The 55,101-nt window shown below is 71.9% G+C and carries 53 protein-coding genes and 1 riboswitch (1 of these 54 cut by a window edge); of the genes, 28 read left to right on the top strand and 25 right to left on the bottom strand.

The features are described from left to right. Positions 1–67: 67 nt before the first annotated feature. The gene (locus ACH34S_RS26445) at positions 68–271 is read right to left on the bottom strand and encodes a cold-shock protein (RefSeq protein WP_131971577.1); all 204 of its coding nucleotides are present in this window, start codon (positions 269–271) and stop codon (positions 68–70) included. Between the two features lie 276 nt (positions 272–547). Here ACH34S_RS26445 and ACH34S_RS26440 point away from each other — a divergent pair, with 276 nt between their 5' ends. Further along, entirely contained in the window at positions 548–775 is a 228-nt protein-coding gene (locus tag ACH34S_RS26440) for a hypothetical protein (protein ID WP_395955492.1), read from the top strand. A 192-nt stretch (positions 776–967) separates the two neighbouring features. On the opposite strand, the gene ACH34S_RS26435 is transcribed toward ACH34S_RS26440, so the two are convergent. Continuing rightward, a complete protein-coding gene (locus ACH34S_RS26435; protein WP_395955491.1) occupies positions 968–1,480 on the bottom strand; it encodes a hypothetical protein in 513 nt (170 codons plus the stop codon). A gap of 136 nt (positions 1,481–1,616) precedes the next feature. On the opposite strand from ACH34S_RS26435, the gene ACH34S_RS26430 reads away from it, so the two are divergent. Together ACH34S_RS26430 and katG are read left to right on the top strand one after the other, a co-directional pair. Continuing rightward, positions 1,617–2,048 carry a Fur family transcriptional regulator gene (locus tag ACH34S_RS26430; RefSeq protein WP_395955490.1) on the top strand — a complete coding sequence of 144 codons (432 nt, stop codon included), beginning with the start codon at positions 1,617–1,619 and terminating at the stop codon, positions 2,046–2,048. Positions 2,049–2,078: 30 nt separating this feature from the next. Further along, the gene (katG, locus tag ACH34S_RS26425) at positions 2,079–4,313 is read left to right on the top strand and encodes a catalase/peroxidase HPI (RefSeq protein ID WP_395955489.1); all 2,235 of its coding nucleotides are present in this window, start codon (positions 2,079–2,081) and stop codon (positions 4,311–4,313) included. A gap of 85 nt (positions 4,314–4,398) precedes the next feature. Here the strand turns inward: katG and ACH34S_RS26420 are convergent, their stop codons facing one another. Further along, the gene (locus tag ACH34S_RS26420) at positions 4,399–4,830 is read right to left on the bottom strand and encodes a Fur family transcriptional regulator (RefSeq protein WP_395955488.1); all 432 of its coding nucleotides are present in this window, start codon (positions 4,828–4,830) and stop codon (positions 4,399–4,401) included. A gap of 218 nt (positions 4,831–5,048) precedes the next feature. After that, on the bottom strand, positions 5,049–8,822 hold the full coding sequence (locus ACH34S_RS26415; RefSeq protein WP_395955487.1) for a multicopper oxidase domain-containing protein: 3,774 nt from the start codon (positions 8,820–8,822) through the stop codon (positions 5,049–5,051). Positions 8,823–9,307: 485 nt separating this feature from the next. Here ACH34S_RS26415 and ACH34S_RS26410 point away from each other — a divergent pair, with 485 nt between their 5' ends. Further along, entirely contained in the window at positions 9,308–9,964 is a 657-nt protein-coding gene (locus tag ACH34S_RS26410) for a DUF4360 domain-containing protein (protein WP_395955486.1), read from the top strand. A gap of 179 nt (positions 9,965–10,143) precedes the next feature. Here ACH34S_RS26410 and ACH34S_RS26405 read toward each other — a convergent pair whose 3' ends face one another. Next, on the bottom strand, positions 10,144–10,803 hold the full coding sequence (locus tag ACH34S_RS26405; RefSeq protein WP_395955485.1) for an NlpC/P60 family protein: 660 nt from the start codon (positions 10,801–10,803) through the stop codon (positions 10,144–10,146). A 7-nt stretch (positions 10,804–10,810) separates the two neighbouring features. Further along, positions 10,811–10,953, bottom strand: a riboswitch (cyclic di-AMP (ydaO/yuaA leader). 557 nt (positions 10,954–11,510) lie between these two features. Continuing rightward, positions 11,511–11,894 (bottom strand): hypothetical protein, encoded by a 384-nt coding sequence (locus tag ACH34S_RS26400; RefSeq protein WP_395955484.1) that lies wholly within the window; start codon positions 11,892–11,894, stop codon positions 11,511–11,513. A 247-nt stretch (positions 11,895–12,141) separates the two neighbouring features. On the opposite strand from ACH34S_RS26400, the gene ACH34S_RS26395 reads away from it, so the two are divergent. Beyond that, the gene (locus ACH34S_RS26395; RefSeq protein WP_395955483.1) at positions 12,142–13,503 is read left to right on the top strand and encodes a M20/M25/M40 family metallo-hydrolase; all 1,362 of its coding nucleotides are present in this window, start codon (positions 12,142–12,144) and stop codon (positions 13,501–13,503) included. 194 nt (positions 13,504–13,697) lie between these two features. On the opposite strand, the gene ACH34S_RS26390 is transcribed toward ACH34S_RS26395, so the two are convergent. Continuing rightward, on the bottom strand, positions 13,698–14,288 hold the full coding sequence (locus tag ACH34S_RS26390) for a TIGR03086 family metal-binding protein (protein WP_395955482.1): 591 nt from the start codon (positions 14,286–14,288) through the stop codon (positions 13,698–13,700). Positions 14,289–14,291: 3 nt separating this feature from the next. After that, a complete protein-coding gene (locus ACH34S_RS26385; protein WP_395955481.1) occupies positions 14,292–15,287 on the bottom strand; it encodes a sigma-70 family RNA polymerase sigma factor in 996 nt (331 codons plus the stop codon). Between the two features lie 136 nt (positions 15,288–15,423). On the opposite strand from ACH34S_RS26385, the gene ACH34S_RS26380 reads away from it, so the two are divergent. After that, positions 15,424–17,004 carry an MFS transporter gene (locus ACH34S_RS26380; RefSeq protein ID WP_395955480.1) on the top strand — a complete coding sequence of 527 codons (1,581 nt, stop codon included), beginning with the start codon at positions 15,424–15,426 and terminating at the stop codon, positions 17,002–17,004. A gap of 24 nt (positions 17,005–17,028) precedes the next feature. Beyond that, the gene (locus tag ACH34S_RS26375) at positions 17,029–17,313 is read left to right on the top strand and encodes a putative quinol monooxygenase (RefSeq protein WP_395955479.1); all 285 of its coding nucleotides are present in this window, start codon (positions 17,029–17,031) and stop codon (positions 17,311–17,313) included. Here ACH34S_RS26375 and ACH34S_RS26370 read toward each other — a convergent pair. The 4 genes from ACH34S_RS26370 to ACH34S_RS26355 all read right to left on the bottom strand — a co-directional run bounded on the left by ACH34S_RS26370 (position 17,283) and on the right by ACH34S_RS26355 (position 21,837). After that, positions 17,283–19,460 carry an MMPL family transporter gene (locus ACH34S_RS26370; protein WP_395955478.1) on the bottom strand — a complete coding sequence of 726 codons (2,178 nt, stop codon included), beginning with the start codon at positions 19,458–19,460 and terminating at the stop codon, positions 17,283–17,285. The two genes, ACH34S_RS26375 and ACH34S_RS26370, sit on opposite strands and share 31 nt — an antisense overlap. Positions 19,461–19,693: 233 nt before the next feature. Further along, complete coding sequence (locus ACH34S_RS26365; protein WP_395955477.1) at positions 19,694–19,960, bottom strand: hypothetical protein; 267 nt, start codon at positions 19,958–19,960, stop codon at positions 19,694–19,696. Continuing rightward, the gene (locus tag ACH34S_RS26360) at positions 19,960–20,325 is read right to left on the bottom strand and encodes an ArsR/SmtB family transcription factor (RefSeq protein ID WP_395955476.1); all 366 of its coding nucleotides are present in this window, start codon (positions 20,323–20,325) and stop codon (positions 19,960–19,962) included. Before ACH34S_RS26360 ends, ACH34S_RS26365 begins: the two co-directional genes overlap by 1 nt. A 138-nt stretch (positions 20,326–20,463) precedes the next feature. Then, complete coding sequence (locus ACH34S_RS26355; RefSeq protein ID WP_395955475.1) at positions 20,464–21,837, bottom strand: carbohydrate-binding protein; 1,374 nt, start codon at positions 21,835–21,837, stop codon at positions 20,464–20,466. 349 nt (positions 21,838–22,186) lie between these two features. On the opposite strand from ACH34S_RS26355, the gene ACH34S_RS26350 reads away from it, so the two are divergent. Then, on the top strand, positions 22,187–23,182 hold the full coding sequence (locus tag ACH34S_RS26350) for a helix-turn-helix domain-containing protein (RefSeq protein WP_395955474.1): 996 nt from the start codon (positions 22,187–22,189) through the stop codon (positions 23,180–23,182). Between the two features lie 39 nt (positions 23,183–23,221). On the opposite strand, the gene ACH34S_RS26345 is transcribed toward ACH34S_RS26350, so the two are convergent. Further along, a complete protein-coding gene (locus tag ACH34S_RS26345; RefSeq protein ID WP_395955473.1) occupies positions 23,222–26,110 on the bottom strand; it encodes an ATP-binding protein in 2,889 nt (962 codons plus the stop codon). A gap of 318 nt (positions 26,111–26,428) precedes the next feature. Here ACH34S_RS26345 and ACH34S_RS26340 point away from each other — a divergent pair, with 318 nt between their 5' ends. Then, positions 26,429–27,124 carry a S8 family serine peptidase gene (locus ACH34S_RS26340; RefSeq protein WP_395955472.1) on the top strand — a complete coding sequence of 232 codons (696 nt, stop codon included), beginning with the start codon at positions 26,429–26,431 and terminating at the stop codon, positions 27,122–27,124. Between the two features lie 19 nt (positions 27,125–27,143). Beyond that, positions 27,144–27,356: a hypothetical protein gene (locus ACH34S_RS26335; protein WP_395955471.1), complete on the top strand. Its 213-nt coding sequence runs from the start codon at positions 27,144–27,146 to the stop codon at positions 27,354–27,356. 174 nt (positions 27,357–27,530) lie between these two features. On the opposite strand, the gene ACH34S_RS26330 is transcribed toward ACH34S_RS26335, so the two are convergent. Next, positions 27,531–28,439, bottom strand: coding sequence for a TauD/TfdA dioxygenase family protein (locus ACH34S_RS26330; protein ID WP_395955470.1), 909 nt, complete (start codon positions 28,437–28,439; stop codon positions 27,531–27,533). 245 nt (positions 28,440–28,684) lie between these two features. Here ACH34S_RS26330 and ACH34S_RS26325 point away from each other — a divergent pair, with 245 nt between their 5' ends. The 12 genes from ACH34S_RS26325 to ACH34S_RS26270 all read left to right on the top strand — a co-directional run bounded on the left by ACH34S_RS26325 (position 28,685) and on the right by ACH34S_RS26270 (position 39,750). Then, entirely contained in the window at positions 28,685–29,692 is a 1,008-nt protein-coding gene (locus tag ACH34S_RS26325; protein ID WP_395955469.1) for a sulfate ABC transporter substrate-binding protein, read from the top strand. An 11-nt stretch (positions 29,693–29,703) separates the two neighbouring features. Next, entirely contained in the window at positions 29,704–30,603 is a 900-nt protein-coding gene (gene cysT, locus ACH34S_RS26320; protein ID WP_395955468.1) for a sulfate ABC transporter permease subunit CysT, read from the top strand. Next, on the top strand, positions 30,596–31,384 hold the full coding sequence (locus ACH34S_RS26315; protein WP_395955467.1) for a sulfate ABC transporter permease subunit: 789 nt from the start codon (positions 30,596–30,598) through the stop codon (positions 31,382–31,384). Before cysT ends, ACH34S_RS26315 begins: the two co-directional genes overlap by 8 nt. After that, on the top strand, positions 31,384–32,364 hold the full coding sequence (locus tag ACH34S_RS26310) for a sulfate/molybdate ABC transporter ATP-binding protein (protein WP_395955465.1): 981 nt from the start codon (positions 31,384–31,386) through the stop codon (positions 32,362–32,364). Before ACH34S_RS26315 ends, ACH34S_RS26310 begins: the two co-directional genes overlap by 1 nt. A gap of 28 nt (positions 32,365–32,392) precedes the next feature. Then, entirely contained in the window at positions 32,393–32,866 is a 474-nt protein-coding gene (locus ACH34S_RS26305; RefSeq protein ID WP_395955464.1) for an RrF2 family transcriptional regulator, read from the top strand. Between the two features lie 27 nt (positions 32,867–32,893). Next, entirely contained in the window at positions 32,894–32,974 is an 81-nt protein-coding gene (locus tag ACH34S_RS26300) for a putative leader peptide (RefSeq protein WP_395955508.1), read from the top strand. A 47-nt stretch (positions 32,975–33,021) separates the two neighbouring features. After that, positions 33,022–33,486, top strand: coding sequence for a cysteine dioxygenase (locus ACH34S_RS26295; protein ID WP_395955463.1), 465 nt, complete (start codon positions 33,022–33,024; stop codon positions 33,484–33,486). After that, the gene (locus ACH34S_RS26290) at positions 33,480–33,956 is read left to right on the top strand and encodes a rhodanese-like domain-containing protein (protein WP_395955462.1); all 477 of its coding nucleotides are present in this window, start codon (positions 33,480–33,482) and stop codon (positions 33,954–33,956) included. Before ACH34S_RS26295 ends, ACH34S_RS26290 begins: the two co-directional genes overlap by 7 nt. Before the next feature lie 13 nt (positions 33,957–33,969). Beyond that, positions 33,970–34,869 (top strand): HEAT repeat domain-containing protein, encoded by a 900-nt coding sequence (locus ACH34S_RS26285; protein ID WP_395955461.1) that lies wholly within the window; start codon positions 33,970–33,972, stop codon positions 34,867–34,869. A gap of 96 nt (positions 34,870–34,965) precedes the next feature. Then, complete coding sequence (locus ACH34S_RS26280; protein WP_395955460.1) at positions 34,966–36,366, top strand: sulfatase-like hydrolase/transferase; 1,401 nt, start codon at positions 34,966–34,968, stop codon at positions 36,364–36,366. A gap of 548 nt (positions 36,367–36,914) precedes the next feature. Continuing rightward, positions 36,915–37,571 carry a DUF4360 domain-containing protein gene (locus ACH34S_RS26275; protein WP_395955459.1) on the top strand — a complete coding sequence of 219 codons (657 nt, stop codon included), beginning with the start codon at positions 36,915–36,917 and terminating at the stop codon, positions 37,569–37,571. 733 nt (positions 37,572–38,304) lie between these two features. Further along, complete coding sequence (locus ACH34S_RS26270) at positions 38,305–39,750, top strand: acyl-CoA dehydrogenase family protein (RefSeq protein ID WP_395955458.1); 1,446 nt, start codon at positions 38,305–38,307, stop codon at positions 39,748–39,750. Positions 39,751–39,833: 83 nt separating this feature from the next. On the opposite strand, the gene ACH34S_RS26265 is transcribed toward ACH34S_RS26270, so the two are convergent. From ACH34S_RS26265 to ACH34S_RS26230, 8 genes are all read right to left on the bottom strand, one after another. Then, positions 39,834–40,415, bottom strand: a complete 582-nt coding sequence (locus tag ACH34S_RS26265) for a GAF domain-containing protein (RefSeq protein WP_395955457.1) — start codon at positions 40,413–40,415, stop codon at positions 39,834–39,836. 28 nt (positions 40,416–40,443) lie between these two features. After that, positions 40,444–41,121, bottom strand: a complete 678-nt coding sequence (locus ACH34S_RS26260) for a GTP-binding protein (RefSeq protein WP_395955456.1) — start codon at positions 41,119–41,121, stop codon at positions 40,444–40,446. After that, the gene (locus ACH34S_RS26255; protein ID WP_395955455.1) at positions 41,102–41,467 is read right to left on the bottom strand and encodes a DUF742 domain-containing protein; all 366 of its coding nucleotides are present in this window, start codon (positions 41,465–41,467) and stop codon (positions 41,102–41,104) included. Before ACH34S_RS26255 ends, ACH34S_RS26260 begins: the two co-directional genes overlap by 20 nt. After that, a complete protein-coding gene (locus ACH34S_RS26250; RefSeq protein ID WP_395955454.1) occupies positions 41,464–41,901 on the bottom strand; it encodes a roadblock/LC7 domain-containing protein in 438 nt (145 codons plus the stop codon). Before ACH34S_RS26250 ends, ACH34S_RS26255 begins: the two co-directional genes overlap by 4 nt. A gap of 30 nt (positions 41,902–41,931) precedes the next feature. Then, complete coding sequence (locus tag ACH34S_RS26245; protein WP_395955453.1) at positions 41,932–43,635, bottom strand: ATP-binding protein; 1,704 nt, start codon at positions 43,633–43,635, stop codon at positions 41,932–41,934. Between the two features lie 546 nt (positions 43,636–44,181). Continuing rightward, a complete protein-coding gene (locus ACH34S_RS26240; protein ID WP_395955452.1) occupies positions 44,182–44,955 on the bottom strand; it encodes an ABC transporter permease in 774 nt (257 codons plus the stop codon). Next, positions 44,952–45,923 carry an ATP-binding cassette domain-containing protein gene (locus tag ACH34S_RS26235; RefSeq protein ID WP_395955451.1) on the bottom strand — a complete coding sequence of 324 codons (972 nt, stop codon included), beginning with the start codon at positions 45,921–45,923 and terminating at the stop codon, positions 44,952–44,954. The genes ACH34S_RS26240 and ACH34S_RS26235 overlap by 4 nt, the downstream gene beginning before the upstream one ends. A gap of 28 nt (positions 45,924–45,951) precedes the next feature. After that, entirely contained in the window at positions 45,952–46,614 is a 663-nt protein-coding gene (locus ACH34S_RS26230) for a DUF4097 family beta strand repeat-containing protein (protein WP_395955450.1), read from the bottom strand. A 237-nt stretch (positions 46,615–46,851) separates the two neighbouring features. Between ACH34S_RS26230 and ACH34S_RS26225 the strand changes: the two genes are divergently transcribed. After that, positions 46,852–47,595: a helix-turn-helix domain-containing protein gene (locus ACH34S_RS26225; RefSeq protein WP_395955449.1), complete on the top strand. Its 744-nt coding sequence runs from the start codon at positions 46,852–46,854 to the stop codon at positions 47,593–47,595. Here the strand turns inward: ACH34S_RS26225 and lipA are convergent. Together lipA and ACH34S_RS26215 are read right to left on the bottom strand one after the other, a co-directional pair. After that, complete coding sequence (lipA, locus tag ACH34S_RS26220; RefSeq protein WP_395955448.1) at positions 47,547–48,503, bottom strand: lipoyl synthase; 957 nt, start codon at positions 48,501–48,503, stop codon at positions 47,547–47,549. The genes ACH34S_RS26225 and lipA overlap by 49 nt on opposite strands. Then, positions 48,500–49,741 (bottom strand): amidohydrolase family protein, encoded by a 1,242-nt coding sequence (locus tag ACH34S_RS26215; RefSeq protein WP_395955447.1) that lies wholly within the window; start codon positions 49,739–49,741, stop codon positions 48,500–48,502. The genes lipA and ACH34S_RS26215 overlap by 4 nt, the downstream gene beginning before the upstream one ends. A 78-nt stretch (positions 49,742–49,819) precedes the next feature. Here ACH34S_RS26215 and ACH34S_RS26210 point away from each other — a divergent pair, with 78 nt between their 5' ends. The 5 genes from ACH34S_RS26210 (at position 49,820) to ACH34S_RS26190 (ending at position 53,607) form a co-directional block, all read left to right on the top strand. Continuing rightward, on the top strand, positions 49,820–50,542 hold the full coding sequence (locus tag ACH34S_RS26210) for an SDR family NAD(P)-dependent oxidoreductase (RefSeq protein WP_395955446.1): 723 nt from the start codon (positions 49,820–49,822) through the stop codon (positions 50,540–50,542). Between the two features lie 74 nt (positions 50,543–50,616). Next, positions 50,617–51,588 (top strand): thiamine pyrophosphate-dependent dehydrogenase E1 component subunit alpha, encoded by a 972-nt coding sequence (locus ACH34S_RS26205; RefSeq protein WP_395955445.1) that lies wholly within the window; start codon positions 50,617–50,619, stop codon positions 51,586–51,588. Further along, a complete protein-coding gene (locus ACH34S_RS26200) occupies positions 51,585–52,595 on the top strand; it encodes an alpha-ketoacid dehydrogenase subunit beta (RefSeq protein ID WP_395955444.1) in 1,011 nt (336 codons plus the stop codon). The genes ACH34S_RS26205 and ACH34S_RS26200 overlap by 4 nt, the downstream gene beginning before the upstream one ends. Further along, positions 52,595–52,867 (top strand): biotin/lipoyl-containing protein, encoded by a 273-nt coding sequence (locus tag ACH34S_RS26195; RefSeq protein ID WP_395955443.1) that lies wholly within the window; start codon positions 52,595–52,597, stop codon positions 52,865–52,867. The genes ACH34S_RS26200 and ACH34S_RS26195 overlap by 1 nt, the downstream gene beginning before the upstream one ends. A 23-nt stretch (positions 52,868–52,890) precedes the next feature. Further along, on the top strand, positions 52,891–53,607 hold the full coding sequence (locus ACH34S_RS26190; RefSeq protein ID WP_395955442.1) for a FadR/GntR family transcriptional regulator: 717 nt from the start codon (positions 52,891–52,893) through the stop codon (positions 53,605–53,607). Positions 53,608–53,693: 86 nt separating this feature from the next. Here ACH34S_RS26190 and ACH34S_RS26185 read toward each other — a convergent pair whose 3' ends face one another. Next, a protein-coding gene (locus tag ACH34S_RS26185) for an amidohydrolase family protein (RefSeq protein WP_395955441.1) crosses the window boundary here: on the bottom strand, positions 53,694–55,101 show its 3' portion. The gene runs 47 nt beyond the window's last position; the window shows 1,408 of its 1,455 coding nt (coding positions 48–1,455); the start codon falls outside the window, past its right edge; its stop codon occupies positions 53,694–53,696.

Here is a 55,101-nt window from a genome sequence, read left to right as displayed (position 1 = left end):
TTGTGGGCCAGACCGCACAGGGGGGGGCGCCCGGGGGGGGGGCGCCCGCCGCGCGGCTGAGCGAAGGTCAGGCGGGAACGATGTTCTCCGCCTGCAGGCCCTTCTGGCCCTGGGTGACGTCGAACGTCACCTTCTGGCCCTCCTGGAGCTCACGGAAGCCCTGGGCCGCGATGTTGGTGTAGTGGGCGAAGACGTCGGCGCCGCCGCCGTCCTGCTCGATGAAGCCGAAGCCCTTTTCGGCGTTGAACCACTTGACCGTGCCGGTGGCCATGGTCATCTCCTCTGGTCGGTCACGACCGCACACCGTGCGCGGTCGAGATCGCCGCGATGGCCCATCCGGAAGATCCAGAACAACAAAAATGCGCCTGAGGTTCAGATCCAACAGGCGCACGAACATGTCTATGGGAACCGCAACTACTTGCACGGTACCACACGATTCGGCGAAGCGAACGGGGGCGGCCCCACCGGCCCCCTGATGCGGCCCTTGAATTCCGCTGCCTGCGTGGAAGAGTTCCCTGAACCCCCTGGCCGGGCGCATAATGCGGTAATGAAACGCTCCGGACCCGCCAGGCGGCGACATCTCCCCACCAGCCCCTTCGCTCCCCCGCCCGCTGCCCCGCCCGCCAAGGAGTTCGCACTCCAAGACCAGGTCACGCATGACAAGTACGGGCTCGGGCGCATCATCGAGGTCGAGTCGGGACGCGCCGTCCTGGTCGACTTCGGGACGCGGAGGGTGCGGATTCTCGCCCCGTACGAAAAACTCTTCAAGCTCTGAAACCCCTTGCCGGACGGGCCTGCAACGCATCCTGGAAGGTGCTGCGGAAGGCGCGCTGAAGGCGCTCTGGAACCCGCCGTCGAACGGCCGTCCGGCGTTCATTTTTTCGTAAAAAATCGGTGCCAACTCAGCCGCGGCGTAGAAAAACGTCGCGGGCCGGTCAGCCGGTGGGCTGGTCGGTCGTCGGGCCGGTCAGTCGGTGGTGACCGAGTCCGTCCGCCACCACGTGAACCGGTGGACGTACCGGGTGTGCGTGCCGCCGCGGTCGGGACGGCGGCCGTAGGTCAGGACGATGATGCCGCGCCCGCCCGCACCGCCCTCGGCCGGATCGCCCGCCTTGCCCGCGCCCGGACGCGCGGGCAGCGGATGGATCTCGCCGAGCAGCATCCGGGCGGATGCGCGCAGCTCCAGCCGTAGGTCGAACGCCCCGCGGCCCCGCATGGGGCTGCGGGCGAGGACGTCCTGCAGCAGCGCGGTCAGCTGGTCGGCGAGCTCGTCGGCGGCGGAGCCCAGCCCCCACCGCCGCAGGGCGCGGCGGAACGCCCGGCGGACCTTGCGGTCCGGCGCGGCCGCCGCGACGCGGCCGCCGGGCAGCATCCTGCGGGCGGTGCGCAACCGCCACCGGCCGGTGCGCAGCACGGGCTGTCCGGCCTCGGCGGGCAGCCCGGCGAGCGGTTCAGGGCGATCGTTCTTTGACCTGGACACAGGGGTTCTCCGGGTTGTCGCGTCACGGCACATGTGCCCGAGTTTCGCCCGGTCATGCGGCCCGACCGGGAACAGCCACGAACACGATGCCGTCCAATTCTTGACTGATTCCAGAAACTGAGCCAGCCTTGGGTCCGTGGCCACGGCCTTGGACTTCGGACAGCTGCTGCGGGGGGCCGCCTTGCGCGTGACACGTCCGCGCCTGGCGGTGCTCGAAGCTGTGCATGCGCACCCGCACGCCGACACGGATTCGATCATCGGCGCGGTGCGCCGGGACCTCCCGACGGTGTCCCACCAGGCCGTGTACGACTCGCTGCGCACCCTGACGGCGGCCGGGCTGGTCCGGCGCATCCAGCCGGCCGGGTTCGTGGCGCGCTATGAGTCGCGGGTCGGCGACAACCACCACCACGTCGTGTGCCGGTCGTGCGGGGTCATCGCCGACGCCGACTGTGCCGTCGGCGCGGCGCCGTGCCTGACCGCCTCCGACGACCGCGGCTTCACGATCGATGAGGCCGAGGTCGTCTACTGGGGCCTTTGTCCCGACTGTTCCACCGCAGAGAGCCGCTGATACGCCTCGCAAAGCCCTGGGAGGACCCACATGTCCGAGAACACGGAGAACACCGGTTACGACGCCGCCGCGGAGGGCGGCTGTCCGGTCGCGCACACCCGCGCCCCCCACCCCACCGAGGGCGGCGGCAACCGCGGCTGGTGGCCGAACCGGCTCAACCTGAAGATCCTCGCCAAGAACCCCGACGTGTCGAACCCCCTCGACGAGGGCTTCGACTACGCCGAGGCGTTCGCCGGCCTCGACCTGCCCGCCGTGAAGCGGGACATCGCCGAGGTGCTCACCACGTCCAAGGACTGGTGGCCGGCGGACTTCGGGCACTACGGCCCGTTCATGATCCGGATGGCGTGGCACAGCGCCGGCACCTACCGCATCCACGACGGCCGCGGCGGCGCCGGGTCCGGCCAGCAGCGCTTCGCGCCGCTCAACAGCTGGCCCGACAACGCCAGCCTCGACAAGGCCCGCCGCCTGCTGTGGCCGGTGAAGAAGAAGTACGGCCAGAAGATCTCCTGGGCCGACCTGCTGGTGCTGACCGGCAACGTCGCGCTGGAGACGATGGGCTTCAAGACGTTCGGCTTCGCCGGCGGCCGCGTGGACGCCTGGGAGGCCGAGGAGGACGTCTACTGGGGCCCCGAGACCACCTGGCTCGGTGACGAGCGCTACACCGGCGACCGTGACCTGGAGAGCCCGCTCGGCGCCGTCCAGATGGGCCTGATCTACGTCAACCCGGAGGGCCCGAACGGCAACCCGGACCCGCTCGCCGCGGCCCGCGACATCCGCGAGACGTTCCGCCGCATGGCGATGAACGACGAGGAGACCGTCGCGCTGATCGCCGGTGGCCACACCTTCGGCAAGACGCACGGCGCGGGCCCCGCCGACCACGTCGGCCCCGAGCCGGAGGCCGCCCCGCTGGAGCAGCAGGGCCTCGGCTGGAAGAGCACCTACGGCACCGGCGTCGGCCCGGACGCGATCACCAGCGGCCTGGAGGGCATCTGGACGCCCACCCCGACCACCTGGGACAACTCGTTCTTCGAGACGCTGTTCCGCTACGAGTGGGAGCTGTTCAAGAGCCCCGCGGGCGCGCACCAGTGGCGGCCGAAGGACGGCGCGGGCGCGGACACCGTCCCGGACGCGCACGACCCGTCCAAGCGGACCCACCCGACCATGCTCACGACCGACCTCTCGCTCCGCTACGACCCGATCTACGAGCCGATCTCGCGCCGGTTCCTGGAGAACCCGGACGAGTTCGCGGACGCGTTCGCCCGCGCCTGGTTCAAGCTGACCCACCGCGACATGGGCCCGATCGCGCGCTACCTCGGCCCGGAGGTCCCGTCCGAGACCCTCGTGTGGCAGGACCCCGTCCCCGAGGTCGACCACGAGCTCGTCGACGACGCGGACATCGCCGACCTCAAGCAGCGGCTCCTGTCCTCGGGCCTGTCGGTGTCGCAGCTGGTGGCCACCGCGTGGGCGTCGGCGGCGTCGTTCCGCGGCACCGACAAGCGCGGCGGCGCCAACGGCGCCCGCATCCGCCTCGAGCCGCAGAACACGTGGGAGGTCAACGACCCCGACGAGCTGCGGACCGTCCTGCGCACCCTGGAAGGCGTCAAGGAGTCCTTCGACGCGGCGCAGACCGGCGGCAAGCGGATCTCGCTCGCCGACCTGATCGTCCTCGGCGGCTGCGCGGCCGTGGAGCAGGCCGCCAAGGCCGCCGGGCACACCGTCACGGTCCCGTTCACCCCGGGCCGGACGGACGCGTCGCAGGAGCAGACCGACGTCGAGTCGTTCGAGGCGATGGAGCCGTCCGTCGACGGGTTCCGCAACTACGTCGGGAAGGGCAACCGGCTCCCCACCGAGTACCTGCTGCTCGACCGGGCGAACCTGCTCACGCTGAGCGCGCCGGAGATGACCGTCCTCATCGGCGGTCTGCGGGTGCTGGGCGCGAACTACAAGGGGTCGCCGCTCGGCGCGTTCACCACCTCGCCGGGGACGCTCACGAACGACTTCTTCGTGAACCTGCTCGACCTCGACACCACGTGGCACCCGACGACGGGTCAGGACGGAGGGGACGCGGAGACCTTCGAGGGCCGGGACGCGTCGGGCGCGGTCAAGTGGACCGGCAGCCGCGTCGACCTCGTGTTCGGCTCGCACGCCGAGCTGCGCGCGCTCGCCGAGGTCTACGCCAGCGACGACGGGGCCGGGAAGTTCGTGAACGACTTCGTCGCCGCATGGGACAAGGTCATGAACCTCGACCGGTTCGAGCTGCGCTGATCAGCTGACGAGCGGCGTCAGGGCCGGCCGGCGGCTCGCCGGCCGGCCCTGACGTTCGTTTCAGGGTCGGCCGGGTTCTGCGTGGTCAGCCGGTCTTGGGGCGGCAGGCCGGGCAGAGGCCCCAGAACGTGATGTCGGCCTCGTCGATCAGGTAGCCGGCGTCGTCGACCGGGTCGAGGCAGGGCGGGTGGCCGACGGCGCAGTCGACGTCCTTGACGGCGCCGCAGTCGCGGCACACCAGGTGGTGGTGGTTGTCGCCGACGCGTCCCTCGAACCGGGCCGGGCTTCCGGCGGGCTCGATGCGGCGCACCAGCCCGGCGGCGGTGAGCGCGTGCAGCGCCTCGTAGACGGCCTGCAGCGAGATGTGGCCGACCCGGTCGCGCACTCCAGACGCGAGGGCCTCGACACCCAGGTGGTCGCCCGCCCGGACGGTCTCCAGCAGCGCGACGCGCGCGGCCGTCACCCGCAGGCCGACGCCGCGGAGTTCCTCGGCGGTGGTCAGGGGGGATGCGGTCATGCGCCGTACCTACCCTCGCGGACGCGGAAGACTTCTGACAGCGAACGACACAAGTGTAAACGGACATTCGGTGAACGCCGCGCTCCCGATCCGGGGGTGTGGGCGAGCCCCGGATCGGGAGGCGGGGCCGGCCGGCGGCCGGGGAGGACCGCCGGCCGGCGGGCACGGCGAGCGGATCGCCGCCAACGGCGGGGATCGCGCGACCCGGCGGGCGGGCGTCAGCGGACGCGGATCAGGCCCCACAGGCCCTCGGTCAGGGTCCAGCGGAACACGCCCGTCCGGTAGGCGTAGTCCCCGGGTTCCCCTGCCCTGAACGTCAGGGAGCGGAGCGTCCCGTTGGTCAGGCCGCCGATCGCGCCCATCCGCGGCGTGTCGAGGTGCTCCTCCATGGGCCACGTCACGCCGTGGATCTGGAAGGAGTGGTTGCGCGGCTTGTCCGCCCCCACCGCCAGATGGACCTGGACGAGGTCGCCCGGACGGCACCGCAGGATCGGAGTACCGGGCTCGTCCAGCGCCAGGGACGGGCGGTGCGGGAACAGATGAGCGCTCCGGTAGTTGAACGCCTTCTGGCCCGCGTCCTCCGGCTCGTCCTCCAGGTCGGTCACCGGCTGGGTGGGGTCGCCGTGGTGGTACTGGCGCACCCCGTCCTGGAGGATCAGGACCAGCTCGTGGACGTCCTCGGCGCCGGGACGGCGGATCACCGCCTGAGCGCCCGTCCAGGCCCCGTGCGCCGGGGTGGCGTCGGACGGCTCCACCACGAGGGCGCCCACCAGGCCGCGGTGGCGGTGGGTGCGCAGGTCGGCGCGGTCCTCCAGGAGGACCACGCCGGGCGTGTCGGCGTACCAGCGGTAGGTGACGTCGCCGCCCGGCTTGACCGTGCCGTCGCCGTTGTGGCCGGCGAACGCGCCGTCGCTGTCGCGGACGTCGTAGCGCAGCGGCCCGACAGGGTGCAGCGACACCCGCGCCGACACCTCCCGGTCGGCCGGGTCGTCCAATGCCGGGAGCGGCGGGTCGTAGGGCGTCGGCTCCGGCGGGGCGTCCACCTCGTTCGAGAGCGTCAGCTCCACCCACTCCCCGGCCCGGCAGCGCAGCACGAGCGGCTCGCCCTCCGGTGCGCCGTCGACCGCGTAGACCAGGCCGAACGGGTCGCTGCGCCGGTCGCTGTAGTGGATCTCGCGGGCGAGCGCCCGCACCCGGTAGCGGCGGACCTCGCGCGCGTCGAACGGCGGCGGCCCCTCGTCGGTGAACGCGTCCGGCAGCGGCGGGAGATCGTCCCGCACCTCCTCGTGGAGGCGGAACAGGCCCCAGCAGCCGAGCCACGTGTCGTCGATGGCCGAGAACGCCCACATGTGGTCGCCCGCGCTGTGCGTCGGGTCGATGTGCAGGCTGAACGCCTCGGAGATGCCGAGGGTCTGCTGCGAGCGCAGCGGCGAGCGCGGATCGTCGCGCCAGGCGTGCCAGCGCATGCCGTGCACGGTGAACCCGTGCTGCTCCTCGTGCGACCCCTGGTAGAGGCGGACGCGGAGCCGCTCGCCCGGATAGGCGTGCAGCAGCGGCGTCTGCGGGTCGCCGTGCACGTCGCTGGAGAACCAGTCGGCCGGGTCGCCGGGCCGCTCGTGCAGCGGCTCGCACCGGTACCCGACGGCCATGGTGCCCTGGTCGTCGAGGGCGCCGGGGAAGGCGGGCGGGTTGATCGGCTCGCCCTTCTCCCCGGCGCCGTGCTTGATCAGCGGGACGAAGTCGGCGACCGGGATCACCTGCTCGCGGAACGCGGTCCCGTCCGGCAGCTTCACCACGGCCTGGGCCGCGTTGCGGACCTCCCGGCCGTGGTCGCGCGGGTCGACCCAGACGGCGCCCTCCGGTTCGGCGATCATGGAGCCGAACAGGCCGTGCCGCTGCCGCTCGTTGGCGAGCAGGTGGTCGTGGAAGAAGACGACGCCGAACTCCTCGTCGCAGTACCACCGGTACATCCAGGAGCGGTAGCGCTCGTGGTCCTCCGGACCGGCGTCGGCGGTGGTCGTCCCGGACAGGTAGTTCCAGCCGACGCTGGCGCCGTCCGACACCAGCGGGTCGAACTTCACCAGGTGGACGTGCAGCCCGCATTCCGGCTGGAACGGCAGGACGGCGTCGAACGCGGTCTCCTCGTGGCAGCCCGGGGGGAGCGCGTTGGTCAGGGTGAACTCGACGACCTCGCCCTTGCGGGCGCGGATCGCGATCGGCTCGATCTTCCGGGTGCCCTTGGCGAGCTCCTTCCGGAAGTTCTCGACCCCGCCCGCGGCGTCGACCTCCTCCTTCAGGGCGAAGAAGACGCCGCGATGGTCATGCCAGGTCTCCTTGTGCCCGCCGCCGTCGCCGTCGTGGCCCGCGCCTTCGCCGTCGTGGCCGCCTCCGTGGTCGCGGCTCTCGAAGTAGTGGATCGTGCCCTGCATGACGACGAGGTGGTAGCGGCGGACGGGCGCGTCCGGGTCCAGGGTGATCTTGGTGAACGCCTCGCCCGGCTGCGGGTCGGGGACGAACGCCGCCCGCTCCAGCGCGGACGGCTCCCGTCCCATGCCCTCCGGCATCGAGGGGGTGCGCGGCGGGCGGGGCGACTTCTGCGGGAACGTTCCCTCGATGAACGCCGGGAAGCCCGGACGCTCGGCGGTGGCGGCGGGCGGCGCCGGGCGTCCCGGGAGCGGGCGGAGCGGCGCGATGGGCGTGCCGTCCGGGTAGCGTCCGGCGCCGTCCTGGAGGACGTCGAAGACCCGCCACATCCCCCACATGCCGGAGTGGAAATGCGGATAGAGGTGGCAGTGGAAGATGATGTCGCCGGTCGCCGCCTGCACCGAGCCCGCGCCGCCGATCGGCTCGATCGTGAACGCCTGCTGCGGGCTGATCGTGACGGAGTCGATGATGGGCGACTCGCCGTGCCCGGGGACGGCCCGCCACTGGTGCAGGTGGAGGTGGAAGACGTGCGTCTCCTTCACCCCGGCATGGACCAGCCTGATCTTCGACGGGTCGCCGCCGTAGGCGCGGAAGATCGGCGTGTCCGGGTCGCCGAACAGCCAGGAGCTGTGGTGCTGCTCCTCGCCGACGATCGCGTCCCGCGCCGGGTCGATCTCGCCCGCCTCGAGCATCCGCTCGTAGGCGAGCGACCGCCAGCCCATCGGCTCGGTGCGGTAGCTCATGAGCATCATCGAGGCGGCGTGCTCGTTCTGTACGGATTCGTCCCCGTGGCCACCGCCGTTGCCGTGGCCGCCGCCGTGGCCGTCGTGGTCGGGGAACAGCACGGGCGCGAGCCGCTCGCCGCCCGCCGCGGGCGCGTGCGTGTGCGGGCGCGGCCGGTCGCACTCGTAGAGCGGGTGCGGCGGCAGGACGGGATTGTCGTTGGGCGACTCGTCCTGCATGAACAGCGCGTACTCGCGGAAGCTCTCCTGCCCCGGGACGTGGACGTCGGCGTACAGGCCGTCCAGTAGCGGGTCGCCGGTGACCGGGTCGGTCCAGGTGGCGCCCTCGGGCTCGACGATCAGCGCGCCGAACAGCCCGTGCGACTGGGAGCCGTGCTCGCCGCCGCGGAGGTCGGCGAGGTCGCCGAAGAAGAACACGCCCTCGTGGACGGCGTCCCACTCGTAGACGATCGAGCCGCCCGGCGCGACGGCCGAGTCCGGGTTCCGGCCGACGGCGCCCCCGTCGGCGGCCATGACCCGGTGCCCGACGCCCTTGGCGTGGATCCCGGCCCGCTGCCGCAGCTCGTTGCGGAACCGGACGACGACCCGCTCGCCGACGCGCGCCCGCAGCACCAGCGGGCGGACGAGCGGATGCGGGTCGGGAAGCAGTTCCGGGTGCTCCAGCGGGTCGGGGAAGGGCGTCGGAAAACTGTCCCTGACCTTGTTGAGCTCGGTCTCGTGCTCGGCTAGCGTGAAGATCATTCCGTTGCGGTCGTGGTCGCCGTGCGCGTCGAAGACGATGGGAACGTGCAGCGCGACGACGTCGTACACCCTCTTCACGGGCATCTGTGAATTCCCCCTGAAACTCCCGTTGTCTCGGCGGCCGCCGGCCCTCTGCCGGCGGCGGCCATCGGCCTGCGCGGGGTGTGCGGGGTTTGCGAGCTGCGCGGGGCGTGCGGGGTTTGCGGGGTCCACTGCGCGGGATGCGCGAGGTGCTGACAGGTATGACGAACTGGGCAGTCAAGATGTTCCGCCCCAATCTGGTCAGCGTCCATCCAGTGCGCGCGGCGGCTCTCGGCGAGTGCCGAAAACGCGGTAAGGCCCGGCCTTAAAGGGCTTAGAAAACGCAATGTTAATTGTTAATAAGACGCAAAGGCAAAGTGTTGACCAAGTCAGCGCGACCCGAATACCCTCTCGGATGATTCTCCAGACCGAGAGAATCGCCATTGACGTGTTGACGTCAAAGTCACCGCAAATCCGCTGGTAAAACCACCGGCGCGATGCGTGTGCGGCGAAGGCGTCGACCACGAACCCCCTGAGAGATCCGACCCATGAAGAACGCCACACGTACGGCGATCGCGGTGGGCGCTGCCCTGCTCCTCCCCATGCTGGCGACCGCCACCACCGCCTCCGCCTCCATCGATCCCCCCGCCTCCGACGCCGCTCCGGTGCCCAGCAAGGTCACCATCGGCGTCGAGACCATCAACGGCTCCGGCTGCCCCGCCGGCACCACGAAGGTCACCCCCTCGCACGGCAACACCGCCTTCACCGTCACCTACGAGAAGTACGTGGCCTGGGCGGGCGACAACGCGCCGTCGACGGATTTCCGGAAGAACTGTCAGCTCAGCGTGCAGGTCGACGCGCCGGAGGGCTACACCTACGCGGTCGTCGGGATCGAGTCCCGCGGCTATGCCCACCTCGAGGCCGGGGCCACCGCGATCCGCCGCACGAACTACTACTTCCAGGGCAACTCTGAGTCGCAGACCGTCACGCACACGCTCAAGGGCCCGTTCGACGACGACTGGAAGTTCGCCGACAAGACCGACTCCCAGGGCCGGGTCTACAAGCCCTGCGGCAAGGACCGCAACCTGAACATCAACACCGAACTGCGGGTGGACAAGGGCGACTCGACCAAGTCCAGTTTCATCGCAATGGAATCCGCGCGCGGGAACTCCGTCTACCACCTCGTGTGGAAACGCTGCGACTGATACCCGGCGGACCGAAAAGGCGAGCCTGATCGGATGGTCGCCATCTGATCACGCAACGTCGCCGAATTCGGACAGATCATGAACCGGAGGGGGAGGCGCCCGCGCCTCCCCCTCCGGCCGCCTTGACTCGCGCATGCGAACGCCCGGCCGAGGGGTACCCGGCCGGGCGTTGCCTTGCGTTATGTGAGTTTCTTCGGGCGGTAGGCCTTGTACTCGCTGCCGGAGTCAAGGCCGTAGTCGCGCTCCCGGTAGTCGGTGCCGTACCGGCCCCGCTGCTCGTACGCCCAGTAGGACGTGCGCTCCTTGTTCGACCACTTCTCGAAGATGACGACGTGGCGCGTGGTGTTGGTGCCCTGGGCGTCCATGACGAGGTCGCCCTTCTTCAGCTCGTCCATGGTGATGCGCTCGGTGTACTCGGACGAGGTGAGGCCCTGGGTGTTGGGGCCCGGCTTCTCCAGCCCCAGCGTCATCGAGACGAAGCCGGAGCAGTCGGCGCGGTACCCGTTGTGGCTGCGGAGCTGGCTGTAGCGCACCCGGTCGCCCGTGCCCGGGTTCCAGGTCTTGGCCCGCTCGATCACCTGGGACCGGGCGTCCAGCGTGGTGGACTTCTTGGCGTCGGCCTTCTTGCGGGACGCTTCCGGCGCGCCCTTCTGCTGGCCGGGGAGGACTCCGACGGCGGCGACCTGGTCGCCGGCGCGCGCGCCGGAGCCCGGGTCGGAGTCGGACCCGATCGACGCCTGCGCGGTGCCCGCGACCACGCCGAAGAAGGCGAGGCCGAACAGCGCGCCGGTGGCACGGGGTCCTAGGGGAAAGCGGTTCTTGGAGTGCTTGCCTGTCAAGGGGTCTCCTTGGCTTCCAGGACGCCTACCGGGTTAGCTGACGGGTTCGGACGTGGAAGTCGTCCTTCGACCTGGGGGCAGGCCGATTCACCCCAGTGCAAGATGTGGGTCCCCGGCTCCGCGCGACGGCGGACTCGGCGTTGCCGCTGCGATCCTGAGGGCATGACGGCCCATCCGCGGGACCCTTGTGTCCCGCGTGCGAAAGAGCGGCGCTGATGGTGCGGCGCCCCAGGAGGGGGCGCAGCTCTGCGAACCGGTCCTGGTTTCGCTCAGCGCCCGCACGTCGGCGTGCGCATGGCCGGGCTGAGGAACGGGGTCTCGGGGAGACCGCACGGCAGGACCGTCACGAGACGACGCGTGGGTCGCGCCGCCGCCACCCCCGTCCGGCGACGCCGTCCGGGGGACCGTGTCCGGACGGACACGGTGCGGCAAAACGCCTGGCGGGCGCCTTGATGAGCGACAAGCTACTCCGTACCCCAATAGAAGGCAAACCCGGACAAAATCAACAACACCCCAGCTCAGCCCCCACCTCAGCCACGGCTGCGGGTCGTGCGGCCGGAGGCGCCCCGCGCCGGAGGTCGCACGACCCGACGACGCGGGCGACCGGAGCGACGCCGCACACGCCCGTCACGGGCACGGCAGACCGCAGGGGCGGCATGAGGATCGCCTGCGTCGCGACGGGGGTTCTAGGGGGTCGCCCCCCTGGGCTAACAGGGCGGGGCTAGGGCGGTGATGCCGCGGGCTTGTGCCACTGCGTTTGCGGCCCATGCGCCTGACTGCGGGCCCGGAGGGAAGTGGGTCGTGTGGTGGAAGCCGGGGCCGGTGACGGAGACGGTCACGAAGCCCAGGTAGCGGCGCTCCTTCATCAGCAGGAAGAGCAGGCCCAGCAGGCAGAACCAGGCGAAGACGATCGCCAGGACGATGGCCACCACCGGGATTCCCTCGGTCACCTGGGTGGAGTCCTGGATGGTCCAGGTGGCGCCGTGCAGCGGGTAACTCCCGTACGGGAGGATGACGTGCGTGCCCGTCAGCGAGATATCGCCGATTTGCAGCAGGACGGGGTCGGCTCCGCCGTGTGGAATCGGATACATCCACTCACCTCTGTTCGAATGAGGTCCGTCGCCGTGAGTGATGGTCCCACGCTATTGCGGTCAGTAACAGGGGCTGCGCTTGATCACGTTTGAGTTGCGGAGCGATCAGCCGTCCTTGTCGGAATTGGGGTGCTTTCGTAGATTCTCGTGGGAACGGGGGCCCTGTTCCTCGCGGCGCCGTCATTCGTCACCGGCCGAGACCCGGTCCGGAACGGGTATGCGCCCCGATCTCCCCGAGGAGACGCCCATGACCGAGGTCAATCGCCGTGACCTGCTTGCCGGAGCCGCGGCCTTCGCCGGATTCGCCACCGTCGGGCTGCTGCCCGGCACCGCCGCCGCCGCGACCCGGCAGCGCCCCGGCGCGCTGCTGCCGCCCTCCCTCACCACCGGCGACAAGGCCGTGGTCGCCCGCATCGACGTCCGCCGGGCGCTGAAGCACCTGAAGGTGCTCAGCGACGGGATCGGCTGGCGCATCGCCGGGACCGAGTCCGAGCACCGCGCCGCCCGCTACATCGCCGGCGTGCTGCGCGACCTCGGCTACAAGGTCGAGCTGCAGCCCTTCCCCGTCGCGGACAAGAACCTGGCGGAGATCCGCGCCAGGGGCGAGCGGCTCTGGCAGTCCAGCGCCTCGCTGCAGGGCGCGACCGGCGAAGTCCGCGGAACCGTGCTGGACGTGGGCAAGGTCGTCGAGGTCCCGGACGACGCGGACGGCAGGCTGGTGGTGTTCGACCGCATCCCCGGCAAGGAGACCGACCAGGCCAAGGCCGCCGCGGCCGCGGGGGCCAAGGCGGCGCTCATCATCAACGCGCGCTCGGACACCTTCCCCGAGCGCAAGCCCGCCTCGTTCGCCCCCGCCCTCGCCGAGCCGGTCGCGATCCCGGTCCTCGGCCTCGCGGGGTACCACGGTGAGCGGATCCGCGCGGGTGCCGAGCGGCTCTCCATCGAGGTCACCAAGCACACCGGGATGACGTCGTACAACGTCCTGGCGGAGCGGAAGGCGACGCTGCCCAACCCCGACGGCAAGGCCGTCATCGTCAGCGCCCACTACGACAGCGTTCCCGGGTCGCCCGGCGCCAACGACGACGGCAGCGGGACGGTCCTGTGCCTGGAGCTGGCGCGCGTCCTGCGGCGGCTGCCCACCCAGCAGGCGATCCGCATCTACCTGTGGGGCGCGGAGGAGAACGGCCTGATCGGCTCCCGCTACTACGTGAAGGGGCTGGACGAGACCGGCGTCAAGCAGATCACCGGCTGCTTCCAGAACGACATGGTCGCCACCAGCCACCCGCCCGCGGAGACGTACTGGCTGCTGTCCGTGGACGGCAAGGACAACACCACCACCGCCGCGGTGAACGCCGCCGCGGAACGGCTCGGCTACGTCGACCAGACGCAGGGCCCCACCGCCCGCGGCTCCAGCGACCACGAGGCCTTCTTCGAGCGCGGCATCGCCGCGGGCAACTTCAGCTGGCGCGGCAACGAGGCGCCCAGCCAGCTGGAGCCGATCTACCACACGCCCGAGGACACGATCGCCCAGAACATCAGCCTGAAGCGGCTCAAGGTGTCGATGGAGATCATCGGCTGCGCCGCCTACGAGGTGGCGCGCCACAAGTAGCGGGGGAGAGGCGCCGCGTCTTCTGTCAGTAACCGTCCGCCATCGCCCGGCATCGTCCCGATCCGTGACGCATTGCCGGGCCTTGGCGCTGTAGGAGACGTCGGCGGTCCCCCGTAATGCACGGCCGCCGGCGGGGCCCCCGCGTCCTGGGTGTGATGCGGCCCGGCCCGGCCCCGCCCCCGTTTCCGTCCAGGTCACGCAGGGGCGGGGCCCCCACCGGGGCGGCCGAGGAACGCGATGAGCCGGTCGCCGGGGCCGGCGCCGGGCGGGACCTCCGCCGGTGCGGCGAACCGTGCGGGACGGTCGAGGTCGGCGACCACCAGCGGGCAGAGTTCGAGGATCCCCTCGGCCAGGCCGGGCGGGATCGGCCGGTCGTGCCCGCAGGAGCGGGCGATGTCCCAGCCGTGGACGGTGATCTCCAGGGCGCCGGTGCCGGTGAGGAAGCCGATGGGGAGCGGGCAGTCGTCGATCATGATCAGCCGGTCGCCGTCCGGGGCCGAGCAGGCGGCCAGCAGCCGCCGGGCGCGATCACGAACTCCGGCCACGAGATCATCGCCCGGGGCGGTCTGTTCGTTCAGCGCGACGTGGCCGGTGCCTAGTGCCTCGTGCAGTGCCGACAGGGAATCGTCCGCGTGTGCCAGGAGTGCCGCCAGGTCCCAGTCGCGGCATGGGGTGGGCGAGGCCATGGCCTCGGGTGTGACGAGGCTCAGGCTGCCCAGGGCGTAGGTGATGGCGCGCTCTAGGAGCTCGAATCCGTAGGCCGGTGTGGCGGCTTCGCTGTTCATCCGTCAGCGCGCGGACGCCATGGCCCGCGCCGGCAGGCTCGGCGGCAGGCCGAACGCCGGGAACAGGCCGGGGTCCTGGAACAGGGTGGCATGGCTGATCCCCGCGGCCGTCACGGTGAGGACCTGGATGAATGCCGCCCGGTGGCTGCCGTCGGGGCCGCGCAGGTAGGCGGCGAACGCGGGTTGCCCGTTCGCGGACGTCGGGTGCAGCTGCACCTCGCCCGCACGCAGCGGGCAGCACAGGGTCAGGTGGTCGCGGATGCCGGCGCGGCCCTGGAACCAGACGGGGAAGGGCGGCATCTCCCAGATCGCGTCCGCCGTGAACAGCTCGACGATGGCGTCGACGTCCTTGCCGGTGAACGCGTCGACGTACCGGTCGAGGAGCCGCCGCTGGTCCGCCGCCGACGGCTCGACGATCTCGTCCGCGGCGGGCGCCACCTTGCCGAGCTGGGTGCGGGCCCGCCGCAGCGCGCTGTGGACGGCGGTCGTCGTGGTGCCCAGGAGCTGCGCGACCTCGGCGGCGTGCCAGTTGAGCACGTCGCGCAGGATCAGCACGGCGCGCTGCCGGGGCGGCAGGTGCTGGAGGGCGGCGATGAACGCCAGCCGGACGCTCTCCCGCGCCACCACGGCCGCGGCCGGGTCGGCCATGTCGTCCGGGATCGGCTCCAGCCAGGGGACGTCGTGGCGCTCGGTGTGGTCGTCCAGCGGGTCGCCGGCCGGGGCGCCGAGGCCGCTCGGCAGCGGCCTGCGCTCGCGGTTCCGCAGCGCGGCCAGGCACACGCTGGTGGCGATCCGGTACAGCCAGGTGCGCATGGACGCGCGCCCCTCGAACCGGTCGTAGTACCGCCAGCCACGCAGGTAGGTCTCCTGGACGAGGTCTTCGGCGTCGTGCACGGAACCGAGCATGCGGTAGCAGTAGGCGGTCAGCTCCCGGCGAAACGGGCCGGCCTGGCTGAGGAAGTCCTCGGCGGCGGGGACGTCGGCATCGCGCGCACTCAAGATCATCGCCTCCTGGTGAGACCTGTCATCGGTACAGACACCCGCGGCACGGGAAAGTCATCGCCGCCGCGACGACTTTCCGGCCCGGACCGCATCAGTACTGGTGACCCGGGTCCGACCGTTGAGGGAGATCGACATGCCGGACACAATCTCGGCGGCGGCGGCGGACGGCACGGCTCGCGCCGGGCGGAAGGAATGGGCGGGCCTGCTGATCCTGGCCCTGCCGACGATGCTGCTCTCGCTGGACGGCAGCGTGCTGTACCTGGCGCTGCCGCACATCAGCGTGGACCTCGGCGCGAGCGCCACCGAGCAGCTGTGGATCACCGACGTCTACGGGTTCCTGCTGGCCGGGCTCCTGATCACGATGGGCACGCTGGGCGACCGCATCGGCCGCCGCAGGCTGCTGCTGAGCGGCGCGGCCCTGTTCGGGCTCGTCTCCGTGCCGGCCGCCATGGCCGACTCCCCAGAGGCCCTGGTCGCGGCGCGGGCGCTGCTCGGTGTCGCCGGGGCGACGCTGATGCCCTCGACCCTCGCCCTGATCGGCAACATGTTCACCGACCCCAAGGAGCGGGCCACGGCCATCGGCCTGTGGGCGGGCGCCCTGATGGCGGGCGGCGCGCTCGGCCCCGTCATAGGCGGCTTCCTGCTGGGCGCCTTCTGGTGGGGCTCGGTGTTCCTCATGGGCGTGCCGGTGATGGCGCTGCTGCTGATCCTCGGCCCGGTCCTGCTGCCCGAGTTCCGCGATCCCGACGCCGGACGACTGGAGCCGGTGAGCGTCGTTCTATCGCTGGCGGCGATCCTCGCGGCGATCTACGGGCTCAAGGAGCTCGCGCTGCATGGCATGGACCCGCCGGCCGTGGCCGCGATCGTGGCGGGGCTCGGCCTCGCGGTGGCGTTCGTCCTGCGGCAGCGCCGGGTGCCCGACCCGCTGCTGGACCTGCGCCTGTTCGGCCGCCGCGCCTTCGGCGCCACCCTGCTGATCATGCTGGCCGGCGCCACCGTGCTCAGCGGGACGTTCCTGCTGGTCAGCCAGTTCGTGCAGCTTGTCGGCGAGCGGCCCCCCGCGAAGGCCGGGCTGTGGCTGGTCCCGGTCGGCGTGTCGATCGCGCTGGGCGCCATGGTGTCGCCCGCGATCGCGCAGAAGGTGCGCCCTGGCGTGGTGATGGCGGGCGGCCTGAGCCTGTCGGTGGCCGGGTTCGTGGTGCTCGCCCAGGTCGGCGCGGGCAGCGGCCTGGCCGTGCTGGTGCTCGGCATCGTGATCGTCTACTTCGGTGCCGGGCCGTCGATGGCGCTGGGCACCGACCTCGTCGTCGGCTCCGTCCCGCCGGAGAAGACCGGTTCGGCCTCGTCGCTCTCGGAGACGTGCAACCAGCTCGGCGTCGCGCTGGGCATCGCGCTGCTGGGCAGCGTCGGCACCGGCGTCTACCGTGCTCGGGTGGACGTGCCGGGCGCGGACGCGGAGCGCGCGAAGGAGAGCCTCGCGGGCGCGTCGGACGTGGCCGCGCACCTGCCCGAAGGCGCGGCGGCCGCCCTCCTGGACGACGCCCGCGAGGCGTTCACCACCGGGCTGAACGTCGCCGCCGGGCTCGGCGCGCTGCTGTTCCTCGGCCTGGCGGCCCTGGCCGTGGTAGGCCTCAGGGATGTGCCCCCGACCGGCGGGCAAGAGCCGGAGGCGGAGGCCGGCACCGAGCCGGCCCCCTCCGGCGCCGCGACCTGATCACCGAATTCCGAGGAGACCGTCGTGATCATCATTTCCGGGTGGCTGTCGGTGGATCCGGCCGGCCGCGACGCCTATCTGGCCGGCTGCCGGAGGGTCGTCGAGGCGGCCCGGGCCACGCCGGGCTGCCTCGACTTCGCCCTGGCCGCCGACCTGGTCGAGCCGGACCGGATCACCGTGTACGAGCGCTGGGAGACCGACGAGGCCGTCGAGCGGTTCCGCGGCGGCGGCCCGGAGCCGGAGCAGGCCGCCCAGATCCGGGCCGCCGACGTGAAGCGCTACCGGATCTCCGCGGTCGAGCCCCCGTGAGGGACCTTGGCGGGCGCCGGTGTGCCGGGGCGCGCGAGGCGTCCCGGCCACCAGATGCGGTGCCCCGCGTCCAGCGCCAGGGCCGGGACCAGCAGCGACCGGACGATGAACGTGTCGAGCAGCACGCCGACCGCTACCAGCGCGCCGAGCCCGGCCATGAACGTGATCGGCAGGTTCATCAGCACCGAGAAGGTCGCGGCGAGCACCAGCCCGGCGCTGGTGATGACGCCGCCGGTGGTGGTGAGGCCGCGCAGCACGCCCGTCCGGTGGCCGGACGCGATCGCCTCCTGACGCACCCGGTGCATCAGGAAGATGTTGTAGTCGATGCCGAGCGCGACCAGGAAGATGAAGCCCAGCAGCGGGGTGGAGTTGTCCAGCGCGTCCACCCCGAGCGGGCCCTTCAGCAGCAGCCACGCGGCGCCGAGCGCCGCGAAGTACGACAGCACGATGGTGCCGAGCAGCAGCACGGGCGCGGTGACCGCGCGCAGCAGCAGGATGAGGATCGCCAGGACGACCAGCAGCACCAGCGGGATCACCAGCAGCCGGTCGCGGGACGCGCCCGCCGAGCCGTCGAGCGCCTCCGCGGTGGGCCCCCCGACCACGGCGTTCGCGCCATCGACGGCGTGGACGGCGGCGCGCAGGCGTTCCACGGTGCGTTCGGCGGCGGCGCTGTCGGCCGCGTCCCGCAACGTCACCGACACCTGGACGAGCGCGCCGTCCCGGGAACGTCCGCCCTCCTGGACGGCGGCCACCCCCGGCGTCGACCGGGCCGCCTCCAGCACCGGCGCGGCGGCGGGCGCGGCGGCGATGACGTCGGCCGGCGCGGACGACCCGGCCGGGTAGTGCGCGGCCACCAGCCGCTGCCCGGCGACCGACTCGGGCTCGGTGCGGAACATCTCCGCCTGCGACGGGCCGATCCGCAGTGTCCCGGCGATCAGGCCGAGGCCCGCGAGCCCGGCGGCGGTGGCGATCCAGTAGGTGCGCGGGCGCGCGGAGATCGACGCCGCCACGCCCGCCCAGACGCGTCCCCGCGGGGCGGGGCCGCCGGGCCGGGGGACGAACGGCCAGAAGATCCACCGCCCGAAGATCACCAGCAGCGCGGGCAGTAGCGTGATCATGGCGGCCAGGCCGCACAGCACGCCGACGGCGCCGACGCCGCCGAGCCCGCGGCTGGAGTTGATGTCCGCGACGAGCAGGCACAGCATCCCCGCGACGACCGTCGACGCGGACGCGACGATCGCGCCCCGCGACCGGCGCAGCGCCGCCGCCATCGCCTCGTGCCGGTCGGCGTGCTCGTGCAGCTCCTCCCGGTACCGGGCGATGAGCAGCAGCGCGTAGTCGGTGCCGACGCCGAACACCAGCACGGTCAGGATCCCGGCGCCCATGCCGTCCACCGGCATGCCGGCGTGCTTGCCCAGCAGGTAGATGAACGCGTTCGCGACCTGGCTCGCCAGCGCGACGCTGAGCAGCGGCAGGATCCAGATGATCGGGCTGCGGTAGGTGAGCAGCAGCAGGACGGTGACCACCGCGACGGTGGCGAGCATCAGCTTGGCGTCCAGGTCGTTGAAGACCTCGACCTCGTCGGCGGTCTGCCCGGCCGGCCCGGTCACCTTCACCTGGAGCCCGGCGGGGGCGCCGGCGTGCGTCAGGTCCCGGATGCTCTTGACCTTGTCGATGAAGCCGTCCTCGGTCAGCGGCATGGCGACGGTGGCCAGCAGCGCCCTGCCGTCGGACGACGGGCGCACGGCGGGCGCCTGCCGGTCGGCGGCGTAGGGGGCCAGGGCCCGGCTGTCGCGGTCGGCCTTGGCGCGGTCGGCGGGCGTGACGCCGCCGTCGCGGGTGTAGACGACCACGGCCGGGACGGGCTTCTGCGAGCTGAACCGCTTCTGCAGCTCGTGGTGCTCGGACGTCTCGGCGCCCCGGGCGAAGTTGAAGGTCTCGTTGTCCTCGACGTCGCCGACCTTCCCCGCGAGCGGGGCGGCGGCGAAGAGGATGCCGATCCACGCCAGCACGACGAGCCATTTGGCGCGCCGCCCGGCGGGCAGTGCGGCGATGCGGCCGAGCCGGCCGCGCAGGCCGCGGCCGCGGCCGGGGTCGCGGTCGCGGTCGCGGTCGCGCAGCGCGCTTCGCGTTGCGTCGGGAAGCATGAAATGCTGTCCTTCCTGGGAGTACGTACCGTGACGCACGCGGCGGACACGGCCCGTCCGGGCCCGGCGGCGTGGATGTGCCGTCCAACGCCGGGCCGCGACAAGGCCGGATGCCGAGTGCGGGTGTGCTTCCGGATCGGGCCGTCGGGTGGCCGCCCGACGGCCCGCCCTCTCAAAGGGGTGCCGCCCTCTCGAAGGGGCGCCGCCCGCTCAGGGGGCGGCTGCGGGGCCGCTCACTCGATCTCCCGCATCACCCTTTCGATGGACGTCATCCGCTTCTGCAGATCGGCGAGGCTCTCGCTGATCCGCAGCAGGTCCTCGCGGGTCTCCATCTCGGTGGTGATCGACCGCTCGGCGAGCTTGCGGTACGCCTCCTCGCGGGCGAGCTGCACCTTCGCGCGCCAGGTGGCGAAAATCTGCCAGATCAGTACGATCGCGACCGCGCCGACCACGATGAACAGCACGGCCCCGATGAGGATGCCCGCGACGTCGTCCTCCATCAGTCGCTCCCTTTGCCGTCGTCGCCGCCCACGCTCTTGACGGTGAGCGTCCGTACCGCCTCGCCGATCCGGTCCGGATCGAGCCGCAGCACGAACGGCACCACCTCGAAATACCGCATTGCCTTCCCGTCCTCCGAGACCTCCAGGGAGCTGCGCACGAGCCCGGCGGCCTCAAGCCGGCTCAGGTGCACGCGCAGCAGCGGACGGCTGATCCCGACCTGGCGGGCCAGCTCGCTCACATACCTGCGGCCCTCGCCGAGTGCCGCGAGGACCCGCAGCCGGTGCGGGCTGGCCAGCGCCGACAGCGCCAGCAGCAGCTCGTCTCCCGTGCCGCCGGCCAGGTCGGTGTCAACTGTTTCATCCATGTGTAAACAAAAACTATCACGTGAAACAAAAAAACGGGCCCTCCCCCAGTGGAGGTCTGGGGGAGGGCCCGAGGGAGACAGTGCACCCAGAAGCCGGTTTCCGGGGCGCTGATCACGGGTGCCTGGCGGCTCCCATCATCAAATCTGCTCCCACAGTGCCGGCACATTGGCCGGAGTCCAACCGGGCTGCGCCTGGTGGGCCTGGATGCAGCGGTACTGCGCTCCGTTGAAGGTGACCGTGCTGCCGACCTGGTAGACGGTCCCAACGGCCCAGGTGCCCGTGGGCGGGTCCGGGTCGCCCGGGTCGGGGTCGCCGGGGCCGGGGCCGCCGGTGCCGGTGTGGAGCGTCAGGCCGTACACCTGGAGGATCTCGTTGATCGGCTGGTAGAACGTCGTCCCGCCGCTGGAGCAGTTGCCCGAGCCGCCGGACGTGACGCCCTGCGCCTGGGAACCGGAGATGTACGAACCGCCGGAGTCACCGGGCTCGGCGCACACGGTCGTCCGGGTCACCCCGGAGATGGTGCCCTCGGGGTAGGTGACGCTGGTGTTGTGCTGCGAGACCGTTCCGCAGTGCCAGCCGGTCGTGGAGCCGGAGCGGCACACGGGCTGGCCGACCTGGGTGACCGTCGAACCGGCGACGGACGGGTCGGCGACCCTGCCGTAGCCGTTCACCTTGTTGGTCACGGTCCACTGGCTGTTAGCCGACACCCAGGCGTAGTCGTTGCCCGGGAAGCTGGAACCCTGGAAGCTGCCCAGCGCGACACGGTTGTGCCCCTGGACGGCGGTCCCGGCCCGGCCGCAGTGCCCTGCGGTGGCGAAGCCGTGCGTCGTGCCACGCATGATCGGGAAGCCGACCGAGCAGCGTCCGCCCATGTAGTAGGCGTCGCCGCCGCGGATGTCGTAGAACGTGCGCGGCTTCACGTTCGAGCGCTGGATGGTGACCATGCCCTGGTTCACCCCGACCGCCTTGACGAGAGCGCGTGCCTTGGCGGGAGCGGAGCTCTGGAGCACGACCCGGTTGCTCTGGACGTCCACGAACCACACCGGGGTGTGGGCCGGGCCGTTGTACTGCATGGCACGATCCAGCTGGGCCTTCGCGGCGTCGAGCTCGGCAAGGCTGTACTTGACGATCTCGGCCTGCGCGCCGTGGGCTGCGATCTCGGCCGCCTTGGCGGGGTTGGTGGTGGCGACATGGAGCGTGCCGCCGGTCTTGCCGGTGACGTAGCTGCCGGAGTAGCTCCCGGCCAGCCGCACCTGGAGCTTCCCGGCCTTGGCGCCGGTGACGTCCTGGTTGGCGATCGCCTGCTTCGCCTCGGCCGCGCTGAGGCCGAGGTCGCGCTGCATCGCCTGCAGCATGCCGGCGGGCACGCTCGCGGCGAACGGCTTGGCGTAGGAGCCGGGGGGTAGCTGGTAGGAGCCGGGCGGCTGGGCCGTCGCGGTGCCCTGGATGCCGGCGAGGCCCAGCGCGCCGACGGCGATTACGGCGACCCGAAGGCCGCGTCTGTGAGACATGGTCTCTCCTTGTGTGGGGGTGCGGCAAAGGTAGATTGACCTTGCGCAGGTGAGAAAGCCTCTCCAGGTTGGCGTTCTGGCGAGTTGTCGCCGATGACGATCTCCGCCACCAATGCCACTTCCACGTCTTGCCGGGCCCGGCTTTACGACGGAAAATCAAAGAACTCCATTTGAGTGCCGCGGAACACGCGCGGACGTGGAAGATGTGCGGTCGCCGCAGCCGCCCAGGCAATAATTTGCGGGTTTCGGACGCGATTTAGGCCCTGCTTCGACGGGGTCGGATTACGCGTGCCGCGTTTGGTGGGCTCAGAGGGTTGGCTGCTCCACGCCTTTGCTCCATAATCCGTTCATGTCTCCCGCGTCCGCCGCTACGGACGAGAATCCATTCGCGGCTCTTGGTATCACCGCTCTGCAGCAGTCCATTTACAGTGCGTTGCTGCACCACCCCGGCAGCACATTCGGCGAACTGGCGGAGCTGTCGGAGGAGCCCAGGCCGCGGCTGGCCGGGCTGCTCAAGGAACTCGAAGCGCTCGGCATGATCGGCATCGACGCGTCCACCGACCCGAAGTACTTCCCCTACCCGCCCGACGCCGTCGTCGAGACGCTGATCCGCCAGCGGGAGACGGAGTTCATCCGCGCGCGCATCGAGGCCAAGCGGCTCAGCGGCGACCTGCTCGCCGCCGAGCAGCGCACCAACCCGCAGAAGCTCGTCGAGATCATCGACGGGATGGAGGCGGTGGTGCAGCGCCTCGAGCAGATCCAGCGCGGCGCGGTCAAGCACGTCAAGGCCATCGACAAGCCGCCCTATGCCGTCGACCCGACCGCCCCGAACGAGGTCGAGCGCGAGCAGATCGGCCACGGCGTGGAGTACCGCGTCATCTTCACTCCCGACGCGCTCGCCATTCCCGAGAAGCTGGAAATGGCCCGGCAGGACGCCGTCCTCGGGGAACGCTCCCGCGTGCTGGAGAGCGCGCCGACGAAGCTCATCATCGTGGACGACGAGATGGCGCTGATGCCGCTTCGGGGCGACGACCCCGGGATCAGCGCCGTGATCCGCCCCTCGACGCTGCTCGACATCCTCATCAACGTGTTCAACACCTGCTGGGAACAGGCCACACCGCTGCAGGGCGACAACGAGACGGGGGACGTCTGGCCGCGGCTGTCCGAGGCCGACCGGCATCTGCTCACGCTGCTCGCCGCGGGGCTCAAGGACGAGGCGGTGGCCCGCAACACCGGAATGGGCGCGCGGACGGTGAGCAGGCATGTCGCCCGCCTGCTCCGCACCCTCAACGCCCGCACCAGATTCCAGGCGGGCGTCCACGCCGCGCGCCGCGATCTGGTCTGACGGCGAGCCCCGGCCGGCGGCGGACGCCCGGCCCCGGCGTCAGAGGCGCACCTCGCGGCGGGAGGTGACGTTGAGCTTGCGCAGGATGTTGGCGACGTGCTCCTCGACCGTCCGGCGCGACAGGAACAGCGCCTGCGCGATCTCGCGGTTGGTGCGCCCGCCGGCCAGCAGCCGGGCCACGTCCCGCTCGCGGGGCGACAGCTCGTTGCCGTAGCCGCGGCGGCCCCGGCGGGACGGGGTGGCGGCGCCGGTGCCGCGGACGAGGTGCCGGCAGCGCGCCGCGTCGATGGGGGCGCCGAGCCGCTCGTAGGAGTGCCAGCTCGCCGAGCACGCCGGCGTCGGCGGGTTCGCCGCGGGCGGTCTGCTCGGTGAGCCGGGCCGTCCGGTAGGGCAGGCCGAGGCGCTCGTAGTGGCGGATCGCGGACGCGAGAGGCGCGCGGCCGCGGGGTCCCCGGCGGCGCGGGCGAGCTGGGCGCGGCAGGCTTCCAGCGCCGCGGCGGCGAGCGGGGCGTGCAGCCCGGTGAGCCCGGCGCGCAGGTCCGCCACGAACGCGCGCGCGTCGTCGTCGCGCCCGCCCGCCAGGAACGCCTCGACGGCCTGCGGCGCCAGATCGCCCGCCCACACCCACAGGCCCTTGCGGCGCAGCAGCGCGGCCCCGCGGTCGGCGTGCGCGCAGGCGGCGGCGACGTCGCCCCGGTCCAGCAGCATCGTGACCATTCCGCCGGTCGCCGCGTTCGCGACGGGGATGATGGCGGAGTCGGGCTGGGACATGCGGGTGGCCTGGTAGCAGGCTTCGGCCCGGTCCCAGTCGCCGCGGACCGTGGCCAGCCAGCCGAGGACGAGCTGCAGCTCGCTGGCGACGGGCAGCAGGTAGGTGTACGTCTGCGCCATCCGCTCGGCGCGCTCCTCCAGCCCGTCCCACGCGCCCGCGAGCCAGTCCAGCCGGATCTGGGTGGTCTTGGCGGTGCCGGTCACGTACGGGGCGCCGGCCTGGGTCGCGAGGGTGAGCCCGATGTGCAGGTGCTCCCACGCGCGCGGGTAGTCCCCGATCCACGAGCACGAGTCGGCGAGGTTGCAGTGCGACCGCGCCAGCTCCCGCGTCTGCTCGCTGTCGCCGGGCTCCGACGGCGCGGGCAGCAGCGCGATGCGGTCCCGGGCCCGCGGGTCGCCGGCGATGAGCCGGGCGCCGATGGTGTTGGCGAGCAGCGACGTGCGGAGCGCGCCCTGCGGGAGCTCGCCGAGGGCGTCGTCGACCTCGTCCAGCCAAGCGCGGCTCTCGGCGATCGGTGTCGTGCCGAGGTAGGGCAGGGCGAGGACGGCCATCCCGCGCAGCCTCCGCGCGGGATGGCCGCGCAGCGAGCCGATGGCCAGCTCGATGTGCGCGCGGCCCCGGTCCATCTCGCCCGTCCTGCGGACGAGCAGCAGGCCGAGCCACAGCCGGGCCTCGCCGCGGACCATGCCGGTCAGCCGGGGGTCCGACAGCAGCCGCTCGATCTGGGTGATCACCTCGTCGTGGTGCAGGCCGGTGAGTGCGTGCTGGCACAGCTTGGTGGCCAGCCGGTTCACGTCCGCGGCCGGGACGGACGGATCGGCGACCGTGGCGCAGAGCAGGTCGATCGCCGTCGATGCGTCGCCTGCCGCCACGGACGCGTCGGCGGCGTCCTCGCTGTGCCGGAGCCAGTCGGCGAGCAGCCCGGCGTGCTTGGCGTGCGCGGCGAGCCGCACCAGCGGCGGCGGGTCGCGCCGGGCCAGCGCCCGCAGCGCGCGGCGGTGCAGGTCCTGGCGGTGCGGGCCGGGCAGCGCGTCGTACACGGCGCGCTGGGCCAGGGCGTGCCGGTAGCCGTACTCGTTCTCGGCGGTCTCGACCAGCACCGCGCCGTCGAGCAGCCGGATGACCTGCTCGTGGTCCCCGACCCCCGCCACCTCGCTCAGCAGCGCCGCCGTCGCCGGGACGCCGAGGACGGCCGCCGCCTCCGCGAGCGACCGGGCGGCGGCGGGCAGCGCGTGCATGCGCTCGGCCATGGCCTCCCGCAGCAGCGCGGGCACCTCGGCGTTGTCGAGCAGGCGCCGGGCCGCGGCGCCGTCGAACCGGACGCCGCCGTCGAGGTCGCGCAGCGAGTACGTCATCTCCTCGACGACGAACGGGATGCCCGCGGTGCGCTGCCGCATGATCTCGGCGAACCCGGCGGGCACCGTCCGCCCGCCGAGGATCGCTTCGACCAGCCCGCGGACGGCCTCGGTGTCGAGCGGGCCGAGGACGAGGTGCGCGGCGGTGGTGCCGGGCGGCGCCCGGAACGCCCGGCCGAGCGGCGCGTCCGCCGGAAGGTCCTCGCGGCGGAAGGTCACCACGAGCGACAGGCCGGGCGGGGGGTTCGACATCACGAACCTGAGCAGCTGGCGGGTGCCGTCGTCGGCCCAGTGGACGTCCTCGATCACCAGCACCGCGCGGCCGAGCGCGGCCAGCAGGTCGCGGACCGCGCGGAACAGCCGGTGCCGCTCCGCGGCGGGGTCGCCGAGCGGGTCCGGCGGGGGCGGCAGCCGGCCGGCCAGCTCGGGCAGGTAGGGGCGCAGCGCGCCGGTCACCGCGCTCGGCTCGGTGATCCGGTCGCCGCAGGCGCGCAGGCACTCGAAGATGACGCCGTACGGGAACGGGTCGCGCAGCGGCTGGCAGTACCCGACCGCGATCCACGCGTCCCCGCCCCCGCCGCCTTCCGCGCGGAGGCCGCTCACGAGCTCGGCGACCAGCCGGGTCTTGCCGACGCCCGCCTCGCCCTCGACGAACGCGACGGACGGGAAACCGGCGATCGCGGTCGCGAGGGTGTGCAACTCCGCTTCACGCCCGATCAAGACGGGTGAGCCGGTGCGGACGGAGACGGTGGACCGCGCGGACCGTCCGCGCCCGTTCAGGCGACCATCGTTGTCGGCCATCCTTTCGCTCCCCGCCGGAAATGCCACGCGCGAGGTGACTGCGCCCCGAGCACCAGCGTGGAATTCCAGAGGACAAGCGTCACTGTGCGTTTCCGGAACCCCGTGAATCGTGATTCTTAATCCCGTATCCCTACCGGGTGTTGCCACGGTTGTTCAGCGCGGATCGGCGGCGGAGTGTAGCCGCCGAGTGGCCGCCTGCTCCCCTACCCCCACCTGAAAGGCCACTCGTCCGGGCGGCCGGAAAACCGTCCGGATCAGGACGAAGGAGTGGTCATGCCAGCCACCTGGCGAATTCCGGCGCGAACTGATGGGAGAACCATGCGCGGCGGACCGCTGACCGCGGTCCTCATGGCTTTCGCGTGCGCCGCCGCGCTGCCGGGCGGCACCGCCGCCGCGGACGAGCCGGAGGGCACGGTGATGCGGGCGGATCGTCCCGTCGCCGGCCAGTACATCGTGGTCCTCCGCGACGCCGCCCCATCGGCCGCCCAAGGACAGGCCGCCGCGCTGACCAGGCGCTATGGCGGCCTCGTCCGCGACACCTACACCGTCACGCTCAACGGGTTCGCGGTACGGAACATGTCCGCGAAGCAGGCGCGGCGGCTGGCGGCCGACCCGGCCGTCAAGGCCGTGTACGAGGACGGCACCGCGCGGGCGGCGGGCGAGCAGCCGAACCCGCCGTCCTGGGGCCTCGACCAGATCGACCAGAAGACGACCGGCCTGGACAAGAAGTACACCTATCCGAACACCGCCGACGGCGTCACCGCCTACGTGATCGATTCCGGGGTCAACAAGGACCACCCCGAGTTCGAGGGGCGGGCGTTCCACGGCTACGACTTCGTGGACGACGACGCCGACGCGTCCGACTGCTTCTGGCACGGCACGCACGTCGCCGGGACGATCGCCGGCAAGACCGTCGGCGTCGCGAAGAAGGCGAAGGTCGTGGCGGTCCGCTCGCTCGGCTGCGGCGGCAGCGCCCCGGACTCGGCGCCCGCGCAGCACCGTCTGCTCCGGTGACAGCGGCGGCCCCTTCACCGTGGACGGCGTCGTCGTCGGCGTCGTGTCGTGGGGCGCGGGCACCTGCGACCGCTACGGCATCATGGCCCGGCTGACCAACGAGATGGGCGGCTGGGCCAGGAAGACCATCGGCACCGAACCCGGCGACGGGACGTTCGGCGTCGGCGTCAGCCCGGCGTCCGGCAAGGTCGAGCCCGGCAAGTACGTCTCCACGGCGGCACCGCCAAGCTGACCGTCCAGACGACGGCGGACACCCCCGAGGGCACCTACAAGATCAGCATCACCGCCACGGACGGCGCGTCGAGGACCGGCGGTGGCGTCTACACGCTCACCGTCCAGTGGCCTCGGATCGGTGAGCCGCCGGGCCCGGTGCCAGCCCACACCGGGCCCGGCCGCATGTCACCCGTCAGGCCGCCGTGGTGGCCGGGGTGTAATGGGACGCGTCGTCGCCCTCCACGATGTAGCTGCGCCGCCCGTCGACACCGACCGGGACGTCGCCCGCGACGGTGACGCGGTGCAGCAGGCGCGGCAGGTCGCCGTAGTCGTCCGGGGCGTAGTGCTGCGTGATCCGGTTGTCGAACACGATCAGGTCGCCTGGGGACCATACCCATCTCAGGATGTTTTCCGGCCGGGTGACGTAGGACTGCAGCATGTCGAGGATGGCGCGTCCCTCTCGCTGTGACGTCAGCCCGACGATGCTCTGCGCGAACCCCCCGATGAACAGGTTCCGCTCGTCCGACTCAGGGTGGAGCCGTACCACCGGATGCGCGGTCTTCCAGGTGCGCGACAGGAACACCTTGCGCTGCTCGGCCGCCTTCGCGGGATCGACGCCGCTTCTGCCGGGCTTGACGTAGTCGTGGTCGTTGGTGTGGACGGCCCAGAGCCGGTCGGCGAGTTCGCGCAGCTCGTCGGGCAGATCGCGGTAGGCGGCGGCGGTGTTGGCGATGAGCGTGTCGCCGCCGTAGGGCGGGACGACCAGGCCGCGCAGCGTGCTGATCTTGGGCGGGGTGCGGACGAAGGTGACGTCGGTGTGCCAGTGGTTGGCCCGCGCCAGCTCGCTGTCGACGGGCAGGACCTCGGGCCGCCCGGTCACGGCGGGGACCGTGGGGTGCGCGCCGGTGAGCGCGCCGAACCGCGCGGCGAAGGCGACCTGGTCGTCGTCGGTGAGGTCCTGGCCGCGGAAGCCCAGCACCTTGTGCTCCAGCAGCGCGGCGTGGATCTCGCCGAAGATCGTGTCGGACAGGTCGCGCACGTCGACACCGGTGACCTCGGCGCCGATGCGCCCGCCGATCCTGCGGACATCGAAGTCGGACATGCATCCACCTCTTCTCGTGAAGGGACGTGCGTGGGAGGGAGGAGCGTGCGGAGGAAGAAGCAACCGCTGCTGTAGAGCGAAGCACGGCCGCCGAGGAATAGTCAACTATTCCTATCGTTTGAGTAGGAAATCTCGCGCCCGGCGGACTCAGCCGACTCTTACCTCCAAGTCATGTGTTGACGCCGCCATCCACCTGTATCATCCTTTCTCGATCAAACATGTATAGAAAGTAGGGGAGGGGCGGAATGTACGGACGCAGGGCGGCGTCGGCACTGGGGCTGGCGGCCATCGTCGTGGGGGCGGCGGCGGGATGCGGCGGATCGGCGGGCGCCGGGGGCGGGAAGGTCCGGCTGTCGCTGGTGGCCTACTCCACGCCGCAGGCGGCATACGAGGCGATCATCAAGGAGTACCAGAAGACGCCCGAGGGCAAGAAGGTCCAGTTCACCAAGTCCTACGGCTCGTCCGGCGAGCAGAGCCGGGCGGTGGCGTCCGGGCTCAAGGCCGACATCGTCGCGCTGTCCCTGGAGCCGGACATGACGCGGCTGGTGGACGCCGGCCTCGTCGCCGGCGACTGGAACACCGGCCCCGAGAAGGGCATGGTCACCGACTCGGTCGTCGTCCTGGCGACCCGCAAGGGCAACCCCAAGAACGTCAAGTCGTGGGACGACCTGACCAAGCCGGGCGTCGAGGTCATCACGCCCAACCCGTTCACCTCCGGCGGGGCGCGCTGGAACGTGCTCGCGGGCTACGGCGCCAAGGCGAACAAGGGCACGAACAAGGCGGCCGGTACCGCGTACCTGCACGCGCTGTTCAAGAACGTCCCCGTCCAGGACTCCAGCGCCCGCAAGTCGCTGCAGACGTTCGCGGGCGGCAAGGGCGACGTGCTGCTCGCCTACGAGAACGAGGCCATCTTCGCCAAGCAGAGCAACCAGCCGCTCGACTACACCGTCCCGGACTCCACGATCCTGATCGAGAACCCGGTCGCGGTGACGAAGAAGAGCGAGCACCCCGCCGAGGCCAAGGCCTTCCTGAAGTTCCTGTACGGCAAGAAGGCGCAGGAGATCTTCGTCAAGAACGGCTACCGGCCGGTGGTGGACGGCGTCCCCGGCGCCGAGCAGTTCCCCAAGCCCGCCGGGCTGTTCACCATCAACGACCTGGGCGGGTGGAAGACCGTCTCGGCCGAGTTCTTCGACCCCAAGGGCAGCATCATGGCCGATGTCGAAAAGGGCATCGGCGTCTCTGTGGAGGGCTAGGTCTCCGTCTGATGAGCGAGACGACGAAAAGTTCGACCGCCACCCTGGACGAACACGTCGAGGCGGCCGGCCCCGTCTCCCCGCCGGGAGGAAAGGGCCGGCCGGCCCGGCTGGCCGGGCTGGGCGGCAGCGGGGCCGGTGGCACCGCGCTCGGGGTCGGCACCGCGACCATCTTCCTGAGCGCGGTGGTCCTGATCCCGCTGGCCGCCGTCATCTGGAAGGGCGCCGCGCAGGGCCCCGGCGGGTTCTGGGACGCGATCACCACCCCCGACGCCTGGGCCGCGCTGAAGCTGACCGTCATCGCCTCGCTGGTGGTGGCGCTGATCAACCTCTTCATGGGCACGCTGATCGCCTGGGTGCTGGTCCGCGACTCCTTCCCCGGCAAGGGCCTGCTCGACCTGCTGATCGACCTGCCGTTCGCGCTGCCCACGATCGTGGCGGGCCTGGTCCTGCTGACGCTGTACGGGACCGACAGCCCGCTCGGCGTCTCGCTGGCCTACACCCGGGTGGGCGTCGTCGTGGCCCTGCTGTTCGTGACGCTGCCGTTCGTGGTCCGCACCGTCCAGCCGGTCCTGCTGGAGTTCGACCGGGAGATGGAGCAGGCCGCGGCCTCGCTCGGCGCCGGCAACTGGACGATCTTCCGGCGGATCATCCTGCCGAACCTCATCCCGGCCATGCTGGCGGGCACCGCGCTGGCCTTCACCCGCGCCGTCGCCGAGTTCGGCTCGACGGTGCTGATCTCCGGGAACGTCCCGTTCAAGACGCAGGTCGCGGCCGTGCACATCTTCGGGCAGATCGAGAGCGACAACACCGCCGCCGCGGCGGCGACGTCGACCGCGCTGCTCGTGCTGTCGCTGCTGGTCCTGCTGTCGATCGACCTGCTGCGCCGTTGGGGGGCCCGCCGTGGCTAAGTACGCGCTGCGCCTGATCGTCCTGATCTACCTGCTGTTCCTGCTGATCCTGCCGGTCGGGCTGATCGGCTGGCGGACGTTCGGGGACGGCCCCGGCCCGTTCGTCGACGCGCTCACCTCGCATTCGGCGCTGCACGCCTTCCAGGTGACGCTCATCGTCGCGGGCTGGGCCGTCGTGCTGAACACGCTGTTCGGGGTGCTGGCGGCGCTGCTGCTCGTCCGGCACCAGTTCCCGGGCAAGCGGCTGCTCAGCGCGCTGATCGACCTGCCGCTCGCGGTGTCCCCGGTCGTCGTCGGGCTGGCGCTGATCCTGGTGTACGGCGCGTTCAGCCCGGCGGGCGGCTTCCTGGAGGACCGCGGCATCCAGATCATCTTCTCCACGCCGGGGATGGTGCTCGCGACGGTGTTCGTCTGCCTGCCCCTCGTGGTGCGCTCGATCGTCCCGGTCCTGGAGGAGATGGGCGACGAGCAGGAACAGGCCGCGCAGACGCTCGGCGCGGGCGGGTGGCAGACCTTCCGGCGCATCACCCTGCCCGGCATCCGGGCGGCGCTCGGCTACGGCATCGTGCTCTCCCTCGCCCGCGCGCTGGGAGAGTACGGCGCCGTGGCCGTCGTCTCCGGCCGGACGGTCGACCAGACCCAGACCCTGACGCTGTTCGTCGAGGAGCGCTTCGAGAACTTCGACGTGCAGGCGTCCTACGCCGCCGCGCTCGCGCTGGCGGTCATCGCGGTCGCCAGCCTCCTGGCGACCAAGCTCCTGCGACCGAAGGACGGCTCCTGATGGCGATCGAGATCCGTGATGTGAACAAGTCGTTCGGCGAGGCGGCCGTCCTGAAGGACGTGTCGGTGGACGTGGCGTCCGGCTCGCTGACCGCGCTGCTCGGCCCGAGCGGCGGCGGGAAATCGACCCTGCTGCGCGTGATCGCGGGGCTGGAGAGACCCGACTCGGGCCAGGTGCTGATCTCCGGCAAGGACGCGACCCGGCTGCCGCCGCAGCGGCGCGGTGTCGGGTTCGTGTTCCAGCACTACGCGGCGTTCAAGCATCTGACCGTCTTCGAGAACGTCGCGTTCGGGCTGAAGATCCGGAAGCGGCCGAAGGCGGAGATCAAGAAGCGGGTGGAGGAGCTGCTGGAGCTCGTCCATCTCGACCAGTTCGCCGCCCGCTATCCGGCGCAGCTGTCGGGCGGGCAGCGCCAGCGGATGGCGCTGGCCAGGGCGCTGGCCGTGAACCCCGACGTGCTGCTGCTGGACGAGCCGTTCGGCGCCCTGGACGCCCAGGTCCGCAAGGAGCTGCGCACATGGCTGCGCCGCCTGCACGACGAGGTGCACGTCACGACGGTCTTCGTCACCCACGACCAGGAGGAGGCGATCGAGGTCGCCGACACGATCGTGGTGCTGGCGGACGGCGTCGTCCAGCAGGCCGGGGCGCCCGCCGACATCTACGACAACCCGGCGAGCCCTTTCGTGATGAAGTTCCTCGGTCCGGTCACCGAGATCGGCGGGCGGCTGCTGCGGCCGCACGACGTCGTGATCTCCAGCGAGCCGGGGCCGGGGACGCGACCGGCGGTGATCACGCGGGTGGTGCGCCTCGGGTTCGAGACCCGGGTCGAGTTCCGGGTGCGGGAGGCGGCGGAGCCGGAGAAGGAGTATCCGGCGTGGGCGCAGATGACGCGGGAATCCGCTGGGCGGCTGTCCGCCGAGGCGGGTACCGAGGTGCACGTCCGGCCGTCCGCCCAGGCCGCCACGGTCCCGGCGAGCTGATGCGACCTGGGACCGGGGGAGCAGTACGTTGTACGTCACCGCCCGCACCAATTACGCGATGCGCGCCCTGCTGGCCATGGCGGCCGCGGGGCCGGAGCCGATCAGCGCGCCCGCGCTGGCCGAGGCCGAGCAGATGCCGTTCACCTTTCTGCAGACCATTCTCGGGGAGCTGCGGCGGTCCCGGCTCGTGGTCAGCCAGCGGGGCCACGACGGCGGGTACCGGCTGGCCAGGCCCGCGTCGCAGATCACGGCCGGGGAGGTGGTGCGGGCCATGGACACCACCTTCGCCCCCGCCGAGGACGGCCCGCATGAGCCCGGCGTCCGCCCGATGTCGGTCGCCGCGGCGCACCTGGAGCAGCTCTGGCGCGCCGCGGACACCGCCCTTCGCCGCGTCCTGGACGAGACCACCCTCGACGACCTCACCAACGGCCGCCTGCCCGCCCACGTCCGGGCCTTGGCGGACCCGGCCCCGCCCCCTCAACCTATAATTCAGATTGATTAGGTAGGGAATTTCTGCCATGCTGATCCCATGAGTTCCCGGGCCCCGCTCTGGTCCCGGCGGCACGTCGATCTCGGACGCCTCGCCGCCGCGCTGTGTCGCCGCGTCTGAACGCCCGAACGCGCAGCGGACCGACCAGAGACCGAGGAACGAATCACATGACCATCAGCACGACCGCGTCGCGGGAGTCCGGCCTGGCCGCCGATCTCGGTGCCACCGTCGCCGACCTGGCCGGACGCAGCGAGGAGTGGCTGCCGCGGGTCCGGCTGGACCCGCGCGGCCGCTGGTACGAGCGCCTGCACCGCGACAACGGCCAGGAGATCTGGCTGATCAGCTGGCTGCCCGGCCAGAGCACCGGGCTGCACGACCACGGCGGATCGCGGGGCGCGTTCGCCGTCGCGCTTGGCAGCTTGGAGGAGCGGGACCTCGGCGGCGCGCGGGAGGTCACGCCCGGCCGCGCCCGCGCGTTCGGCGCCGAGTACATCCACGAGGTGCGCAACGTCTCGGCCGCGCCCGCCGTGAGCGTGCACGTCTACTCGCCGCCGCTGTCGACCATGAACCGCTACGACCTCGTCGGCGACCGGCTGGTGCGGCTGGCCACTGAGGAGGCCGCGCAATGGTGACGCGCGTATCGGATGCACGGCCGCCTCGCACGATCGACGACGTCCTGGCCGACGCCCGTGCCCGGCTCCAGCGGCTGAGCCCGGAGGCGGCGTACGACCGGTGGCGAGAAGGCGCCTTGCTGGTCGACATCCGCCCGGCCGCCCAGCGCGCGGACGAGGGCGAGGTGCCGGGCGCGCTCCTGATCGAGCGGAACGTCCTGGAGTGGCGCCTGGATCCCGCGTCCGATGCCCGCATCCCGCAGGCGACCGGGCATGACGTGCGCGTGATCGTCCTGTGCTCGGAGGGCTACACCTCCAGCCTGGCCGCCGCCGCGCTGCAGGACCTGGGCCTGGTGCACGCCACCGACGTGACCGGCGGCTTCCACGCCTGGCGCGCCGCGGGCCTGCCGACGACGGGCCTGCCGACGGTGGGCCTGCCCGCCACCGGCCCGGCCGCCGGGCGAGCGGTCCGTACCGGCTCTGACAGCTGATCGGAGACCCCCCATGTCGATCAACAATCGCCCCATCGACCTGCGCCTGCTCGACGACCTCCGCTTCGACGACGTCGAGGTCTACCTGCGCGACCCCGAGCCCGGGGTGCGCGACGCCGCCCTCGGTGCCCTGATCAAGAGCGCCCGTGCCGGTCGTGCTCCGCACGCCGCGGGCGACGCGCTGGCCTGGGCGCTCGCCGACGAGCACGCGGACGTCCGCCGCAGCGCCGCCGGCGCCCTGCGCGACCTGCCCGAGATCTATCTCGCCGACGGCGGGATCAAGGCCCTGATGCTGGCCGCCGCGCGCGGGCGAGAGCCGTTCGTCCGCGAGATCGCCGCCGAACTGCTCACCGGCCTGACGGAGGCGGCGGCCGACCTGTATGCCCACGGCCTGGACGACGGCGAGGCCCATGTCCGTGTCCAGGCCGTGCTCGGCCTCGTCGCGCTGCACGCGGTCGGGCGGGTGGCCGAGGCCGCCGCCGACCCGGACCGCGAGGTCCGGGTGGCGGTCGCCGAAGGGCTGGCGCGGATCGCGCTGCCCGAGGGGCTGCCCGCCCTGGCGCGCCTGCTCACCGACCACGACCCGGTCGTCCGGATGGCCGCGCTGGACGCCGCCGCCGCGCTGGGCGTCCCGGAGGATCTGGAGCTCCGCGTCGTGGCCGCCCTCCTCGACGACACGAGCCGGCAGGTGCGCCGGACCGCCGCCGTCGCGCTGGCCAAGGGCGACCCGGACGGCGCCATCCCACCGCTGATCAGGGCCTTGCAGGACCGGACGGTGGACGTCCGGCGGGCCGCGGTCCGGTCGCTGGAGCAGTGGGCGGCGGACCGTCCGGAGGTCCTCGCCGCGCTCACCGAGGCGCTCGCCGACCCGGACCCGAGCGTCCGCACGCAGGCCCGCTGGGCCCTCGCCTGACGCTCCCGAAGGGCTGAGCACGCCGCCGCCGTCCAGCGTGCGGCCTATTTCAGGCTTTTCAGGTTTGGTTAATCGATTAATGGGAGGGAGCTTGGCATGGGTCTGAGCAGGAGGGAATTCGCCGCGGCGGGGGCCGTGGCGGCGGGGGCCGCGGCGGGCGCGGCGCTACCGGGCGGCGCCGCATCGGCACAGGCGGCGGAACGGGAGTTCCGGGCCGACCCCGGCCGCCGCGGACGGCCCGCGCGGCCGAACATCCTGGTCATCCTCGGCGACGACCTGGGCTGGGCCGATCTGAGCAGCTACGGATCGCCGCACATCAGGACGCCCCATCTGGACCGGCTGGCCCGCGAGGGCGTCCGCTTCACGCAGGGCTACTCGGCGGCGGCCGTCTGCTCGCCCACCCGGTTCGCGCTCTACACCGGCCGCTATCCCGGACGGCTCCGCGGCGGCCTGGAGGAACCCATCGCCCGCCCCCACGAGCTCATCGGGATCCCGCCCGAGCATCCCACCCTGGGGTCGCTGCTGAAGGGCGCCGGATACGCCACCGCCATGTTCGGCAAATGGCACTGTGGCTTCCTGCCCTGGTACAGCCCGGTGAAGTCCGGCTGGGATGTGTTCTTCGGCAACCTGTCGGGCGCCGTCGACTACTACTCGAAGGTCTCCGGCTCGGGCGTCGACCTGTACGAGGGCGAGGTCCCGGCCGAGTCCCTCGACTACTACACCGACACCCTCGCCGACCGCGCCGCCGAGTTCATCCGGCGCGACCACGACCGGCCGTGGCTGCTGAACCTCAACTTCACCGCCGCGCACTGGCCCTGGGAGGCGCCCGGCGACCGGGAGGTGAGCGCGCAGATCACCGCGCGGATCAAGGCGGGCGACTCGCGGGCGCTGTGGCACGACGACGGCGGCTCCCTGGACACCTACCGCAAGATGGTCGAGAGCCTGGACGGCGCCGTCGGACGCGTCCTGCGCGCCCTCCGCGCCACCGGCCGGGAGAAGGACACGATCGTGCTGTTCAGCAGCGACAACGGCGGGGAGCGCTTCTCCTACCAGTGGCCGCTGTCGGGCGAGAAGGGCGGGCTGAACGAGGGCGGCATCCGGGTCCCGAACATCCTGCGCTGGCCAGCCGCGATCCGTCCGGGGCAGGTCAGCCACGTGCCCGTCATCACCCATGACTGGACGGCCACGCTGCTGGAGGCGGCCGAAGTGCGGCCGGGCGCCGGGCATCCGCTCGACGGGCACAGCCTCGTCCCGTACCTGCGCCACGGCGCCCGGCCGCCGCGCCGCGACCTGTTCTGGCGGACGAAGCAGCAGCGGGCGCTGCGCCGCGGCGATTGGAAATACCTGCGCACCACCTCCGGCGAGAGACTCCACAACCTGGCCGACGACCCCCGGGAACAGGCCGACCTCGCCCGGCGCCATCCCACCGTGCTCGCCGACCTGCGCGCCGCGTGGGAGAAGACCGACAGCGGGCTGCTGCCCTATCCCGCGGGTTGAGCGCGGGCCGCCCCGAACGGCCGGGGGGCGGGCGGTGGTCGGCCCGCACTACGCGCTCGGGCAGCGGGTCCGGATGACCGGCTGAGAAACGGATCCCCTCTGGTCTCAGGGGATCCGTTTCTTTGCCCGAGGTCGTAGTAATCCTCGCCGGCCAGCAGGACGCTGCTGAAAAAGGTGGCCCTGCCGTCGTCGTCAACTCGGTCATGATGCTCCCCGCCCCGTGAGAATTCCAGGAACAGGTCGGGTGCGGTCACGCGCGCCGGAAGCCCTCCACCTTGAGGAACCCCAGGTCCTGGAGCGCCGGCCGGGCCGGCCACCCGAATCGGAGCGGGCTTTCAACAGGCGTGACCGGTGTGGAACGTTCCTTGTCAAAAATGCGCGGCGGCTCCCGATGATCAGTGGATTGACACCGGTTTGGCGCGGGGTTAATCTCCGAGCAGATGATGATCTACATCCATTGAGTGGGTGCCTGAAGGAATCGGATTTCGGTGCCCGCCTTTCCGGTCGGCCGAGGCCGGGCTCCCATCGCAGCGCGAGGAATTCGTATCATGCGCAAGGGCACCGCCATTTCCGCCATGAGCGCCGTGGCGCTCGCCCTCCTGACCGCGACCGCCGCCGCCCCGGCCGCCGCCGCGTCCGCGCCGCGGCCCGTTCCCGGCCCCGACGACGTCACGATCGAGATCGCGGCCGCGAAGGGCTCGGGCTGCGCGCCCGGCACCGCCAAGGCCGTCATCCGTGACGACCATGACGGCTTCCACCTCGAATACAGCGACTTCACGGCCCGGGTGGGCGGCACGTCGAAACCGGCCGACGCGCGCAAGAACTGCCGGCTCTCCCTGAAGGTGGGCGCCCCGAAGGGCTTCGCCTACGCCATCGCGCAGACGGACCACCGGCTGGGCGCCCAGCTGCAGCGCGGTGCGAGGGCCGGCCACAAGGAGAGCTACTCCTTCCACGGCGACACCTCGCCCCGGGTCAGCGAGTTCTCCATGACCGGCCCCCGGGGCGGCTCCTGGCACTTCACCGACCGGGTGGCGGTGGAGCAGCTCATCTGGAAGCCCTGCGACCAGGAGCCGACCCTCGACATCAACACCGAGCTGCGCGTCGAGCCGGGAACCTCGGACCCGGCCGAGGTCAGCATGATCTCCCTGAACTCCGACGGCCTCAACCGGGCGATCTATCACTTCGCCTGGAGGCAGTGCAAGTAGCCGCCGTAACTGCCGCAGCCGCCGTAACCGCCCGTGTCCGCCACTAGTGGTTCCGGCGGCCGAGAGTAATTGGTTTGAGGCAGCGACGCTGATCACAAGATTTTCAGCGTACCTATCGGCGCCGAACACGCACCGTTGCGGCCTCCGGTCGTGGGCCGCGCCATACGCCACGTCCGACCTCTGCACGCGGCTTTCCCTTGGGAGAGGGAGAGCCGCGTGTTGTTCATGTGCATTGCGCGCCGGAACGGCCGGTTGTTGCGAATGAGCCGAACGCGATCTGGAATCCGTATAAGATCAAGCCAGTGTGCAGGTCGGCGACGGATTCGCGAGTGGCGGCGGCCGGATTCGATTGCGCCATCGGCCGGCGGCGACTCGCGTCCACGCCAGGGAACGGTCCGCTGACCAGGGGGCCCTCCGATCCCGGAACCGGCTCCGGGCCCCGCGGCCGTCCTCCGGGCCGGTCGCCGCGCACGCTGCGGCAAAGTTCGCCAGGTCGCGAGAGTTCGCAGGTCAATGAGGTGAATCAGTTTTCATCGGGGCTTACGGTAAGCCAGATGTTGCTTGCGTGTTGTGACCGCTCGATTAACTATGGCGGAGTCGCTCACCTAGGGAAGGTTCCGGAGGTGGTTCATGGCCCGATACCGCGCTGATGATTCGACATCGGCGTGCTCTTGATAGCCGGACCCTGACGACTTCCCCCGCGTGCCAGGCCCGACCCGTGAGAGCGGACATCATGACGAATGATCTTCTGTCCCTGTCGACGAACGAATTCATCGGCGGTATCGAGACCGTCGCCCCTCGATTCGATTCCGCGAGCTACCCGCAGCAGAACCTTCCCGCCGACGACTGGACGCTGCTCACGAAGGCCGGCGTGCTGTTGCCGACGCTGCCCAAGGAATTCGGCGGCAGGGACGACCACGCCGAGATGTGCGAGGTCGTGGAGACCCTCTCCGAGTGGAACCTGCCACTCGGCATGTACGTCACGGTGATCAGCGCGGTCGCGCTGCGGCCCATCGTGCTCTGGGCCGGCGAGGAGGCCAGGCGGGAGGTGCTGCCGGCCTACGCCTCCGGCGATCCCATGATCGCCGGATTCGCCTCCACCGAGCCCGGCTGCGGCTCGGCCATGTCCGCCATGACCACCACGTTCGAGGAGGTCGAGGGCGGCTACCGGATCCGCGGCCGCAAGCACTGGCAGGCGTTCAGCAGCAGCGCCCACTGGTGGCTGGTCAGCGCGAAGAACGAGACGCGCGACCAGCGCGAGTACGGCTACTTCATCGTCAAGCGCAGCGAAGGGTTCCGCACGCTGCGGCCCTACGAGCCGCTCGGGCTGAAGGTCATCGACTACGGGCTCAACGAGATCGACGCGGTCGTCCCCCGGCACCGGCGGATCGCCGCCGACGGGCGGACGCTGCGCCCGATGGTGGAGATGCTCATGGCGTCGCGGGCGATGATGGCGGCGATGGGCGCCGGGTTCCTGCGCCGCGTCAGCCGGGAGGCGCACGCCTACGCCGAACGCCGCCGGATCGGGCCCGGCCCGCAGTCGGCGATCCGGTTCGTCCGCTACCGGCTGGCGGCGATCGACGCGTCCTACGTCGTCTGCTCGGCGCTCAACCACCACCTGCGGACCGCGCTGAACATGAAGGAGGCGATGATCGGCGCGTTCCCCGCCATCCAGGCGATCAAGACGGTCGCCACGGAGCGGATGCTCAGCGCGGCGCACCACTACCAGCAGCTCGTCGGCGGCGAAGGGTACCGCTACGGGTCGCCGACCAACATCTCCGCCCAGGCGTTCCTCGACGCCCGCGTCTACACCATCTTCGACGGCACGAACGACCTGCTCAGCCAGCAGCTCACGGAGTACTGCCTCGCCAGGACGGAGGGCCGCGCGCTCAGCCGGTTCCTGGCCGAGTGGCCGCTCACCGCGTCCGCGGTCAACGCGCACGGGCTGGACCTGCGCTTCCTCGACCGGGACCTGCGCCAGGAGCACCTGGTCCTGGCGGGCCGCGCGATCGCCTACGCGTTCGCGATCGGCCAGGTCATGCGATGGGCCGCCGAGACCGGCGCGGACCCGCGCGCGGCCCGGACGGCGATCGAGTTCCTCAAGGCCGACATCGCCGGTGTCGCCAACGAGTTCGAGCTGCTCTCCGCGGGCGTGCTCGGCGGCCACGTCCTGAACTAGCCCGCCTCCTGGACCACGCCCATGTTCCGGGGCAAGCGCGGGTTCCGGAACGAGGGCGGGTTCCGAAGGGGCCCGCGTCCCATCTAGCCCGGCAGTCCCTCGCGGCGGCGGACCAGCTGCATCAGGTCCGCCGCCCGCTCCTTGATGAGGTTGAGCCCGGGATGGCCCCACGGCCGCGGCTCCTGGTCGATGATGCAGATCGTGCCGAGGACCGTTCCCGTCCGGTCGATGAGCGGGGCGCCGGCGTAGGTGCGGATGCCGAGCTTGTCGACGACCGGGTTGCCGGCGAAGCGCGGGTAGTCGCACACGTCGTCCAGGACGAGCGCCTTGCGCCGCACCACCACGTGCGGGCAGTACCCGTGGTCGAGCGGGATCTCCCGGCTGAGCTCCACGGCGCCCGCCGGGTCGGCGCCCGGGGCCGGCGGCGCGTACAGACCGGCGAGGTACTGCTGGTCCGTGACGAAGTTGACCATCGCGAACGGCGGGCGCTCGGAGCCGACGATCTGCCGGGCGGTCTCGGCGAGGTCGCGGGCGAGCGCGTCGAGCTCGCTGTCGGGCCCCTGCCCGAGGCCGAGCTCCCGGAGCCGCGTCATCCGCTGGGGCACTTCGGGGTCGATCGGGGTGAGGCGGTGGCCGAGCGGTTCGTACAGCGGGTCGTGAGTCACGGGATGCTCCAGGTGTGGCGGTTCTGCGTCAGGCGGAGTTGACGGAGTTGGAGGCGGCGGACGTGGCGGACGTGGTGGAGGCGGCGGTGAGGAGGTGCCGGACCAGGGCGCGCAGCACCGCGATGGTGGAGGAGCGGTCCCGCGCGTCGCACAGCACGATCGGCACGCGCGGGTCGAGCCCGAGGGCGGCGCGCACCTCGCCGGTGTCGTAGCGGAAGGCGGCGTCGAACTCGTTCACGGCGACGAGGAAATGCGTTCCCCGGTTCTCGAAGAAGTCGACGGCCTCGAAGCAGTCCTCCAGGCGGCGGGTGTCGGCGAGCACGACGGCGCCCAGCGCGCCCGCGGACAGCTCGTTCCACAGGAACCAGAAGCGCCGCTGGCCGGGCGTCCCGAACAGGTAGAGGACGATCCCGTGCTGGTCGAAGGTGAGCCTGCCGAAGTCGAGCGCCACGGTCGTGGTGGACTTCTCCGCGATGCCGCCGAGGTCGTCGACGCCGACGCTCGCCGTCGTGATGAGCTCCTCGGTGCTCAGCGGTTCGATCTCGCTCACCGAACCGACGAACGTCGTCTTCCCGACGCCGAACCCGCCCGCGATGAGGATCTTCACCTGCGTGGACGGCACCGCAGGCTCGCTGTGCGCCGGCTCGGGCGCGCCGCCGGGCGGCTCGGGCCCGTAGTAGGGCGGCTCAGGCTCGTTGTAGGCCATCGAGCAGTTTCTCCAAAAGGGCTCGGTCGTTGGGGTCCGCCGCGGTGTGCGCCAGCTGCCGGCTCATCGCCCGGTGGTCCATCAGATCGGCGATGAGGATCTTGGTGACCGCGACGGGGAGCCGCAGATGCGCCGCGACCTCGGCAACGGACGTGGGGGTGCGGCACAGCCTCATCGCCTCGGCGTGCTCCGGGTCCAGGGCGGGGGGGAGGGCGCCGTCCGCGACCACCAGGGACAGCAGGTCCAGCTCGACGCTCGGGCGGGTGCGGCCGTCGGTCACCGTGTACGGGCGTACCAGCGGGCCGGCGCCCTCGTCGATCCAGACCTCCTCCTCGCCGCCCGTCATGGCATCCGGTGCCGGTCGGCCGGCACGGTCGCCGCCGAGCGCGCGGCGGTGTGCAGGAAGGGCCGGACGGCCTTGATCAGCCGCGCCATCTCGAAGCCGACGACGGACGGATCGGCGTCCGCCCGCGCCAGCACCGCCAGCACGGAGTTGAATCCGGCCCAGGAGATGAACAGCTGGCTGGACTTGAGCTCCGCCACCACCTGCCGCACCTCGTTGCTGTCGTCGAATTTCATTCCGGTGCTCCGCGCGATGGAGAAGAACCCCGACGCCAGCGCGGACAGCTGCTCCGCGCTGGCACGGTCGAAACCGTGGGCGGCTTTCAGCAGGCCATCGGAGGACAGCAGCACGCTGCCGCGTATGACCGGAACCTCCTCGCTCAGCCCCCGCAACAGCCAAGCAAGATCTTGAGCCTGGTTCGGGGAGACAGCACTCAATGGACGCTCCTTACCATTCGTGATGATTCGTCAGCTCGGGCTGTCCGGGCCGTCCGCAGCGCCGTCGTCCTCCTGGACGCTGCGGATTCCCTTCTGGAACGCCGCCATCAATCCAGGATTGTGTTCGACTTCCTGGTCCGGGTCGTCCTGCTGGAAGACCGGGGCGTCCGCCAGTTCGGGCGGGAGATGCGTCTGGGCCTGCCGCCGCGGCAGCGGCGGCCGCGCACCGCCGTTCCCCGGCGCGCCGGGCGCGGCGTTCCCCGGCTCCTCCGGCTCGACGGCCGGGAGGGGGCCGGTCGAGGCGTTCGGCGGGATCGGCGCGTCCGGCACCTCCGCGGGCGGGCGCGCGTGCGCGGGACGGTGCGGGCGGCGTTCGGCCATGGCGGGCGGGCGGCCGACCGGACCGACCCCGAGGACGTCCCGGTCGTTCATCGGCAGATGGGGCTCGGGCTCGACGCCCGGCAGGGACCCGGAGTAGGTCGCCGGCGCCCGCGCGGGGGCCGGGGCAGACGCCGGGACGGAGGCCGGGGCCGGGGTCGCCATCGGGCCGGTCGTGGTCGCGGCCGCCGGGCGGGCGGCGTGCGCGTGCGCCGGTTCCGCGCGGCGCTCCTCCTCGGCGGTCTCCGACTGGGTGCCGTCCAGTTCCTTGGGCACGACGACGACGGCCTGCGTGCCGCCGTAGACGTTGCCCTGGAGCTGGACGCGGACCTTGTGGCGGCGGGCGAGCGCGGAGACCACGAGGAGCCCGATGCGCCCGTCCTTCAGCAGCTCCTCGGTGTCGGCGCGGTCCGGGTCGGCGAGCAGCTCGTTCAGCCGCCGCTGGTCGCCGCGCGGGATGCCGATGCCGCGGTCCTCGACCTCGATGGCGAGGCCCGCGCTGACCGTCTCGACGCGGATCAGCACCTGCGTGCTCGGCGGGGAGAACTTGGTGGCGTTCTCGATGAGTTCGGCCAGCAGGTGGACGACGTCGGCGACGGCGCTGCCGTGCAGGCTCCCCTCGATCGGCGGCACCACCTTCACCCGGTTGTAGTGCTCCACCTCGGCGATGGCCGAGCGCATCACCTCGTAGACGCTGACCGGCTTCGTCCAGCGGCGCCGGGACGCGGCGCCGCCGATCACGGCGAGGCTCTCGGCCTGGCGGCGGGTCCGGGTGGTGAGGTGGTCGACCTTGAACAGCCCCTTGAGGAGGTCGGGGTCCTCGACCTGGTTCTCCAGCTCGTCCAGGCCCTGGATGGCCCGGTGCGACAGCGACTGCATGCGGCGGGCGAGGTTGACGAAGACGCCGACCCGCCGGCCGGCGCCGCCCGCGGGTTCGAGGGCCGACGCGGCGACCACCGCGTTCCACGCCTCGCTCTGCGCCTTCCGCAGCTCGTAGGCGAGCAGCATGACGGGATCGCCGGTGTCGGGCGGCGGGAAGTCCTCGCTGCGCTGCGCGGCCTTCTCGCCCGCGCTCAGCCCGGCGAACAGCTTCTGGAGATCCCGGCGGCCGTGGGCGACCAAGGACCCGAGTTCGCCGAGCCGCCACAGGACGTTCTCGACGTTCTCGCGGTCGCGCCCGGCCGACTGCGCCTGCAGCCGCCGCACCCGGCGGGTGGCCGCGTCCGCCGCCACGGCGGCGGCCCCGATGGTGATCGCCACTCCCACGGCCGCCGCCGCCAGCACCAGCCGGCTCTGCTGGGACACGGTGTGGCCGCCGTACACGACGGCCACCGCGGCGACCCCGAGGACCCCCACAATGGCTGCGGGAAGCACGGAAATGGACAGGTGATAGGTGCGTATATTGTCCTGCCGACGCGTGCCGCGGCTCATTGACCTGCCGTTCTGCCGGACGCCATGGTGCTCGGCGTCGGCAGCTGGTTCGAAGAAGTCAGGCATCGGCGTCCTCAGTGCCTCGACGGGTAAAGATCACGATACTGAGTAATACGTACTCGGATGTGTACAGTTCGTATCTAGGCTGGCACAACGCCTCATCCGGGAGGCAAGGATTGCCGAGATTCGAGCGACCAGGGAGCACTATCGGGGCATCTGTCCCACTATGTCCTATTCTTCGGCTTTCCGGTAAGTTGATCTTCACGTGGCGTTCACCTGCGCGTCCTGCATTCCGGTCGGCATGGACGGCTGAAAAGCGCGGGAACGATCATCCGCAACACCCCACCCGACCGAAACGCCGGTCCCGCGGCTGATCTTCGCGTGGAGACGGCCGACCCAGTACTAAGGGCGACCCAGTACTAAGGGCCGCCAGACCGGTCGGTCTGGCGGCCCTGGGCGGGCGGTTCACGATCAGGACTTGTTGTAGGTGCGCTTGGCCCAGAGGTAGGACACGACGCCGATCCCGGCGCACCAGGCGACGGCCATCGCGGCGTTGTCGCCGATCGGGTCGCCGAGCAGGAGGCCGCGGACGGTCTGCATGATCGGGGTGAAGGGCTGGTACTCGGCGAACCAGCGCAGGGCGGTGGGCATGGAGTCGGTGGGGACGAAGCCGCTGCCGAGGAAGGGCAGGAAGACCAGCGGCATCGGCGCGTTGCTCGCGGCCTCGGGGGTCGGGGACTTCAGGCCGAGCGCGACCGACAGCCAGGTGACGGCGACGACGAACAGGGTGAGCAGCCCGGCCACGGCCAGCCACTCGACGGCGGTGGCGTCGGGCCCGAAGCCCATCGCGAGGGCGACGCCGATGACGACGGCCATGCCGAGGAGCTGCTGGAGGACGCTGGCGACGACATGACCGGTAAGGACGGAGGCCCGGGAGATCCGCATGGTGCGGAAGCGGGCGATGATCCCCTCGGTCATGTCGGTGGCGACCATGACGGCGGTTCCCGTCGCGGCCATGGTCGCGGCCATGAGCAGGATGCCCGGGACGACGTAGTCGACGTAGGTGTCGCGGCCGCCGCCGATGCCCGCGCCGAGCGTCCCGCCGAAGACGTAGACGAACAGGAACAGGAGGATCACCGGCGTGACGAGCAGCTGCACGGTCATGGACGGGTAGCGGATCAGTCGCTTGAGCTGGCGCCGGACCATGGTGGAGGAGTCGCGGGCGGCAAGGGTGAGCGTGCTCATCGGAGGGCCTCCGTGTTCGGGCCGGCGTTCTGGCCGGTGAGGGTGAGGAAGACGTCGTCGAGGTCGGGGGTGTGGACGCTGAGGTCGGCCGGTTCGACACCCGCCGCGTCCAGCCGGGCGAGCAGGTCGCGCAGTGCCGCGACCCCGCCGTCGGACGGGACCTGCAGCGTGAGCCGGTCGTCGTCGGACGGGTCCACGAAGCCCCGGCCGAGGGCACCGAGCGCGGTACTGAGCGCGTCGTCGTCGATGAACCGGAGGGAGACGTGGCCGCCGGGGATGAGCCGCTTGAGCTCGCCGGCGGTGCCCTCGGCGATCAGCCGTCCGTGGTCGAGGAGGGCGATGTGGTCGGCGAGCTGGTCGGCCTCCTCCAGGTACTGGGTGGTGAGGAAGATGGTGGTGCCGGCGGCGACGAGGTCGCGGACGATGCCCCACATGGTGCGGCGGCTGCGCGGGTCGAGGCCGGTGGTGGGCTCGTCCAGGAAGATCAGGCGGGGGTCGCCGACCAGGGTCATCGCCAGGTCGAGCCGCCGTTGCATCCCGCCCGAGTAGGTGCTCGCGGGCTTGCGGGCCGCGTCGACCAGGTCGAAGCGCTCCAGCAGCTCGGCCGCCTTGCGCCTGCCCTCGCGGCGGGGCAGGTGCTTGAGGTCGGCCATGAGGAGCAGGTTCTCCTCGCCGGTGAGCAGCTTGTCGATCGCCGAGTACTGCCCGGTGACGCCGATCGCGCCGCGCACGTCGTCGGCCTGGCGGGTGAGGTCGTATCCCGCGACCCGGACCTCGCCGGCGTCGGCGCGGATCAGGGTGGACAGGATCTGGACGGTCGTCGTCTTCCCTGCGCCGTTCGGGCCCAGCAGAGAGAAGATCGTCCCTTCGGGGACGGCCAGGTCGATGCCGTCGAGCACGACATTGTCGCCGTCCTTGCCGGGGTAGGACTTGCGCAGCCCGTTCGCTTCGATGGCCGGGTTCGTCATGGTTCTGCTCCTTCGGGGGGCTGCGGGCTCAGAGGCTGCGGGCGGTGATGTCGCCGCGGGAGGTGGTGGCGCGGATCTCGAGCTCGGCGGCGCCGTCGTTCTTGAGGGCGTTGTCGACGCGTCCGGAGGCGGTGCCGGCGTCCAGGGCGGCCGAGACCCCGGCGGCGGCGCCGACCGTGATGTCGCCCGCCTGGGTGCTGAGGACGACCGTGCCGCCCGTGGCCTCGGCGATCCGGATGTCGCCGCGCTGGGTGCCGATGTCCGCGGGGCCGGTCAGGCGGCCGATCTCGACGTCGCCGTCCATCGCGGTGAGCCGGACGCCGGCGGCTTCGTCGATCTTGATGTGGCGGTAGGCGCCGGTGAAGGCGAGGTCGCCGAGGCGGCCGACGGTCCGGAGCTCGGCGCCGGACGTCGTCGCCTCGACCCGGGAACCGGCGGGCAGCTTGACCGTCACCGCGACGCCCCCGGATGGGCCGAAGACCTGGTTCCCGGCCGGCGCCTGGATCCGCAGGACGCCGTCGCCGAAGCCGACTGTCGTCTGCTCCGCCGCCTTCGCGTCGCGTCCCTTGGCGGCGTTCGCGGGCAGCACCTCGACCGCGGTGTCGGCCCGGTCGGCGGCGATGATCTCGACGCGTCCGGCGGGGATGTCGATGACGGCGGTGATCGGGGCGGGGGTGTCGAACTTCTGCATCGTGCTCTCCTTTGCACTCTTCGTTTCCAGCACTGGAAACGCTACGTTGCTTTCTGGATTGCTGCAACATTTGCGTTGCGCTGGTAGAGCAACTATGCAGGTTATAGCCTAGATATCGTTGCAACTAGCCTCGCGATTAACGCAATGATGGTTGCTCGATCATTGCAATGGAGTGGAGGTGAACGCTAGGGTGGAGGGGTCGGACCACCGCCGTGAAGGATCAGCAAGGAGATCGCGATGCCCGGAGGCAGGCTCACCCAGCAGGACCGCCGGCAGATCGCGCTGGGGCTGGCCGACAACCTGCCCTACGCCGAGATCGCGCGCCGCCTCGACCGTCCGACCTCGACGGTCACGCGCGAGGTGATGCGCAACGGCGGCCCGGCCGGGTACCGCGCCGACCTGGCCCATCGCGCCACCGAGCAGCGCGCCCACCGGCGGCGGCAGGCCGCGCCCCGCGGCGTGGAGGCGGAGCCGCAGCCCTACGGGCGCGACGCCGAGGCCGTGCGCGAGTTCGCCGAGACGCTCACCACCGTCCTCATGGCCGGGGGCCTGCCCAAGATGATGGCCCGGGTGCTGGCCTGCCTCTACACCACCGATTCGGGCAGCCTCACCGCGTTCGAACTCGCGCGGCGGCTGCAGGTGAGCCCGGCGTCCATCTCCAAGGCGATCACGGTCCTGGAGAGCCTGGAGCTCGTCCGGCGCGAGCGGGACGAACGCCGGCGCGACCGCTACGTCGTCGACGACGACCTGTGGTACCAGTCGGTGATCCGCAGCGCCCGCACCAACGACGAGTTCGCGGAGGCCGCGCGCCAGGGCGTCGCGGCCCTCCGCCCCGGTACCCCGGCCGCCGCGCGCCTGGAGAACGCCGCCCGCTTCCTCGACTTCGTCAGCGAGAGCCTCGTCCGTGCCGCCGAGCAGGCCCGCGAGGTGCTTTACAGCTCGACGGAGGCGTCCGAGCCGCCGCCTTCGGGCCGCCGGTAGGCCCTGTTCTCCAGTGCCTGCTTGTAGAGGCGTCCGGCGCGGTAGCTGGAACGGACGAGCGGGCCCGACATCACGCCCGCGAAGCCGATCTCCTCGGCCTCGGCCGACAGCTCGACGAATTCCTCGGGCTTGACCCAGCGCTCTACCGGGTGGTGGCGGGCGCTGGGGCGCAGGTACTGGGTGATGGTGATCAGTTCACAGCCGGCGGTGTGCAGGTCGCGCAGGGCCTGGGAGATCTCCTGGCGGGTCTCGCCCATGCCCAGGATCAGGTTCGACTTGGTGACCAGGCCGTCCTCGCGCGCGGCGGTGATGACCCGCAGGGAGCGGTCGTAGCGGAAGCCGGGGCGGATCCGCTTGAAGATCCGCGGGACGGTCTCCACGTTGTGCGCCAGCACCTCGGGGCGGGAGGAGAACACCTCGGCGAGCTGGTCGGGGACGGCGTTGAAGTCGGGAATCAGCAGCTCGACACCGCAGCCGGGGATCGCGGCGTGGATCTGCCGGACGGTCTCGGCGTACAGCCACGCCCCGCCGTCGTCCAGGTCGTCGCGGGCGACACCGGTGATGGTGGCGTAGCGCAGGCCCATCGTCGCCACCGACTCGGCGACGCGGCGCGGCTCGTCGCGGTCCAGGGCGGCGGGTTTGCCGGTGTCGATCTGGCAGAAGTCACACCGCCGGGTGCACTGATCACCACCGATCAGGAACGTGGCCTCACGGTCCTCCCAGCACTCGTGGATGTTGGGGCAGCCGGCCTCCTGGCACACGGTGTGCAGCCTTTCGGACTTCACCAGCCCGGCCAGTTCCCGGTACTGCGGGCCCGTGCGGGCGCGGACGCGCAGCCACTCCGGCTTGCGCTCGATCGGGACCTCGGCGTTGCGCGCTTCGATGCGCAGCAGCTTGCGTCCGGTCATGCGAGCGGCTCCTCAAGTGCGGGGACGATGTCGCGGGTGACGCGCGTGCGGGCCACGACCCTGCCGCCGCGCAGGACGATCCGGTCCGCGCTCGCTGCGGCGACGGCCTCGTCCAGGTCCGCCGCGCGGATCGCGAGGAGGTCGGCGGGGCTGCCGGGGACGAGGACGGAGGGCGGGAGCCCGAGGGCGGTGCGGGCGTGCGCGGTGACCGTGTCCCACGCGTCCGCGACGGGCAGGTGTGCGGCGGCGACCAGCAGCGACGCCGTCTCGAACGGGTCGATGCGGCCGAGCGGGTTGAACGGGTCGCGCCAGTTGTCCCCGCCGCCCGCGACGGTGACCCCGGCCTCGCGCAGCTCCGCGACGGCGGTCAGCCCGCGCGGTGTGCGGGTGGGGTCGTCGCGGCCTTGCAGGTAGAGGTTGGTCTGGGGGAGCGTCACCACGGCGATGCCCGCGTCGGCCAGCGCGCGGCTGACCTCGCGGCAGGTCTGCGGGTCCTGCTGGCCGAGGCTGACGCAGTGCGATGCGGTGGCGCGCCCGTGGAGGCCCCGCCGGGCGACCTCGGCGGCGAACGTGCGCAGGGTGAGCATGTCCGGGTCGGTGGTCTCGTCGAGGTGCAGGTCGAGGGGCAGCCCGGCCTCGTCGGCCGCCGCGACCAGGGTGCGGAGCGCCGCCTGCGGGTTCGGGTCGAGCGCGGGGGCGCCGCCGACCACGTCGGCGCCCAGCTCGATGGCCTCGGCGAGGAAGCGCCGGTTGTGGCGGCCGGCCGCTCCGGCGACCGGCGTGGCGGCCAGCGCCACCACCTGGAGGTCGAGCAGGGCGGCGGCGCGCTCGCGCAGGCCGGTCAGGACGCGCACGGATCGCGTGCCGATGCCCTCGCCTACGTCGGCGTGTGATCGGACGGCCGTGTATCCGTGCGACAGCGCGGTCAGCAGGGCCTCGGTGGCGCGGGAGCGGAGGTCGGCCTCGTCCATCGTCGCGTAGGCCGCGCGGATCGCGGTGACGGCACCGTCGAGGTCGCCGCGCGGGTTGGGCGCGCGGCGGGCCAGCAGCGCCTTGTCGAGGTGGGCGTGCGGCTCGGCGGCGGCCGGGAGCAGCAGGTATCCGGCCAGGTCGAGCCGCTCGGCGCCGGCCGCGCGGGGGTCGGTGGCGGCGGCGGTGCCGAGCGCGGCGACGCGGCCGCCGGCGATCAGGACGTCGGTCGTCCCGCCCGCGCGGACGGTGGCCCGTTCCAGAAGCACGTGGTCGATCATCCCTGGCCCTACTGGCAAGATGTATGACATGTTGACAGTAACTGGACTGATGTGCGGAGGCAAGTAATGCGCGGTCTGAGCGGCACGAGGATCCTGGTCACGGGGGCGGGCGGCGCCATCGGGCGGGCGGTGGTGCGCCGGCTGGCCGACGAGGGGGCCAGGGTGGCGGGCGTCGACCTCAAGGAGCCGGACCCCGGCGGCCTGGCGTGCGCGATCGCCGCCGACGTCACCGACGAGGCGGACATGGCACGGGCGACCGCCCTCGCGACGGATGAACTCGGCGGCCTGGACGGCCTGGTCGCGATGGCGGGCATCCAGGCGTCCGCCCCGACGCACGAGCTCGACCTCGCCACGTTCCGCACCGTCCTGGACGTGAGCGCCGTCGGCACCTTCCTCGCGATGAAGTCCGTCCTGCCCGGGATGCTGGCGCAGGGCGGCGGGCGCATCGTGACGTTCGGCTCGACGGCGTCGGTCCGCGCGGCGCCGGGCCTGTCCGCCTACGCGGCCGCCAAGGGCGCGGTGCTCCAGCTCACCCGCTCGGTCGCGGTCGAGTACGCGGACCGCGGGATCCGCGCCAACTGCGTCTGCCCCGGCGGGGTGGAGACGCCGATGCTGGCGGCGATCGACGCGGCGCGGACCGGCCCCGACCACTTCAAGGAGGGGCACCCGATCGGCCGCTACGCGGACCCGGCGGAGATCGCTGCCGTGGTCTCGTTCCTGCTCTCGGACGAGTCGTCGTTCGTGCTCGGTGCGGCGGTCATGGCGGACGGCGGCTTCTCCGCCGGCTGACCCCCGTGACAACCAGTTCATATCAGTCATAACATGTATTACCAGTTGTCTCGACGGCTCGATGGAAGGACGCCATGACGCAAGCGACCCGGGAGGGGGCCCTCGACCTCCTCGAACGCATGATCCTCATCCGCAGATTCGAGGAGAAGGCGGCGCGGCAGCGGGCGGGGGGCCTCATCCCCGGCTTCCTGCACCCCTACATCGGCCAGGAGGCGGTGGCGGCCGGCGTCTGCGCGGCCCTCGGCCCGCGGGACGTGCTCACCTCCACCCACCGCGGGCACGGCCACATGCTCGCCCGCGGCGCCGACCCGGCCCGGATGTACGCCGAGCTGTTCGGCCGCACCGCCGGCTACAACCGCGGCAAGGGCGGCTCGCTGCACATGATCGACGTGGAGCTGGGCTTCCTCGGCGCCAACGGCATCGTCGCCGGTGGCATCCCGCTCGCCACCGGCGCGGCGCTCCAGCTCAAGCGGCGCGGCTCGGACGGGCTCGCGGTCACCTTCTTCGGGGACGGCGCGTCCAACGAGGGCGCCTTCCACGAGTCGCTGAACCTGGCCGCGCTGTGGAAGCTGCCCGTGCTGTTCGTCTGCGAGAACAACCTCTACGGCGAGTTCACCCGGCAGGACCGCCACCAGGTGATCACCGACGTGGCCGACCGTGCCGCCTCCTACGGCATGCCCGGCGTCGTCGTGGACGGCAACGACGTGGACGCCGTCCGCGACGCCACCGCCGAGGCCGCCGCCCGCGCCCGCGCCGGGGACGGCCCGACGCTGATCGAGGCCAAGACCTACCGGCACCGCGGCCACTTCGAGGGCGACATGGCCCGCTACCGGCCCAAGGACGAGGTCGCGCACTGGATGGCGCGCGACCCGATCGACCTCCTGGCGGCCAAGCTCCCCGAGGAGGACGTGACGGCCGTCCGCGACGCCGTCGAGAAGCGGCTGGACGAGGCCATCGCCTGGGCCGCCGAGCAGGAGCATCCCCAGCCCGAGGACGCCCTGGACCACGTGTACGTCGACTCGCTCGGAGGGGCGGCCCTGCGATGACCAAGTTCACCTACGCGGACGCGATCCGGCAGGCCATCGGCGAGGAGATGGAGCGCGACCCGTCCGTCTTCCTCATCGGCGAGGACGTCGGCGAGCCCGGCGGCGTCTTCGGCGTCACCAAGGGCCTGTGGGACCAGTTCGGCGCCGACCGGCTCTGGGACACCCCGATCTCCGAGGAGGCCATCGTCGGCGCCGCGGTCGGTGCGGCGCTGGTCGGCGCCCGCCCGATCGCCGAGATCATGTTCGGCGACTTCGTCACGCTGGCGATGGACATGATCGTCAACCAGGCGGCCAAGACGCACTACATGACCGGCGGGCGGCTGTCCGCGCCGATGGTCGTGCGGATGGTCACCGGCACGTCCGGGTCGACGGCCGCGCAGCACTCGCAGTCGCTGGAGTCGTGGTTCGTCAACGTGCCGGGGCTGAAGGTCGTGGCGCCGTCCACCCCGCACGACGCAAAGGGCCTGCTCAGGCAGGCGATCCGGGACCCCGACCCGGTGATCTTCTTCGAGCACAAGCAGCAGTACGGCGGCCGGGGCGGCCCGGCCGGGGACGTGGTGGCGGTCGAGCCGATCCCGTTCGGGACGGGCAAGGTGCACCGCGAGGGCACCGACGTGACGATCGTGTCCTACCTCAAGACGCGCGAGCACGCGTCCGCCGCCGCCGAGACGCTGGCGGACGAGGGCATCTCCTGCGAGGTGTTCGACCCGCGCACGCTCGTCCCGTTCGACCGCGCGGGCCTGCGCGCCTCCATCGCCAAGACCGGGCGGCTGGTCATCGCGCACGAGGCCCCGACGCGGGGCGGGTTCGGCGCGGAGATCGCGGCCTGGGCGGCGGACGAGTGCCACGAGCTGCTGCGCGCGCCGATCGTCCGGGTGGGGGCGCTGAACACCCCCGTCCCGTACGCGCCGGTGCTGGAGAACCACACGCTGCCCGGCCCGGACCGGATCGCCGCGTCCGTCCGCCGGCTGCTCGACAAGGAACACGCCAAGGAAGGAGACGGCTGATGGCCGAGACCTACCCGATGCCCAAGTGGGGGCTGTCGATGGAGGAGGGCGTCATCTCCGAATGGCAGATCGAGCCCGGCCAGGCGGTGACCGAGGGCCAGGTGCTGGCCGTGGTCGAGACCGACAAGATCGAGGTCGAGCTGGAGGCGCCGGTGGACGGCGTCTTCGCCAAGGCGCTGGCCGCGCCCGGCGACGAGGTCGCGGTCGGCGCCCCGGTGATGGTGATCGCGGGCGACCGGGCCGACTACGACTCCTTCGTCGCGGGTTCGTGACCCCGCCACCGAAGACTCCGGTGGTGCCCGGCTTCCAGGCCGGGGCGTGGGTGAGCGCCACCCAGCAGATCCGGGAGCAGCTGCTGCGCGGCATCCGGCAGGGCGAGCTCGCGCCGGGCTCGGCGCTGCCGTCCGAGCGGGAGCTGTGCGAGGTGTTCGGGGTCAGCCGGGTCAGCGTCCGTGAGGCCATCGCCGGGCTGGAGGCGATGGGCCTGGTCAGCGTCCGGCACGGGCGCGGGACGTTCGTCCGCGACGGCTCCGCCGCCCGCTACGAGGACGCCTTCGGCCGCTACCTGGAACTCCATCGTGGCCAGCTGGTCGAGCTGCTCGCCGTGCGCGGCGCGCTCGACCGGCTCGCCGCGCGGGAGGCCGCCGCGAACGGCCCGTCCGAGCAGGCCGAGCGGATGGTCGAGGCGCACCGGGCCTTCCTGGACGCGGCCGCCGTCCCCCGCCCCGACTTCGACCGCCTCGCCGAGCTGGACGTCGCGTTCCACGTCTCGGTGGCGCGGGCCGGGGCGGGCGGGCTGCTGTCGGTCCTGCTGACCGACCTGCACGGGCTGCTCACCGAGTCGCGGCTGATCACCCTGGCCCGGCCGGGTCAGGTGACCCGGTCGGCGGACGAGCACCAGGCGATCGTGGACGCCGTCCTCGCCGGTGACCCCGCGGAGGCGGGACGCCGCGCCGAGGAGCACGTCGACCGTGGCCGCCGCTGGATCGCCGGCTTCCGAGCCCCGGCATAGCCGGCCGGCATAGGAGGGTTCGGCATACGAGAGAAGGAGGGGCACCCCGTTCCCGGACGGGGTGCCCCTCCTTCGTTTCTCCCGGATCAGTCGTAGAGCGTGGTGGTGACGGGGACGTCGGCGTCCAGCCCGGCCTTCCGGACGATCGAGGCGGCGCGCTCGCGGGCCTCGGTGCGCAGCGCGGGCTCGTCGACGGTGGTGACGCGGGTGCCGTCGTAGAGGCGGCGTCCGGCCACCCAGGTCTCGGCGATGCTCGCCGCGCTGGCCGACCACACGAGGGCCTGGAGCGGGTCGGAGTACGGCGTCCACTCGTGGTGGTGGAGGTCGAACAGGACGAGGTCGGCCTGCTTGCCGGGCTCCAGGGAGCCGATCTCGTCGTCCCAGCCGAGCGCCTTGGCGCCCTCGACGGTCGCCATCCGCAGCGCCTTGCGCGCCCCGACGAGCGTCGGGTCGAGCCGGGCGTCCTTGAACAGCCCGGCGACCAGGTGGACCTGGCGGTGCAGGTTGAGGTTGCCCGCCGCCGAGACGCCGTCCGTGCCGAGGCCGACCGTGACCCCGGCCTCGATCATCTCCGGGTACCTGCCGATGGCGGTCGCGCCCTTGGCCAGCTTGAGCGAGGTGGACGGGCAGAACGCCACCGACGTGCCGTGCTCGGCGAGCCGCGCGACCTCCGCGTCGGTGAGCGCGACCGCGTGCGCGAGGACGAGGTTGGACCCGAGCCCGCCGCCCTCGGCGACCCGCGTCACCGGCCACCGCCCGTACTTCTTCTCGCTCACCCGCGACTCCTCGATGGAGGACGCGATGTGGTACGTCGTCCCGACCCCGAGCCGTTCGGCCAGGTCGCGGGCGCCGACGTGCAGCTCCAGGCTGCACGGCTCCTTGCCCTCGATGTTCACCCAGCAGCGGATGCGGCCGCCGGCGTGCCCGTTCCAGCGCCGGACCGAGTCCTCCAGGGCCTCCAGGGCGACCTTGTGGTCGGGGAAGAAGTGGTGGTCGACCATCTCCTGCGACCAGCCGGGCGGGATCTCGGCGGGCTTGCGGTCGGCGGCGTGCCGCCCGACGATCCCGCGGATGCCGATCTCGGCGGCGGCGCGGGCGGTGAGGCCCGCGTCGTTCTGGGCGCCCATGTCCAGGAAGCAGGTGGTGCCCGAGCGGAGCATCTCGGTCGCGCCGAGCCGGACGCTGACCGCCTCGTCCTGGTCGTCGACGTGCGCGTAGAAGGGCTTGGCCCAGTGGAACACCCAGGCGCGGGTGGACAGCACGTCCGGGAAGACCGCCCGGCTCAGCGTCTCCGACAGGTGGACGTGGGTGTCGATCAGGCCCGGGATGGCGCCCCGGCCGCGGCCGTCGATGCGCTCGTCGACCGCCGCGTCCCCGAGGCGGGCCAGGACGTCCTCGGTGGGGCCGATGTCCACGATGCGGTCGCCGCGCAGCAGCAGGGCGGCGTCGTGCAGGACGCGGTCACCGGCGTCCACGGTCAACGCGAAATCCAGG

The sequence above is a fragment of the Actinomadura sp. 3N508 genome, assembly GCF_044326375.1.
In the GTDB taxonomy this organism is placed as follows: Bacteria; Actinomycetota; Actinomycetes; order Streptosporangiales; family Streptosporangiaceae; genus Spirillospora.
Note: the sequence above shows the minus strand (reverse complement) of the source record. Positions and strands in the feature narration are given on the sequence as shown.

Coding starts and splice junctions, on each gene's coding strand:
- ACH34S_RS26440 (WP_395955492.1), top strand. CDS start 548: ATGAAACGCTCCGGACCCGCCAGGCGGCGACATCTCCCCACCAGCCCC.
- ACH34S_RS26410 (WP_395955486.1), top strand. CDS start 9,308: ATGAAGAACGCCACACGTACGGCGATCGCGGTGGGCGCTGCCCTGCTC.
- ACH34S_RS26200 (WP_395955444.1), top strand. CDS start 51,585: ATGACCAAGTTCACCTACGCGGACGCGATCCGGCAGGCCATCGGCGAG.
- ACH34S_RS26345 (WP_395955473.1), bottom strand. CDS start 26,110: ATGGCCGACAACGATGGTCGCCTGAACGGGCGCGGACGGTCCGCGCGG.
- ACH34S_RS26275 (WP_395955459.1), top strand. CDS start 36,915: ATGCGCAAGGGCACCGCCATTTCCGCCATGAGCGCCGTGGCGCTCGCC.
- ACH34S_RS26270 (WP_395955458.1), top strand. CDS start 38,305: ATGACGAATGATCTTCTGTCCCTGTCGACGAACGAATTCATCGGCGGT.
- ACH34S_RS26395 (WP_395955483.1), top strand. CDS start 12,142: ATGACCGAGGTCAATCGCCGTGACCTGCTTGCCGGAGCCGCGGCCTTC.
- cysT (WP_395955468.1), top strand. CDS start 29,704: ATGAGCGAGACGACGAAAAGTTCGACCGCCACCCTGGACGAACACGTC.
- ACH34S_RS26445 (WP_131971577.1), bottom strand. CDS start 271: ATGGCCACCGGCACGGTCAAGTGGTTCAACGCCGAAAAGGGCTTCGGC.
- ACH34S_RS26400 (WP_395955484.1), bottom strand. CDS start 11,894: ATGTATCCGATTCCACACGGCGGAGCCGACCCCGTCCTGCTGCAAATC.
- ACH34S_RS26260 (WP_395955456.1), bottom strand. CDS start 41,121: ATGGCCTACAACGAGCCTGAGCCGCCCTACTACGGGCCCGAGCCGCCC.
- ACH34S_RS26300 (WP_395955508.1), top strand. CDS start 32,894: ATGAGTTCCCGGGCCCCGCTCTGGTCCCGGCGGCACGTCGATCTCGGA.
- ACH34S_RS26240 (WP_395955452.1), bottom strand. CDS start 44,955: ATGAGCACGCTCACCCTTGCCGCCCGCGACTCCTCCACCATGGTCCGG.
- ACH34S_RS26310 (WP_395955465.1), top strand. CDS start 31,384: ATGGCGATCGAGATCCGTGATGTGAACAAGTCGTTCGGCGAGGCGGCC.
- ACH34S_RS26350 (WP_395955474.1), top strand. CDS start 22,187: ATGTCTCCCGCGTCCGCCGCTACGGACGAGAATCCATTCGCGGCTCTT.
- ACH34S_RS26255 (WP_395955455.1), bottom strand. CDS start 41,467: ATGACGGGCGGCGAGGAGGAGGTCTGGATCGACGAGGGCGCCGGCCCG.
- ACH34S_RS26280 (WP_395955460.1), top strand. CDS start 34,966: ATGGGTCTGAGCAGGAGGGAATTCGCCGCGGCGGGGGCCGTGGCGGCG.
- ACH34S_RS26290 (WP_395955462.1), top strand. CDS start 33,480: ATGGTGACGCGCGTATCGGATGCACGGCCGCCTCGCACGATCGACGAC.
- ACH34S_RS26415 (WP_395955487.1), bottom strand. CDS start 8,822: ATGCCCGTGAAGAGGGTGTACGACGTCGTCGCGCTGCACGTTCCCATC.
- ACH34S_RS26365 (WP_395955477.1), bottom strand. CDS start 19,960: ATGGAGGACGACGTCGCGGGCATCCTCATCGGGGCCGTGCTGTTCATC.
- lipA (WP_395955448.1), bottom strand. CDS start 48,503: ATGACCGGACGCAAGCTGCTGCGCATCGAAGCGCGCAACGCCGAGGTC.
- ACH34S_RS26390 (WP_395955482.1), bottom strand. CDS start 14,288: ATGAACAGCGAAGCCGCCACACCGGCCTACGGATTCGAGCTCCTAGAG.
- ACH34S_RS26235 (WP_395955451.1), bottom strand. CDS start 45,923: ATGACGAACCCGGCCATCGAAGCGAACGGGCTGCGCAAGTCCTACCCC.
- ACH34S_RS26340 (WP_395955472.1), top strand. CDS start 26,429: ATGCGCGGCGGACCGCTGACCGCGGTCCTCATGGCTTTCGCGTGCGCC.
- ACH34S_RS26325 (WP_395955469.1), top strand. CDS start 28,685: ATGTACGGACGCAGGGCGGCGTCGGCACTGGGGCTGGCGGCCATCGTC.
- ACH34S_RS26370 (WP_395955478.1), bottom strand. CDS start 19,460: ATGCTTCCCGACGCAACGCGAAGCGCGCTGCGCGACCGCGACCGCGAC.
- ACH34S_RS26380 (WP_395955480.1), top strand. CDS start 15,424: ATGCCGGACACAATCTCGGCGGCGGCGGCGGACGGCACGGCTCGCGCC.
- ACH34S_RS26225 (WP_395955449.1), top strand. CDS start 46,852: ATGCCCGGAGGCAGGCTCACCCAGCAGGACCGCCGGCAGATCGCGCTG.
- ACH34S_RS26210 (WP_395955446.1), top strand. CDS start 49,820: ATGCGCGGTCTGAGCGGCACGAGGATCCTGGTCACGGGGGCGGGCGGC.
- katG (WP_395955489.1), top strand. CDS start 2,079: ATGTCCGAGAACACGGAGAACACCGGTTACGACGCCGCCGCGGAGGGC.
- ACH34S_RS26420 (WP_395955488.1), bottom strand. CDS start 4,830: ATGACCGCATCCCCCCTGACCACCGCCGAGGAACTCCGCGGCGTCGGC.
- ACH34S_RS26295 (WP_395955463.1), top strand. CDS start 33,022: ATGACCATCAGCACGACCGCGTCGCGGGAGTCCGGCCTGGCCGCCGAT.
- ACH34S_RS26230 (WP_395955450.1), bottom strand. CDS start 46,614: ATGCAGAAGTTCGACACCCCCGCCCCGATCACCGCCGTCATCGACATC.
- ACH34S_RS26355 (WP_395955475.1), bottom strand. CDS start 21,837: ATGTCTCACAGACGCGGCCTTCGGGTCGCCGTAATCGCCGTCGGCGCG.
- ACH34S_RS26360 (WP_395955476.1), bottom strand. CDS start 20,325: ATGGATGAAACAGTTGACACCGACCTGGCCGGCGGCACGGGAGACGAG.
- ACH34S_RS26330 (WP_395955470.1), bottom strand. CDS start 28,439: ATGTCCGACTTCGATGTCCGCAGGATCGGCGGGCGCATCGGCGCCGAG.
- ACH34S_RS26205 (WP_395955445.1), top strand. CDS start 50,617: ATGACGCAAGCGACCCGGGAGGGGGCCCTCGACCTCCTCGAACGCATG.
- ACH34S_RS26285 (WP_395955461.1), top strand. CDS start 33,970: ATGTCGATCAACAATCGCCCCATCGACCTGCGCCTGCTCGACGACCTC.
- ACH34S_RS26195 (WP_395955443.1), top strand. CDS start 52,595: ATGGCCGAGACCTACCCGATGCCCAAGTGGGGGCTGTCGATGGAGGAG.